Genomic DNA, 55,406 nt, shown 5'->3' on the forward strand with positions numbered 1-55,406 from the left:
GTGTTACGCACGCCGCCAGCGTTCATCCTGAGCCAGGATCAAACTCTCAGTAAAAAACTGACTTCAATAAATCTGCATGATATTTACACGCTGTATTCTTTTGTCAAGTTTCTCGTGGGCTATCGCCCCGTTGCTCTTCTGAGCAACGACGGGTATTATATCACGGCTTTTTGAACAATGCAAGCGAGAAATTTTTCCCAAAAACCGCAGGCTGCGACCGTATTATCGAGGATCAAGCACGTTATGGCGTCGGTCAAGCTGAGTTTGATCTTGCACCCGTCAGGTGCGGCAGAAAATGAGCAAGACCTGGCTTTGCCACAGGTTAAAAATCTTGCCTGCGGATTTGGGCGCGCACTTGGCGCGTCATCCTTTAAAGAGTACGGCCCGAACGGACGGTTCCTTCGAGGAGGGAATCCCATCACGGTATGCATCCCATGCACCCTAAACGCTTCCTCAGGTGAACCGCGAAGCCGCATTCGAGCCTTCCTCCCTGAAAGAACTATCGGATACCCGCCGTTATCTTCATAATTACAACCTTCAGGACCAGTCAGTAGCTCACACGGTAGGGGCCAACCAGGCTGTTGAAGAGCAGGTCTCCGTTGGGCAGAAACTGCAGGATGGCATAGGCGCCGTTGCCATAGTTGCTCTTGCCGAAGATCGTGCGGTGCACGGTGGCGCCAGTGTCCCAGTCCATGCCCGTGAGCTCCCAGCCCTGCGCCCCGTAGCCGCTGACCAAGGCCATGTTGCCGTTCCGGCAGTGGACGGGGATCATGCTGGTGGAGGACACGTCAGGCCGTCTCCAGACAGACACCCAGCGATGTTCCTTCGGGTCCCAGCGGAAGCGCTCCACCCCTTGGGAAGAGGAATACACGGGCCCCAAAGTGGCTGCACCTAAAATCTTGGGCAGCCTCGTCATGGTGTCGGACTCCAGGGGCAGGTTGTTGACCACAAAGGCGCCATAGCCGTTGACCACCACGGACTGCTCGGACTGAATCCACGTGGGGAGCTGACTGTAACCGCAGGTCACAGGGATCTGACCGGCGATTCGGCGTGACTGGGTACCGTCCTGCTGCACGAAGTCCTGAGGTATCTCGTCGCGCCAGAAGGCCACCAGATTCATCCGCCGAGAGCCGTCAGTGATGACCACCAGCCTGTCGGCGTCCTTGCCGAACCCCATCAGCGTCGGCGTGGAGCCGGAACCGGGCTCAAACTTCACGATGGGAGGAACGGCGTCCTCCGGGGCGTCGTAGGGGGAAGACCAAGCGCCGTCGGCCTCTGCGTCCGAGAGCCGACTTCCGGTCCACACCAGTTTGTGCATCCTCTTGTTGGTCACCACGTAGATGCCCCCCTTCTCGTCCACGGCCAGGGAGTTGCTGGTGTGCTCTCCGGGGAAGAGGATCGTCTGGGCAGAGGCTGCGTCCAGGGTGCGGTTCAGCACGGAGACGCCATTCTCGAAGTTGAGGATGATGTGTCCGTCATAGGTCATATTCAGACCATAAAGCATCGCGCTGGCCCCGGCTCCCTGGATGGCGTCCGCCGCGTCTGCGATGCTGTGGCGCACCTCAATGCCCGCCGCGGGATTTGCGGCGTCCTTTAGAGCGAAGGCGTAGACGCCGTAACCGTAGGTGGCGTAGAGGACGTTGTCCTTGTCCACCGCAGAGTAGACGCCGTTGGCCAGCCGGGCGTTATATTTCGCGCCGTAGTTTGTCACGAAAACCTGGTGTATGTCCCGGGAGGTCTTGCCCTCAAAGCTCATCTCTCCGATAGTCTTGTGCGCCCCGGGCGCCACGGGCCCCATGTCCGGAGAGAGGTAGGCCGGAGCGTCGAGCCGAGCCACCTCTGCCCACTGCTTTTCGGCGGCGTTGATGTAGGCGACGCGGTCGCTCCCCACGCCCCACATGAAGCGGGGGGAGGTGGAAGCCAGAGTGATGATGTTCACCGGTCCGCCGTAGGAGATGGGCTGCCGCACTGGGTCAATGGTAAAGGAGCCCTTTGGGGGACCGTAGGGGGTGGAGTCGCTCTGGGCAGGGTCAAAGTGCGTGGTCCCATAGAGCGGGGCGGAGAGGTAGAGGTTGGGTGCGGGGCCCGAGGCCCCCTGCTCTTCGGAGCCTCCACCTCCGCACCCCGCCGACGCAAGCACCCCATACGCCAGCACGAAAAAAAGCAATCCCTTCACCTGCATCGTCTTCATCGCGCCATCTCCTTTTCAAGTCCAAGAATACATCAATATTTAAGAATACATCACGTTCAATCATACGCCAATACGGACGCAGGTCAAGACATCTTGAATGTCCCCAATCTACAGGGAGGGGAAGGTCAGGCAAGGTAAGGGGGCAGGCAGGAGAATTCGCTAGATTGTCAAGCTGTTATGAAGAGCCAGATGTCAAGAGGAGAAGAGGGAAAAGGAGCTTGACACGAGGCATGTTATTCCATTCCTGACGGCATCCAGGGAAAGCCCCGACTTGCAAGTCCCGGCATTGGCCACTGTGTTATTCGTGGATCAGGTATAGTGGCCCCCAAATAGAGGACCAGTACGGTTATGTGTCGGATATAGACAATATTAACCGGATAGTGGCGGACTGTCAAAACGCAAAAACCCCGCTTCTGAGCGGGGTTTTAAACGTAACTGGAGCAACCCGGATTATTAACTGGCGCGGCAGGCAGGATTCAAACCCACAACCTAAGGCTCCGTAGGCCTTCGCTCTAAAAAACGCGATTTTTAGGCGCAAACCATTGCAAACACTATATTTGTAAATTGTAGTGATTTGTATAGGCCTTCGCTCATCCAGCCCCTTTTTCGCAGTTCTGCCGGGGAAGCCCCATGCAAAAAATATCGGGAACTATAGGGATGTTTTTGGCCTTCCGCCGAGCAGAGGGGTTGGCCCCCCTGACGCTCCGGGACTACCGTACCCACCTGGCGGCGTTCTCCGCGCGCATCCCCCAGGGGACGGAGGACTACAGGGCGGCCGTCCACGACTACCTGAGCGACAACATCAGCCCCAACACCTACAACATGCGCTTCAAGTACCTCAAGAAGTTCTTCGATTGGTGCCTGGAGGAGGGGCTGCTCTCCTGTGCTCACCCCATGGCCGGGCTCAAGAAGCGCCGGGCTGTGGGGCGTGTCGTGCACATCGAAACGGACACCCTGGCGGAGCTCCTGAGGCTCCCGAACAGGCGGACCTTCACGGGGCTCAGGGACTACGCCCTCATGCTGTTCTCCCTGGACTGCGGGGCGCGCCCTGGGGAGAGCCTCCAGCTTCGGGCGGGGGACTTTAATCTGTCGGGGCTCCTGGTGACGATCCCGGCCCCTGTGGCCAAGACGAGGCAGCCCCGGACCGTCCCCATTACAGCGCAAAGGGAGCCCAACAGGGAGCAAGGGAGCCCAGGGGTCAAGACGGTCCTCCTGGGGGGCAAGACACACAGCAGGGCTAGGCGGGTTGTGGCACATCGCCTCTAGCCCGTCGTAGAACGACGGAGAGGCATATCGGGAGGCTGGGATAGGAGATGTTGTACCCCTAACACTCCTGATGGCCTCACAGGGGCCTCTAGGACGCTCCTAGAGGGTAGAGCGAAAGGATACGAGGCCATGGAGAACAGGGGGACCTGCTCCATGGCCACAGGAAGGAGAGCACGACGATGAAAAACGCATTGAAGGGCAACACATTGGAGATCGCCTTCGAGAAGCTCTGGGAAGTCCGTGGCAAGATCGCGGACCTCAGGACACTCGGCCACCCCTTGGGGGACAAGGCAACGACCAGATTTTTACTTGCGCAGGAGAAAGCCTATGACGTATTGAAGGCCAAGGACAATGACCTTTACGCGGAGCTTGAGTTCGCCACCGACGCCTACATTGCAAGGGTCACGCAGGAGCACTACCGCCTGGGGTTCCAGGACGCCTTGCGCCTCATGGCCGGGGCCTGAGCCTCTGCGCTGATCTGCGGCGTTTTGCGCTGTTTTGCGGCCAAGACGCCGCCTTTGGATGGCGATGATTGCTTCAAGGTTCTGAGTTGGGGTTGGGGTAGGGGATGGGGAATTATCTGAATTTTCGCATGGTGGATTCGCCACTCCTATCCAATCCGAAATAGCCCGCCTTGCTACCCCTAGAGCTTTGCCGATGCGTTCCTGTGTCCAGCCTTGCTCTCGGAGATTGGCTGCGATCTCCTTTTTCTGCTCCTTCGTGAGCTACCTCCGGTGCAGGGCTAAGCACCCCTCAAGGGACGCTCAAGCATTACTTAAGCAGGGCTCAAGCGATGCTCAAGAACCCGCTCGATCGAAGCGACGCGCTCCCGGATGGTCGCCTCCAGCCCGGCGCGTTCCGCGGTAAGGCGGCGTTCCGCCTTTTCCTGCTCCTGCTGGATGACTTCCTGGATGGTTTCCGCCCAGCTTTGACGGGGTGTTTCTTGGGCAGGTAATTCGGCGGGTATCGGTTTAACCGAGTTGTCTATACAAATCTGAGGTCGCATCTTTAGGGGTGGACTAGCCCAGAAATTACTGGGCTCGTCCCTGCCTTTTCTGGGCTCGACCGTGCCTTTTCTGGGCCAGTCTGGTGCTTGTACTGTGCTGGTCCACTAGGCACCGTAAGAATTTCTGACGGTGCCCCGGCATGGGGGTGAATCCGTTTCACCCCCCGGCCAAGGGTGTAAGGAATCGTTACCCCCCCTCACCCTCGAAGCGCCAGTACGGCCAGTTGTCCGGGGAACAACCGGCGGTATCGCTGTACCGTCTCCGTGGCGACCCCGTGACGCGACGCCACTCGCTCAAGCTGGGGCTCGTCCATACGGGAAAAGCTGCGACCCGCGACCCACGTCACGTGATCTTCCACGATGGCCCAGGTCTTCGGGTAGGCCTCCGCGAACTTCTTTGCAGCGGCGGCCAACCCTGCCCAGCCCCCAATCTTCCCCATGGCCCCCTCGAACGCCTCAGCGCGGACCACGCGGGCTTCCTCCTCGGAGCTCCCATAGAACCCGACCACTCCGCGGGGGACGTCGATCTCTCCCCGCGACAGGCACGCAAGAATCTCGGAGAGCTCGTCCGTCGTCGGCTCGTACTCCCCGGCCAGAATCCGGAGGCTCATCGGATGGCACCTCAGGATGATGTCGATAAGCGCCTCCAGCCTGCGACTGTCCCCAGACAACGGAACGACCTGTTTTCTCCGCTCCACCTCAAGCCCTCCCTCATCATTCACAAAAGCACAGCCTTTTATCCACACTCCGACTTACCCTGATTATTATAGCTTTTGAGCTACTCTTGACCCCCTGCCCCTGGGCAGGGAGGCATAGGGTATCGATAGGGTATTTTTGTCGGCTTTTTATCGGGAAATAGGGTATCGATAGGGTATCGGTACCCTATCCGGGGATGACGTACGCCGGACGAACCTGAAGCGTACGCCGTACGTACACCGTACGAAACGAGTACGTCCGAAGTACGTACGCCGGACGAACCTGGTACGTACGGTGTGAGAAGAGAGGAGAAGAGAGGAAATACCCCCCCTATATCCCCCCCACGGGGGGATGAGAGGGCGAATCTCCAAGACCAGGCCCCTCGTGTTCCTCCGATTTGCCCCTGAGGTACGCCAGAAAGGCCCCAGGACGTCACCAGGGCTCTAAGAGGTATCAGATTACCTTCGGGCTTCATGATAGGGCTCTCCGTGGCTCTACGCGGGCCTGAGGGGGTATAGGGGCCGGACGTCAGCAGTGCGTCCGAGGGGATGGGCGTCGGACGGAGAGACGAAGGGCGCCAGGGGAGTGTCCGCCGGACGTCCTTGCCCCCTGTGCCCGCGTTACGGTAACGTTACTCACGCGTTATGGTAACGTTACGACGTTCAGGGGATGCGAAACTCCAGCCCTCAGAGTTGAGGCATCCTTCCCCCGACCTCAGAATTTCTGAAGTCAGGTCTCCTTGGGCCGCTCCTCACCTTGGCCACAGGGAGGGAGCCCAGGGGGTGAGGTAAACGAACCTTACCCCATCCCCAGGCAACCCAGCTCAAAGCGGGCCATGTTCCCCTTGGCCAAGGAGGTAGAAAAAGCCGACGCCCTTGCTGCCCGGCAGGGTCGTAAACGGATTACGCCCCTCCGGCCATGGAGCCAGGGGTACCCTTGGGGTGACCCCGGGCTGACCCCGGGGGTACCCCAGCAACCCGCCAGCGCTACGCCAGCAGGACGCCAGCGTCATGCCATAGCCACAGGAGGAGGCTCAGGACCAGAGCGCTTTAACTCTTTATACAAAAATGTGCGATAAAAAGCCTTTGTTACGGGATAAAAAAATGGCTTAAAATCTCTCCACAACAGGATTTATATCATTCTCTCTCTTTTGTAACACCTCTCAAAAACCGACCCCTCCCTAGGGCGTAACATAGCGTAACTCCCCTATAGGGGAGAGTTACGCTATTACGCTTTCTAAGGGCTTGGGGCAACTGCGGCTATGAATTTTCTCTGACCTTTACTGACTGTTACGAAAGTTACGCTATTTGTCAGAATATTTAACGCAAGTTACGTAACAGTTACGCTCGTGTTACGAAGGGTTTTTAGCAGCATTGAGTTGTCCCTCTAAAAATTTTCTTTCAAATGCGCCCCATATGCCGATAGGGGTATAGATATCGTCATGTACGCTGAGGTATTTCAAGTCCACGAGGTCCCGGCGGGCGCGGTGGAAGACGACGCGCTTTGAGTTTTCGTTATCTGCCGGGCTGTTCCGGTAATAGGCCTCACGCCAGGCGTCGATATGGAGCCCCCGGAACTTGCCTTCAGTGTCCAGAATCCCTTTTGTGGATGCGGCCTCGATGTAGGTCTGTAGGGCGCTGAGCTGTGTTCTCGTCAGCTTTTTTTCCTTCTCGCCCATCGTTGCATCGGACAGCTCCATGACCTTGGTCGTGATCTGATCGCCGTCCTCGTCGAACCAGCCGGGCACGTTGACCGTTACCAGCTCGAAGTCTATCGCTCCCTGGCGTTCGGAGTCTTTGTTTTTGGTCTGCATCAGGGAGATAAGACCGCTCTCGTCCCCTTTGACCATAAGCTCGATGTCCATGGCGCCCCGCCATGCGGAGGAGCCTCGGGCGCGCCCCTGGGCGCTCTCTGCCACGCCGGTATGGTGGACCAGGATGACCGTGCACTGGAACTCGCGCTCCAGCGCCGCGCAGGCGTCCAGCATCGTTTTGGCGTCCTGTGCCTTGTTCTCGTCACCGACCATGAAGCGGTTCAGTGTGTCCACGACGATCATACAGGGCGCGATGTCATAGCTCCGAATCTCCTCGATGGTCTTCGTCAGTCCCTGGGGAGTGTTCAGGTCCACCGCTCCCTCGCTGACGTATATCTCCGCGTCCTCTACGCCCTTGTGAGCTGCCCAGCCCGCAAGGCGAGCCCTCAGTCCGGCGTGTCCCTCTCCTGCCAGGTAGACCACAGGGCCGTGCTTGACCTTGAAGCCGTGCCAGTCGTTTATTTTTGAGCAGGCGATGGAGAGCGCCATGTCTAGGACGACAAATGTCTTGCCTGCCCCGGATGCACCGAACGTCATCATCTGTGCATCCTCCTGAACCCAGTTCTTTATCAGCCACTTGATTGGCTGAGGCTTTTTACAGAACTCAGACACCGGGAGAATCCATCGTTTCGTCCCCAGCAGCAGCGCCCTCAGGTCTTCCCCGGCGGCCGCGTAATCGTTGGCGTCCCCCAGCTCTGGCGGGACGAGGGACTTTGTGCCCACGGCCTGGACATCCCTGGGGGCAAGGCACGCCTGCAAGGTCCCCAGGGGGAGCAGGGTATCGTCGTCCCAGACGCTCATGCCGTCGCCCCCTTTCGCCGGAGGAACTCAAAGCAGAAGCGCCGATAGTCCGGCCGGGTCGTCCACTTCTCCCGGCACAGGCCACTTTGCTCAAAGAGCAGTGCGGCGCGGTCCTCGTCCTTATCCGTCCAGTACAGCGACATGGCCAGCAGCGCAACGTCGGCCGCGGAGGCCGAGTTATAGCCCGATATGTCGCCTGCCCAGAGGCGGGAGAACTTGGCTCCGTTTCTGGCCGCCATGGCCTTCTCGATCAGCTCGGAGTTAGGCAGGTAGCGACGCCTCCCTCCTGTGGCTACGGTTCCCCTGGTCTTCTCCGGACGGATAGCCCAGACCAGCCCATCGACCGCCGCCTGATTGGCCCGGAGCTCGGAACGCTCGTCGTGAAGGTTCCCGGTCACGGTGAAGAATCTACCGTGAGGATAGACCTCGATCGGCCCGCTGCGGTACCCCTTCTCCAGCTCGGCGCGGACGATGATATGAAGCCCCTTGCCCGAGACGGAGTACTCCGTATAGCTGCCGAGCGCCTCCACGATGGCCTCCGCCTTGGGGGCGATCGTCCCGTCCTCCCTGCTGACGCAATGGTCCAGGTCCACGCCCACCAGCCCGCCGCCGGGTGCGAACACAAAGCCCACGCCATCGCTAAGCCCCGCCTCGTAGGCCTCCATGGCTTTCTCGAAGGTCGTCCAGGTCGAGGGGTCGTTTGCCTTGGCCGCTTGTCCGTCGATCTGACGGGGCGGCTTCGTGAGCTTACCGTTGCGCTCCATGGCCTGCCAGACGACCCACTGAGGGAGTGCCTTGAGCTCGTCGGGGACGTTCTCCGCACTCACAGGGAGGAAGCGGCTTGCCCGCCTCGGCTCCTCTCCCAGGGAGTACCGGGCAACACGTGCTCCGCTCTCTCCGACGGGGACCATAGCGGTCAGGACGTTCCAGCCCTCGCGCCGCAGCTCGTCAACACGGGAGGCCAGGCGCATGACACCGAATTGCTCCCGCGCCTCGTCCTGGGTGATACTGCGGCCCGCCTGGAGGTGCTCCAGCACGGCCAGCTTCTGGGATTTCCACGCTTCGCGGTCCCGTGCCGTCACCATGCCGACCGCCCCCTCTCCATGCGGAAAGAGCCGAGGCCAGGCCACGGACGCGAAGGTCTTCGATTGGGATTACAGGATGGGGGTGTTACGAAAGGACGGGAAGGGTGAGGCCCAGGTGGGTCTCCTTGGTCGGATTCTCCTGATGAATCTCCTCCGCCGCCCGGACTGGATGCGGCCATGGAGAAGGACGCCCGGCGCGCTGAGCGGGGGGCACGGGTGCGGGTACGCCGGAAAGAGGGCATGTAGACCTTGAGGCGGAAGATCGCGGGCCTTCGTGCCTTGAGGGGTTCGTTATCTCGCTTGGCTTTGTCCCTCATAAAATCGATATAGGCCACATACTCGGATTCCGCAAGACTTACCATCTGATCCGCCCAATCCAAAACCGAAAGATAATCGCGATCGCATGGTTCAAGCTCGCTCCATATCAGGCAAGTCCTTTCCAGTTCTCTCTCCGAATTGTCAAACGCTACAATTCCCCTTAACGCGTGATACTTCCGTGCAAGCTCAAGGAGTTCTACTCGCTCCTGTTCTGCGGTATAATCTTTGCAAACGCTCATTTTTCATCTCCTTTCCGCCGTCCATGCCCCGGACGGCTTTTTTCTTGGCCTCACACTGCCAGCCCCTTGTCGTCAAACGCCTCCCGCAGGGGAATGCCGAGAAACGCACTCAGCCCCTCCCGCACCCGCTCGCTCGCAGGAGCCTTGCGCCGCTCCACCAGGGAGATAAGCGAGGGATGTATCCGCGTTTCATAACCCAACTCCGCCGCCGTCAGCCCCCTGGCCTGCCTCAACTCCCTTATTCGCGTCATGTGCTTCACCTCCTCCGCCCCTCTATTTTACCGTACTTTTGCCGTATAATGAGGTACAAGTACAAAAAAAGAGCCGCCCCGACCAAGGTTTGCGGCTCTTTCATGAAAAGGAGGGAACCCTCCCCTAACAACTAAGGGAAAAGGATACCACGGAAATGAGGCCTTCGCTCGTGGCGAATATCAAGCGTGCTCGAACTTCAACTAAGAACGCTCAAACCTCGCTAAATCAACAGACTGGCGCGGCAGGCAGGATTCGAACCCACGACCTAAGGCTCCGTAGGCCTTCGCTCTATCCAGCTGAGCTACTGCCGCGTACAACTCTCACCCGGCAAACCGGGTAAATCCTGGCGGTGAGTGAGAGATTCGAACTCTCGATAGAGGTTTTAGCCCCTATACTCGCTTAGCAGGCGAGTGCCTTCAGCCTCTCGGCCAACTCACCAACAAACAAAGGGTATTATACTCCGCTCCCAAAAACTTTGTCAATGAAAAAATCAAAATCGCTTCAAAAATTCCTGCGCGCGTACTTTTGCGCTGAGAAAAAACGCGCTGTTCCATTACACTCTTCACCGTAGGGCGACAGCGAGGGCACCGGCCCCGCTGGGATACCCTGTAAGAAGACGATGATACCTGGAGGCTCACCATGAAGTTCACGCTTTTCACGACCGGCGGCACCATCGCCTCCGCTCCCTCGGAGGACGGCCTGCGACCGAAGCTCTCAGGAAGGGAGCTCGTCAACCTCTGCCCAGCGCTTGAGGACTTTGAGCACGACATCAGGGTCGTTGACCTCATGTCAAAGGACAGCTCCAACATGCAGCCGGATGACTGGTTCACCATGGCCGGACGCATCCGTCAAAGCGCGTCGGACTGCGACGCCGTCATCCTGCTACACGGCACGGACACGATGGCTTGGACCGCATCGGCCCTCTCCTATCTGCTGCCGGACGTGTCCATTCCTGTCGTCCTCACCGGATCCATGCTGGCTCCGGAAGCTAGGGACAGCGATGCGGCGGACAACCTCTACACCGCCGTGCAGATGTCCATGCAGTTGGCCCTGTATCGAAGGCAGGGCGTGGCCGTGGTTTTCGACGACGTCCTCATCCATGGTCCCCGCGCCGCCAAGGCGGACAGTCGCCGCAGGCACGCCTTTGTCAGCGTGGACTATCCCCTGCTGGGGGAGATGCGGGACCGCGGACAGTACAAAATCCCATGGTTGAGTTCGAAGAAGCCGAAGCTCTCCCCTTCCCGGCCCTGGGAGAGTTCCCCCCTCCCCGCCCTTGAGCGCAACGTCGCGATCCTGCCCATCTTTCCGGGGATGCCCGTCCGTCTTCTGGACGCCGTTCTGGACGCCAGGCCCGCTGCCCTCGTCCTTGAGGGCTTCGGTCTGGGAGGCATCCCGTTCACCGGCGAAAACCTCCTGCCCTCCATCGACCGCGGCATCCGGGCCGGCATTCCAACCGTCGTGCGCACCCAGGCGCTGTTCGGAGGCACGGATTTGGGGGTCTACGAGGTGGGAGAGAAGGTCCTGGACCTGGGGGCCATCAGCGCCCGCGACATGACGCGGGAAGCCCTCGTCGTCAAGTTGATGCTGCTCTTGCCCCTCGCCCCTGCCCTCCACGAGTTGGAGCACCTGCTGGGTCAGAACCTCTGCGACGATGTGGAGGGCGAATGAGCGATGAGGGACGGGCGTCGGCGTCAATTTTCGGAGAATTGAGAGGCGGAGAGGTTACGATGAGCGACAACGTGAACGGCGAAGCGGGAGGGCAGGCCCACAAGAAGCGACTGACGGAGATGTCCCACTGCAGCGGGTGAGCGGCAAAGATAGGTCCGGCGGACCTGGCTCAAGTTTTGGCAGACATCCCGCAAGTGGAGAGCGATCGCGTCCTGGCCTCCTGGGGCGGCGGTGAGGACGCAGCGCTTTGGATCCTGGACGACCGGCGGCTTGGGGTCCTGACGGTGGACTTCATCACCCCCATCGTTGACGACCCCTACACCTGGGGACAGATTGCCGCAGCAAACTCCATCAGCGACGTCTTCGCCATGGGAGGGCGCCCCATCGTGGCGTTGAACGTGGTGGGCTTCCCCACGAAAGTTCTGGGGCTCGACGTGCTGAAGCGCATTCTGGAGGGAGGCTTCGATCGGACCCGAGCCGCCGGGGCCTTTCTCGTTGGCGGGCACAGCGTTCAGGACGACGAACCGAAGTACGGCCTCGTGGTCTACGGCGAGGTGGAGCGCGATCGAATGTGGCGTACCGTCGGCGGCCGGCCCGGCGATAGGCTGGTCCTGACGAAGCCCGTGGGCACGGGCATTGCTGCGACCGCCATCAAGGCGGACATGATCGAACGGCAGGAAACGATCGATGAGGCCGTTCACTGGATGAGGACCCTCAACGCCCTGCCGCTCCACATGCCCGACAGCCTGCATCAGGCCGTTCACGCCTGCACGGACGTGACCGGCTTCGGCCTGGCCGGGCACGTTTTGGACATGCTGAGCGACGGCACGGTGGACTGTCGCCTGTCCCTTGAGGACCTTCCGGTCATCGCAGGGGTCAGGGAGCTGGCGGACATGGGGCTGGTGCCCGAAGGAGCGTACCGCAATCGAGCCGCCTACGAACCTCAGGTCGACCTCGCCGGGAATTTTGACCGCTCCGCCGTCGACATGCTCTACGACGCCCAGACCTCAGGGGGACTGCTGCTCGCCGTGTCTCCAGACCGGGTCGATGAGTTGTCCGACTTAGCCCGCCGACACGGCTTTGAGCGCACGACCGTCATCGGCTCGCTGGAGGCCGGGACGGGGCGGCTGCACGTAGGATAGAACGCCGAGGAAATGCACCCTTGATGATAGTTCGCGATCCGTATTTTCGGAGGTGAGCGAGGTGGAGCAGGAGTACTGGAGTTCCCCGGAGAACCGCTACTATCAGCTGCGGGAGATGGTAACGCAGCTGGACTTCAAGGCGATTCGAGAGGACCGGCTGGCGGAGGCGACGCGAAGGGCACGTGAGAAGGGCTGGGATGAGGGCAGAGCTAAAGGCGAGGCCGAGGGCACGGCCAAAGGCTGGGCTAAAGGTAAGGCCGAGGGTAAGGCCGAGGGCTGGGCTAAAGGCAAGGCTGAAGGCAAGGCTGAAGGCAAGGCTGAAGGCGTAGCTGAGGGCGAGGCTAAGGGTAAGCTGCTTGGCCGACAGGAAACGGCGCGCGCCATGCTGCGGGAAGGGATGTCCCCGGAGTCTGTCGCGCGCTTCACCCGCCTTTCTCTGGATGAGATCGAGGCCCTGAAGGAAAGCTGAACGAATCGGGCGTTCCTGCACACCTTACGTTCCGTCGATGCAGGAGTGAGTTGACGAAGCTGCCCCCCGGTTGTGGCCGGAGGGCAGCTTTTGTCGATCGGTTCTTGCGGGTTACCTTAAGACCTCAAGAGGCTCAGGACGTTCTGAGGAAGCTGGTTCGCCTGGGCCAGCATCGAGGTACCCGACTGGTTCAAGACCTGCAGCTTCACGAACTCCATCATGGCCTTGGCCATGTCCGCATCCCGAATGCGGCTCTCCGCCGCCGTCAGGTTCGTGCTGGTGGTGGTCAGGTTCGACACCGTGTGCTCCAGCGAGTTCTGGTAGGCGCCGATCTTGGCGCGCTGCGTCGAAACCTTTCCGATCGCCGTGTCCAGGATGGTGATGGCCCGCGTGGCGGACCCGCGGTCCGTGACGATGACGCGGGTGACGCCCAGGGCATTCGCCCCCATGTTCCCGATGTCGATAGCCAGGTCCTCGCCCTCGTTCGCCCCCACCTGGAAGATCGTGCTGTTGTCCACGATGTGCAGCACCGTTTCATAGGGCGTCCCGTCCGCGGACAGCACGAAGTTGCGCAGGTTCTCGTTCCAGGTCACCTTGATGTTGGCCATGGGGTCAAACTCCACGTCCACGTTCTTGTGGATCACGCCGATGAGCTGGTTGCCGGACACCTTCACGTTGCTCGCGATCGTCGCGCCCGTGTGGGCGTCGTACACGGAGGCCGTGAAGGAGTTCTCCTTCGCCTCCTGCACCACGTTCAGGGAAAGGGCGTTGACCAGGTCCTCGTTGCCGCTGAAGGAGAGCTTGCCCGCCGCCCCGGCCACCAGGGAGCGGATGATGAAGGTCCCCGGCACCGTTTCAAGGCCGTAGTCCTTCTCCGTACCCTTGCCAACGAACGTCACGAAGTCGTTGGCGTTGCTGACGGCGAAGCGGGCCTGTCCCAGGCCGTTGGCGATGGCGTCGTTCAGCTTGCTGCGCAGCTCGCCCAGCGTGTCCGTGGCGTGGAGCGTGATCGTGGTGCTCTTGCCGTCCCCCTGGGAGATGGTGATCGTCTGGGGGTCCGTTAGCATGAAGACGCCCTGGGTGGTCCAGAACTTCTCCAGATCCCGCAGCTTCACGTCGCTCTTGGCCACCTGCCCAATATAGGCCGCCTCGAACGTGGCCAGCGTCTTTCCAGCCGTCATCGCGGTTTTGTTGGTGGTCAGGACGATGTCGCCCTCGTAGACCGTACCGTTCTTGTCGTTGAGGTAGAAGTTCCGGAAGTGCAGCTCCTTCTCCTTCACCTTCTCCGCGTCCAAACCAAACTTTAAGGTAGCATCGGAAACCGATCCGCCCCAGTTGTAGGGCCACGTACTCGTCTGTTGCCCTTCGATCTCCACCGTATGGGCGTTTGCAGCGGCCTTCTTCGTCACGTTGTGGACGAACTTGTTGCCGACGTTGAAAAGCCCCGTCATCCCTGCCTTGAGTTCGAGCGTGAAGGCCCCGGCGGTTCCAAGTCCCAGCTTTTCGCTGAGGTCCACCGCCCCTCCCTCGGTCAGAACGATGTTGTCGTTCACCTTAGTGGTCACGGTGCCGTCCGGCCTCAGTACGTTGGCCGTCGCCTTCAGCGTCACGCTCTTCGACTGAGCGTCGACCGACACCACCTCGTAGAGGATGCTGGCGTTGCTCGTGAGGGTACCGTCCGCAACGGTAGCGGTAAGCAGATCATCATTAAATTTAACAGGTGTAGCTGCTCCAGCAGTGGAGTTCGTAGGAGCTGCAGTTCCCATAATTGCATCAAGGTCCCCGGCAATCGTAATGGCCCCGTGCTTCGTAGAAAGCTTAACATTGGTCCCTGCCTTCTCGGCTTTCACACCAAGGCTGCTCAACTGCCCATCCAATGCTCCGACCAAACCGTCTATGTCGGTAAGATCAGTGCTCAGCGTAACTGTCTTACTACCTTTTCCCTCGACGGTCACGGTCATGGTCTTGGTCCCAACGCCAGCCGCAGAAAAATTAAAACTTGCAGGTGTGTGAGCTCCTGTCAGTGTATGAGGAATAAGCTCTTTCGGGAACCCATATTGCCCCGTGACGGCCACACCGGAGTCCGCCGCCGCAGCGGCCGTCTTCACCGTGTAGCTCCCCGCCGGGAGGTTGTCCACCCGCAGCCCGGCAATCCCGGCCTGGTCGTTCAGGCTGACCCCCATCGTGACGTTCGGGTGCTTGATTCTAAAGATGTCCGTCTTCTTGGCCTCGGCCTGCCCCGGCGTGGCTGTAATGCTGATCTTGTAGTTGCCCTCAAAGGCGCTCTTCTGGCCAAACTGGTCGATCTCACGCAGGGAGCCGCGGATGTACGCCTTCGTGGCCAGGTCCGTGGAGGACCAGATGCCCGCCGAGGTGCCGTCCAGGAGCTTCTTGTTGTTGAACTGGGTGGCGGTGGAGATGCGGTTGATCTCGTCCTTCAGCTGATCGACTTCGAGCTGAATGTACTCCCGGTCCTGCTGGGTCAGCGTGTCGTTCGCCGCCTGCACCGCGAGCTCCCTCATGCGCTGGAGGATGCTGTGCGTCGAGGACAGGGCGCCCTCCGCCGTCTGCAGCATGGAAACGCCGTCCTCCGCGTTGCGGACCGCCATGTTCATGCCGCTGATCTGGGCCCGCATCTTCTCGCTGATGGCCAGCCCCGCGGCGTCGTCCGCCGCGCTGTTGATGCGCAAGCCCGTCGAAAGGGTCTGAATGGACTTCTGAAGCGACCTGTTGGTGTTGTTCAGTGCGTTGTACGCGAAAAGCGCCGGTACGTTGTGGTAAATCCTCATAACTGTCCTAACCTCCTGCAGACGGGCCATCCTGTCCCGTCTCCCAAAGTTCTGAAAAGCCTCCAAAGACCATCCTGGTCCACACCGAAAAGAGCGCGCAGAACAAACACAAAAGACGAAAAGCCTTACTTTATGTAGTGTACCACATCCCTCAACAAAACGTTCGGATGAAGTCCGAGAGCGGGCTGCGCCCCCGACCTCCCCGCAAGCCGAGCCACTACACTTATTTTTATCGGCGCTGAGGGAAAAAACTTAAGCACAGGGCATAAAAAAACGACGGGGTCTCCCCCGTCGAACGAAGCCTTGCCTCAAACAGGCTACTGAGAGATGGCGCTGACCGGGCAGGTCGAAACGCAGCTGCCGCACTCGACGCACTTGCCCTCGTCCACCTGCGCGTGTCCGTCCGTCATCGAGATGGCGGAAACGGGGCACGCCCCAACGCAGGACTCGCACCCGACGCACGTACCAGCATCCACTTTCGCCTTAGCCATAGAAAAAACCTCCCCCCAAAAATTAAAACCGTTGAAACACAACACACTTATCGGGGTCATAAAAACCCCGACCGTTACATTATACCACAAAGCCTCACCGCGGCCGCGGCGCTCAGTCCTCGTCGAAGATCCCTCCGGTCCTGGCGCGCTCCAGCGCCTCGAAGGCGCTCTCCTCGTCCAGCAGTATCTGCCGGGGTTTCGTGCTGTTCGGCGTCTGGGGCCCCACGATGCCCAACTGCTCCATCGCGGTGATGAGACGGCCGGCCTTGGGGTATCCGATGCTCAAGAGCCTCTGCAGCCCGCTGGCGGAGGTGATGCCCGTCTCCATCACGGTGCGGATGGCCTCCTCCATCTTGGGGTCGTCCACGGCGCCGTTGCCGCCGCGGCCGTCGCTGCCCCCGCCTCCGTTGCTGTCCGCGAACTCGATGTAGTCCGGCGGGCCGAACACGTCCTTCATGTACTCCACGAAGTCCAGCGTGCGCTCCTCCGTGATGAAGGGCGACTGAAGGCGAAGGGGACGGGGGAAGCGCGTGCTGCGGAACAGCATGTCCCCCTTGCCCAGCAGCTTGTCGGCGCCCCCCACGTCGATGATGGTGCGCGAGTCCGTCTGGGACGGCACGGCAAAGGCCACCCGCGCGGGCACGTTCGCCTTGATCAGCCCCGTGATCACGTCCACCGAGGGGCGCTGAGTGGCGAGGATCAGGTGGATGCCCGCCGCGCGCGACTTCTGGGCCAGGCGGGCGATGAGGCCCTCCACCTCCTTGCCCGCGGTGTACATGAGGTCCGCCAGCTCGTCCACCACCACCACGATGTTCGGGTACCGGTCCTTCGGCAGCACCTTCTCGTTGTAGGGGGCCAGGCTGCGCACCCGCGCCCGTGCGAAGTTCTCCGTCCGGGTCTCCATCTCCTGAACGGCCCAGGTCAGGGCGTCGATGGCCTTGCGGGAGTCGGAGATGGGCCGGGCCAGGAGGTGGGGCAGCCCCTCGTAGATGGCGAACTCCACGTGCTTCGGGTCCACCAGGATCAGCTTCAGCTCGTCCGGCGTGCGGCGCGAGCACATCCCCAGGATGCAGGCGTTGACGAATACGCTCTTGCCCGACCCCGTGGTCCCCGCCACGAGGAGGTGGGGCATGTCCTCCAGGCCGCAGACCAGGAAGCTGGAGTCCACCTGCATCCCCATCTGCAGCGGCAGCACGGCCCGACACTCTGCAAACTCCGGGGACTCCATCGCCATCCGCAGAGGGATGCCCCGGCGTTTGGAGTTGGGTATCTCGATGCCCACGTAGTGCTGCCCCAGGATGGGGGCCTCCACTCGGACGGAAACGACGGCCAGGGCCATCGTCAGGTCGCTGGCCAGCCCTGCCACCTTGTTGACCTTGGTGCCGGGAGCCAGCTCGATCTGAAACTGGACCACCGACGGACCGATCACGATGTGGGCGATGGAGGCAGTGATGCCGAAGTTCTTCAGCGTCTCGACGATGACCTCGCCCTGGGCCGCCGCTGCCGCGGTGGCCTTCTGGTCCGCCACATCCTCCACCGGGGGACCGAAGAGATCCAACTGCGGTGGAAAGACCCCCTCCAGAGAGCGCCTCTCGTCAAGCTCCTCAGGCAACACCACCTCCGGCACCTCCGCCTGAAGGGCCGTGCTCCGTCCGTCACGCTCGGCATCGCGCTGCACCTCCGATGCGCCCGTCGCCTGAGGCTCAGGGGCCTGCGACACTGGGGGCGTCGTTTGCGACACCTCCGACGCGATCGGCTCTTCCGGCTTCTCCGTCGGACCGTCTGGCTGGAGAGCCGCCTCCTGCGGTTCGGTCGAGTGAGGCGTGACCTCGCCGTCCATGGGCTTCAGCAGGTCCGGACGCACGGAGAAGGTTCCGGCCTCCAGCGAGGAAAGGAGGTCGTCCAGAATCTCTACCGCCGTCTTTCTGGGTTGAGCGGTCCCCGCTTCCGGGACTCCGCCACGGGGCGCTTCACGGGGGGCCTCAGCCCTGTCCGGTGCCGCGGAAGGGGGACGGTCGGAGGCCGGCGACTCCGCCGCCTCGGCTTGCGCCTCCCTCTCCGACGCCTCGCCAACTACCTGAGCCGCCGGAGAAGAAGGCTCGTCGGCTGGAACGGCCGTGTCCTGCCGCAGGAAGGGTGACGGGCTCGGGGATTCGACCTCCTCCGGCCCAGCGGGCACGAAGGGACCGTCCGGAGGGGGCGGAACGTCCACAACCTGCCCCTGAGGCACTCGGCGCGGCTCCGGCGCGGAGCTCCGGCCCGCGAGGCCGTTCGGGGTGACCGGCGTCAGGGGGTCGAAGGGGACGCCGCCGGTGGAGGTGTGACGCACCAGGCGCGCCCCATCCTCCGGCACCTGCGCTTCCGACGAGAGCAGGGCGTCGTGGAGGGGGTGGACCTTCCCCACCCGCTCGACGTAGACCTCGGACCGGGCGGCGGCCTGCCGGGCCGGGGATGAGGGCGGGGGGGACGGCTCTCGTCCGGAGTCGGCGTCCGCCTCCGGGTCCTCCGAGTTCCCCGCGGGCAGGGCGGCCACGAGCAGCGCAAGGATTCGGGAGCCGAAGAAGAAGGCCGCCAGCAGGAAGGAGGCCGCCGCCGCCAGGAGAGCGCCCAGCATCCCCAAGTTCAGGACGAAGAGGCGCGCCAGGACCCGTCCCACCGACCCCGGCTCGAAGAAGCTCCACGTCGGGTTCCAGCCCACGTATTGGGCGATGCCCAGCATGAAGGCCAGCGAAACGTAGAGCTGCGCTGTCCCCAGAATCTGCCCCAGGGGCCGGGGGATACGGAAGCGGACGAGCCGCGCAAAGCACAGGTACAGCAAGAACAAAAGAGGGATCAGCACCGCACCGCCCCAGACCGTGCGCAGGTATTCACCGATCTGCCCCCCCGACTGCCCGACCCAGGAGCTGTTGAAGAGGGAGGCCATGACGTAGACGTCAACGGCGATCAGGAGCAAGATGACCAGCTCGCCCCAGTTTCCCCTGGACGCGGCCGTCCTGCGGCCACCCTGTTCGCCGGACCCTCGTTCCGCATCGTAATTCGAGGCCACCTGGATACCCCCCTTCTACAGTCCGGAGCGCGCCCTGTCCACGTTGCGCAGGTGCTCCGCATAGGTCTTTGCAAAGTAATGGTAGCCATCCTTCCCCGCTACGTAGTAGTAGTCCCCGCCGTCCTCCGGGCTGAGGGCCGCATCCCAGGCGGCGCTGCCGGGGACGCAGATGGGCCCCGGAGGCAGCCCTGAAACGCGATAGGTGTTGTAGGGGGAATCGATCCCCAGGTCGCTCCGCAGCACCCTGGTGAGCCGACGGCCCTGGAGTTTCCAAGCGTAGACGACCGTAGCGTCGATCTGGAGCGGCATCCCCTCCTTCAGCCTGCGCTGGATCACGCCGGCCACCCTGGGCGCCTCGGAGTCGTGAAGGACCTCCCGCTCCACCATGGAGGCGATGACGGCCACCCGGTGCAGCTCCTGCTTCGTCATCCTCTCTGCGGCAGCGCCGAGCCGCTTCCACCAGTGGGCGCTGGCTGCCCGGACAAGTTCGGCCGGGGTGCGCTCCAGCACGGGATAGCTCTCCGGCTGAAGGAAGGCCAGACGCGAGGACTCGTCCTCCGGCAGCTTTGCCCGCATCGCTTCGGGGTAGTTGGCGTCGTCCATGACCGCCTGATGCAGCGCGTCGTCCTTCGACGCGACGTCGAGGGAGAGGGCCTCGCGCAACGAGTACGCGTCCGCGCCGGGGATGAGGGTCATCCGCAGCAGGTAGGCCCGCGCCTCCCGGAGCTGCCGCGCCGCATACCAGGGGGCGGAGCGCACCACCTTGTAGTATCCGGGCTGCATCCGCCGGTCCAGTCCAAAGCGGACCATCCATCGGGCCAGGTCTCCGGCGCTGCCCTCCAGGGCCCCCTGATCCTCGAAGGCCTGGGCGATCTGCCGCGCGTTCGTCCCCGGCGTCACCAGGACGGTGACGAGTTCCCCCTCCGGAACGGGCAAAAGCCCCTCCCAGAGGGGACCAGGGACCTTGAAATAAAAGGCCGCACCGCTGGCGCACAGCAGGAGAACCGCCAACGCCGGGAGAAATTTCCTGACCGGTCGATTCATTGTCCATCCGCACCTTGTACTTTCATAATCCATGCCCTGTCCGCGCCAAAGGCCCGGCGCCGTAGCGCCTCAGCGCTGTATGAACATGGCATCTCCGAAGGAAAAGAAGCGGTATCCCGCCTCCATCGCCGCCTTGTAGACGGAGAGCAGCCGGGCCACCGCCCGCTCCTCCCGCCCCTCGAAGCCACCCAGGTTCGCGACGAAGGCCGCGACCAGCATCAGCAGGGAACTCTTTGGAAGGTGGAAGTTCGTGATCATGGCGTCCACCACCTGAAACTCGAAGCCCGGATAGATGTACAGGCCCGTGTCCATGAGGCCCGAACGGATATCACCGCCGCCGGCAGCCATGGACTCCAGCGTGCGCACGACGGTGGTCCCGGAGGCGATGACACGCCCTCCCCGCCGCCGGCACTCGCGCACGGCCCGCACCGTCGCCTCCGGAACCTCGCAGGGCTCCTCGTGGATGACGTGTTCCCGGATGTCCTCCGCCTTGACCGGTCGGAACGTCCCCAACCCCACGTGGAGCGTCACCCAGGCCCGCTGGACGCCCATCGCGTCGATGGCGTCCAAGAGCCCGGGGGTGAAGTGCAGACTTGCCGTCGGGGCCGCCACGGAGCCGTCCCGCTGGGCGAAGACCGTCTGATAAGCCTCTCGCCAGTCGCCCTCGCTGTGAATGTAAGGGGGAAGCGGCACGTGCCCAAAGGCATCGAGGAAGCTCAAGACGTCCCGACGCCCCTCCCCCACGCGCACCAACCGCACCCCGTCGTCCTCGCAGGCCTCGACCCTGAGGGCGCGGTCCCCCACCTCCACCTCCGCCCCGACCCTCAGACGCCGGCCAGGTCGGACCAGGGCCCGCCAGCAGCACAGGTCCTGCGACGCGGGGCTGAGGAGCAGGACCTCTGCCGCTCCACCCCCAGGCACGCGCCTGCCCAAGAGCCGCGCGGGAAGGACCCGCGTGTCGTTCAGCACGAGCAGGTCCTCCGGCCTCAAGAAATCCAGGATGTCGCGAAAGTGGCAGTGCCGCACCCCGTCGGAGGCCACGTTCCAGGCCAGCAGCCTCGACGAGTCCCTTGGCTCCGCGGGGGTCTGGGCGATGCGGTCCTCGGAGAGGGGATAGTCGTAGGTTTCCAGGCTGAACAGCGCGTCGTGGGAAAGGGGCGGCGTCCGATCCGCGGGGAGTAGCGGCAGGAGAGGTTCCATCGTCGTCATCGGTAGCGCTTGACCTCCGTCCCCGGATAGTAGTGCATCAGGATGCGTTCGCCCTTCCAGCCGTTCTTCGCCAGCGTCAGGCTTCCCCACTGGGAAAGCCCCACGCCGTGCCCCCAGCCTCGGCCGCAGAAGACGAAGGCGTCTCCCTCCCGCGCGACGGTGAAGCCGCCGCCCCTCGTCACGGGTGTGACCGGGGCAATGGGCACGACGGGCGCGGGCTTCCGCGCCGGCTGCAGGGCTGGCGCGCTGCCGCCCGTCCGCTGAAGGCCGATGTAGAAGTAGCCCTTCTTCTTGTTCGGGTTGGAGAGCATGTCCACCAACTCCGACGTCGTAAAGACGCCGTCTGCCGTCATCTGCGCCAGGCGCTTTTCCTGAGCAAACGTCATGGGGTCCCTCGACGTGGGGACGGGGGGGAGCGGCCGTCCATCCACGGGCGCGGGACGGCTTTCCTGCGGCGTCGCCGGCTGCGGCTGCGGCGCGACGGGCGGAGTCCCCGCCCGTGACGTCAACATGGTGCTCTTCAGGAGGTTGGGGCCTATGGCCGTCCGAAACTGGCTGGCCTTGACCGAGCTCGTTCCCCGGCTGCCGGTGAAGGTCAGCGCCGTAGCCCGCCCGCCCTTATCGACGTTGACGACCCGAACCTCCGAAAGAGCCCCGACGCCGGCCTTGATCCTCGCCAGGGCGGCCTCGATGCTGCCCCTCGGTATCCGGACCGACCAGGAGGCGTTGGGCGAGGCGTAGGCGACGGGCTCTGGGACGCCGGCAAGGTAGGGCAGGGCCCTTCCCCAGACGTCGGCGTTGTTCGCCGTATGTCCGCCGCTGTCGGAGTGGAAGGGCGTGAAGGCCAGCTCGCTTCCGTAGGTCAGTATCTCGCGCTCCGTGCTGGCCACCGCCTGATTGGTCGCCGCCGTTTCAACCCCCGCTCCCCTGTAGACCTGGTCGGCGACGGTGTCGGTGACGTCATAACCCCGGCTGGCGCGGACCAGGCTCTGCCGCAGCGCGTAGGTTCGGGAGATGATCGCCTGCACCCTCAGCGCCTCCATGGGCCAGGAGGCCCCCACCTCGGCGGGCAGCACCCCCCGCAGGTAGTCCTCCAGGTCCAGAACGTTCAGAAGGCCCCGGCTCGTGATCAGGAAGGCGCCCCGATAACGCCGGTTGTTGAAGCGCATGAGCCCTCCGCCGGTTATCCGGATCGGCAGCGCAAAGGCCGCCTTTCCGGCCAGGAGCCGTCCGCCGGCGACTCGCAGGGCTGCAGGGTTCCCCAGCGGATGAGCCTTGCCTCCGCCGTCCACCAGCATCATCGCCCCGTCCGAGGCCACGGTGTAACTCCCCGCGGCGGAGAGGCGGACGTAGATGTCCCGCGCCTCCGCCCTCGTCGGAAGCTGTGCCAGAAGCAACAGGGCCAGAAGCCCCCACAGCCGCAGGGGCCTCGTCAGGGCGGGCGACACCCCGCCCGCCCCCTGCACAGCGTTTCCGGTCATTGGTCCTCCTCCTGTTCCGCCCCGAAGGGAAGGCGCAGTTCCTCGTCCGGCCGCCGCCTCATGGGACACCCAAGGTAGGCGTAGGCGTTGGACGTGGCCCGCCGCCCCCGCGGCGTCCTCTCAAGAAACCCCTTCTGGATCAGGTAGGGCTCGTAGATGTCCTCGATGGTCTGAGGTTCCTCGTTGATGGCCGCCGCAATGGTCCCCAGCCCTACAGGGCCGCCGTCAAAGCGCTCGACGACCGCTCTCAGGATCTGGCGGTCCCCCTCGTCCATGCCCTCCGCGTCGATGTCCAGCATGTCCATGGCCCGGCCCGCAATGTCCGCATCGATCTCTCCCGTCCCCTTGACGGCGGCCACGTCGCGGACCCGCCTCAGAAGCTTCAGCACCACCCGCGGCGTCCCCCGCGCCCGGCGGGCGATCTCGACCGCGGCGTCCCCCGCGATGCGTATGTCGAGCACCCCGGCGGCCCGCAGGACGATGCGGGCCAGCTCCTGCTCCGTGTAGAGTGAAAGCTGCTCCACGATGCCGAAGCGCGCCCTCAGGGGCGAGGTCAGAAGGCCCAGCCGCGTGGTGGCCCCGCAGAGCGTGAAGCGCGGCAGGGCGAGGCCGATGGTCTTGGCCAGGGGGCCCTTGCCCACGACGATGTGCAGCTCAAAATCCTCCATAGCGGGGTAGAGGATCTCCTCCACCTGGCGCGGCATGCTGTGGATCTCGTCGATGAAGAGGACGTCGTTGGCCTCAAGGTTGGAAACGATGGCGGCAAGGTCCCCGGCCCGCTCCAGGGCCGGGCCGGTCGTCTTGCGAAGCTGCCCTCCCATCTCCTGGGCGATGATCTCCGCCAGCGTCGTCTTGCCCAGACCGGGAGGGCCATAGAAGAGGACGTGGTCCAAGGGTTCGCCCCGGCCCCGGGCCGCGTCGATATAGATGCGCAGCTTCTCGCGCACCCTCTCCTGGCCGATGAAGTCCACAAGAGCGCGCGGGCGGACGGTGGCGTCCTCCGCAGCGCGCGGAGAGGAGAAAAAACGCCCCTCGTCCTCCGCCTCGATGGGGGTTCTCGCGTCCTCGGACATCGCTAACGGCCTCCTCTGTGCAGTTCTCTCAGGGCGAGCTTCAAGAGCGTTTCCGCATCCAGCCCGTCAAACGCCTCCCCCTGAGCGGCGCGCAGCAGCGCCAGGACGGAGGCCGCATCCGCCTGCGTAAAGCCCAGCCCCACGAGGGCCTCCGCCACCGTGTCGGCGGTCCGGCTCGGTGCACTCTCCCCCTGGGCTGCGGACTGGATCAGCCCGTCAGGCAGGAGGGACCGCAGCTCGAAGCACAGCCGCTCCGCCGTCTTCTTCCCAACGCCCGGCGCACGGGTGAAGGTCGCGACGTCCGCCAGGGAAACGGCCCGCAGCACCTCGTCCACCGAGAGCGCGGAGAGGATGGCCATCCCCGTCCTGCCACCGACGCCCTTGATCGCCACGACCTTCAGAAAGAGCTCCCGCTCGCGCTCCGAGGCAAATCCGTAAAGCGCCGCGCCAGCTTCTGATATCTGGAGGTAGGTCGTGAGCCTCACCCTCTGCCCGGCAGAGCACAGCGCGGCGGCGGCCCGCGTGCAGAGGAGGTCGAATCCAAGCCCGTTCACATCCAGCAGGACCGACATCTCCGAAACGCCGAGGACGACGCCCGTCAGGGACCGGATCATGACCCAACCTTCAGGAGGCGTCCGACCAGTGGCCTATGGTTCCCCGACCTCATGCCCCGACCGTCCTCAGTTCCGCGTCCCGCATGAGCGCGAAGCCGGTGATGGCGGCCGCCAGGGCGTCCGCCGTGTCGTCCGGCGAAGGGACCCGGTCAAGCCCCAGGAAGCGCTGGGTCATCCGCTGGACCTGCTGCTTGTCCGCCCCCCCCGTGCCGCAGACGGCCAGCTTGATCTGGTTCGGCTTCGGCTCGACGACCGGCAGGCCCCGCTGGGCCGCCAGGAGCATCACCACGCCCCGCGCCTGCCAGACGAACTCCGCCGTCGTGGCGTTGTGGCCGAAGAAGAGGCGCTCCACGGACATAAAAGCGGGGGCGCAGCGTTCAAGCTGTTCCCCCAACTTGGCATAGATCTGCAGGATGCGCTGCATGAAGGACAGCTTCGGGCTGGTTTCAATGCACCCGTAGTCCAGGGCTCGAAAGCGCGAGCCGCTCCGGGCGACGGCGCCGTACCCCACCCGCGCCAGGCCAGGGTCTACCCCAAGACAGACCCTCTCGCCCGACGGCGCCATCACTCCGCGTCCAGCTGAGCGGCGACCTCGTCCGGGATATCGAGGTTCGAGTAGACGTTCTGGACGTCGTCGTGCTCCTCCAAGACGTCGATCAGGCGCGCTGCCTTGCGCGCGGCCTCCACCTCCGACACCTCGACGGGCGTCTTGGCGATCATGGAAACCTCTGCGTTCTCCACGACGTAGCCCGCCTTCTCAAGGGCCGCGTGGAGCGCGTCCAGCTCCGCAGGCTCGCAGTAGAGCGTGTACCCCTCCCCCGACGGCTCCATGTCCGTCATGCCGGCGTCCAGACCGCAGGTCATCAGGGCGTCCTCGTCCAGCCCCTCGCCCTTCACCTCAACGACGCCCCTGCGGTCGAACATCCAGGCGACGCTGCCGGACTCGCCCATCTGTCCGCCGTTGCGGGTCAGGAGCGCGCGGATTTCGGGCGTCGTGCGGTTCCGGTTGTCCGTCAGCACGGAGACGAGCACCGCGATGCCGCTGGGCCCGTAGGCCTCGTAGAGCAGTTCCTCGTAGGTCACGTCGCCCAGCTCGCCCGTGCCCCTCTTGATGGCGCGGGTGATGTTGTCCTGAGGGACGCTGACGGCCTTGGCCCGTTCGATCGCCGTCTTGAGCCGCATGTTCATGCCGGGGTCACCGCCGCCCTCCTTCGCCGCGATGATGATCGCCCGCACCAGCTTCTGAAAAAGGTTGCCCCGCTTGGCGTCCTGCGCCGCCTTGCGGTGCTTGATGTTAGCCCACTTGGAATGCCCTGACAAAAAGATCACCTCATCGAAAGAATTTCATCCTGAACCCCAGCCCGCCCTCAAGCTCTCAAGGGGGCCGGCTCCTTATAAGGGTTAAATTTTATCTTATAACCTGCCGTATATCCAGTCCCAGGGCGTCGGTTCAGCCCGCGTCGCCTCAGACGCGCGGCACGCAGATCGGGACCGGCAGGCGCTTGTGCCCGCTCCTGCGCCTCATGGCCTCGACACGCTCCCGGAAGGGTTCGTCCCGTGTCGTCCCGTCGCTCAGGTAGCGGTCCAGGTCGTCGTAGGTGAAGCCCATGTCCCCCTCGTCCGTCTGTCCCTCCCAGAAGCCGGCGCTGGGGGCCTTGGCGACGATGCGCTCCGGGACGCCCAGGGCGCGGGCTGCGGCGCGCACCTCACACTTCAGGAGGTCCGCCAGGGGCAGCAGGTCCGCCGCCGAGTCCCCGAACTTCGTGAAGTACCCCGTTTCGTACTCCGAGCGGTTGCTGGTCCCGCAGACGAGCAGCGACAGCGTCTGGGCCGCTGCGTAGAGCGTGCTCATGCGTAGCCGCGCCTTGAGGTTTGCCCCCGCTTCCCTCGTCGGCTCCACGCCCGCTCCTTTCATCGCCAGGACCAGCGCGTCGTAAGCGGCGGTGAGGTTCACCGTCTTGTGGGGGATGTCGAGCGCCTCGGCCACGAGAAGGGCGTCCGCCGCGTCGCCGGGAAGGCTGTGGCAGGGCATGATGACGGCCAGCATGTCCCGCCCGAAGGCCCTGCGGCCCAGGGCGGCCGCCACGGCGGAATCGACGCCGCCCGAAAGGCCCACCGCGATCCCCCGCGCCCCGGCCCCGACCACCTGCTCCTTCATCCACTGCTCTATGAACGCCGTCACCTTGTCCGCATCGCGAATCCGCAAGAGAAACGCCTCCCCAACTCAGCCCTTCCTCGACAGAGGCGCCGGCCCCTCAAGGGCGCGGCGGCAGGCTGCCGTTTCATTATAGCGCACCTCGCCCCCCTTTCGGAACCGCAGGGGCGCGGCCAGCGTTTCCTAAATCGCCTTAGGGAAACACTGATTAAGTCGTTAAGAACCGTCAACCGTATGGACTCCCTTCAGTGCCTGGAACTTCATCAGGCCGCGCGAAGCGCGTTGGGATTGGGACTGACGGCCCGTGAACGCCAGCGAACGGCTGCCGGAAGGCTCCCCGAAGGGGGGTCGTAGCCCCATTTTAAAATTTTAAGGAAGCGCTGAAGGATACCCTTTGTTTGATGCTCCTTGATTGCTTTCAACAACTTTTGAAGATTAATCAGCGCTTCCTTAGATCACGCCATTTCTCTGTGCACAACGGGCCTGAAAATGAGATAATAAATTGAAGACGGCCCGTGGCATCCCCGCGGAACAGAACCGTCGAAGATTCAGTCAGGAGGACCGTGTACCGATGAAGAACTCATTCGAGGGACCCCGCTACGGCTCCTACCGCGACGGCGACCGACGCCGCCCGGAGGATATCCTCTACGGCCGGGCCGCCCCTCAGCCCCCCAAAAAGAAGGGGAAGAAAAAGAAGAGGTCGTCTTTTTCAATCTTGAAGCTCCTCTTTATGACGCTGATCCTGCTCCTCCTCGTCGGCATCGGAGCCGTCAGCGCAGTGGTGGCGTGGTACATCGTGAAGATTTCGGCGGACCTCCCCAGCATGGTGGAGGTGGCCAACCCCAAAAGCAGCGTGGCCTCCATCCTCTACGACCGCAACAACAAGGTCATCGCACGCCTGTTCATCGAGAACCGTACCCCCCTTGAGCTGCATCAGGTTTCCCCGTGGCTCGTGAAGGCCGTGCTGGCCGCAGAGGACTCCGCCTTCTACCAGCACGGAGGCATCCGCATCGGCTCCATCCTCCGGGCCCTCTGGATCGACCTCGTGGAACACGGCAAGGTGCAGGGCGCCAGCACGATCACCCAGCAGTTGGCGCGGAACCTCTTCCTCTCCCACGAGAAGAGCGTCACGCGCAAGGCGAAGGAGATCATCATCGCCATGCGCATGGAAAAGCTCTTCTCCAAGGACAAGCTGCTGGAGCTCTACCTGAACACCATCAACTTCGGCCGCGGCGCCTGGGGCGCGGAGATCGCGGCGCGCACCTACTTCGGGAAGTCCGCCTCAGAGCTGGACATCGCGCAGTCCAGCATCCTGGCAGGGCTCATCGCCAACCCGGGGCGGTACAACCCCCTGAGCAACCTCGCCAACGCAAAGGCGCGCCAGAATTATGTCCTGAGCCGGATGGAGCTCCTCGGATGGATCAGCGCGGAACAGCGCCAACAGGCCTACGCCGAGGAGCTGAAGTTCGCCAGAAAGCCCAACCGCATCGAGGAGTTCAACCTGGCCCCTTACTTCGTCTCCCACCTGCTCTTCAACGACCTCCTGCCGAAGTACGGCAAGGACGAGGTCTACAGCGGCGGCATGCACATCTACACGACGCTGGACCTCGATCTTCAGAACAAGGCGCGGGAGGCCGTCAACTCCCTGCCCACCATGGGAGCCCTCGTCTGTCTCGCGGCCGACACGGGAGAGGTCCTGGCTCTGGTGGGCGGCAAGGACTTCAAGACCAGCAAGTTCAACCGGGCAACGCAGGCCTTTCGCCAGCCCGGCTCAAGCTTCAAGCCCATCGTCTACGCCGCCGCGCTGGAGGAGGACATCATGCCGAGCGACCACTTCATGGACGCACCGATCACCTTCGGGGGGCGCGGAGGGAACGGACGCGGTTGGTCGCCCAAGAACTCGAGCGGTAAGTACGCGGGGGAAGTGACGCTGCAAAAGGCCCTCTCCAGCTCCTTCAACACGGTGGCCGTCCGCGTGGCTGCCTACATCGGAACGGAGAACGTCGTGAAGATGGCACGTAGCGCGGGGATCGAGACCAAACACCTGCCGAGCGACCTGTCCGTAGCCCTGGGAGCCGCCAGCCTGACGCCGCTTGAGATGGCCGTGGCCTTCAACTGCTTCAACAATGGGGGCAAGCGGGTGACGCCCCTGACGATCCGCGAGATCCGCGACAACGAGGGCAACGTCCTTGAAACGCGCTCCCCCCAGCTGTCGCAGGCCATGCGCCCGTCCACCGCCTACACGATCCGCTCCATGCTCCAGGACGCGGTCCGCGCAGGAACGGGCACCAGGGCGCGCGTCCCCAACGTGGACACCTTTGGCAAGACGGGAACCTCCAACGACTTCATCGACGCCTGGTTCGTCGGAGGAACGCCGGGCCTGACGACGGCGGTCTACGTCGGCAACGACGACCACACCTCCATGGGGCGCAAGGGCTTCGGCGGCACGATGGCCGCTCCCGCCTGGCAGGCCTTCATGGCCTATGCGGTCAAGGAGCAGAAGACCCCATCGAGCTTCGCCAACGCCCCCGACTGGGCGGAGGTCACGAGGGTTTCCATCTGCAGGAACTCCGGCTACCTGGCTGCGGGCGGCTGTCCGGCGGTCCCTCTCTACTTCCCGAGCGGCAAGGCCCCCACGGCCAAGTGTCCCTACCACGGCGGAAGCTATGAGGCTGCGGACGAGGACCCGCGTGGGCCGCGGCTCTTCCTGATCGAGCAGGACGAGGCCTACCTGGACAACAGCGCGGAGGAATCGCAGGAGGAGCACACAACGCCTCAGCAGGTCAACCCGTCCGTGATCCCCGCCCCGTCGGCCCCGGCGCCCTACCGCCACGACCCCAGCCCGGCGGACGAGGTGGAGAAGCGCTACCAGCAGCTGCTGAAGGAATACGGGATCGACTAACCCGCCCCGCCCTGGAGGCAGAAGCCGACGGGACGGCATTTCAACAAATTCCAGCAAAGGAGAGGTCACCATGAGTTCAAAGCGCATCGTCATCATAGGAGCCGGCCCCGGAGGGTACGTGGCCGCCATTCACGCGGCGCACCTCGGCGCCTCGGTCACCCTGATCGAGAAGAAGACCATCGGGGGCACCTGCCTCAACGTGGGCTGTATCCCGACCAAGGTGCTGCTGCACACGGCGGAGCTCCTCACGGAATTGAAATCCGAGGCAAAGCGCATCGGAGTGCTCGTGGAGGGAACGCGGCTGGACTGGGACGCGCTGATGAAGCGAAAGACGCTGACCGTTTCCCGCCTTGTGAAGGGGACGTTGAGCCTCGTGCAGGGCAACGGCATCGAGTACATCGAGGGCGTCGCCGCCATCAAGGACCCCCACACCGTCGAGGTGAATGGCAGGGCCATCCAGGCCGACGCCATCGTCATCGCCACGGGGTCTGTGCCGGACGTCCCGGACGTTCCGGGGTACGACCTCGAGGGAGTCATCACCAGCGACGAAGCCCTCTCGCTGCCGGCGCCCCCCGCCTCGATGGTCGTTTCCGGCGGCGGCATCATCGGAATGGAGTTCGCCGCGGCCTACGCCGCCTTCGGGACCAAGGTCACGGTCGCCGTCACCTCCCCCGAGATACTGCGGAACCTGGACACGGACATCGCCCTCATCCTGCGCAAAACCCTGGAGAAGCGCGGGGTGAGCTTCCGCACGGGGGCCAGCATCACCAGGGTAACCCGCTCCGGAGAGGGGCTCAAGATCGAGCTCACGACGCCGGAGGGCCAGGTGGAGCTGGAGGCGGAGAAGCTCCTGGTGGCCAAGGGCCGTAAGCCCTACACGGAGGGCCTCGGCCTCGACGCCCTGGGCATCGAGATGAAGCGGGGGCGCATCGTGACGGACGCCCACATGGAAACCAACGTCAAGGGGATCTATGCCATCGGCGACTGCGTGAACGCCTACATGCTGGCCCACGTGGCCTCCCGCGAGGGCGAGGTGGCCGTGGAGAACATCATGGGGCACGCGGTGGACATGGACTACACGACGACGCCGGGCGCCATCTACACGTCGCCTGAGATCGCGACCGTAGGACTTTCGGAAAAGGACGCGGCGAAGCGCGGCCTCAAGGTCAAGGTGGGCAGCTTCCCGCTGATGCTGAACGGCAAGAGCATGATCACGGGGGACACCAGCGGCGTCATCAAGATCATCGCGGACGACGAAACGCACCAGATCCTGGGCGTCGAGATGGTGGGCGGCCCGGCAACGGACATGATCGCGGAGGGGGCCCTGGCACTCCACTTCAAGGCGACGCCCGATGACCTCCTGAACACGATCCACGCACACCCCACCGTGGCGGAGGCCGTGGCGGAGGCCGCGGGGAACGTCTTCGCAAGGGGCATCCACACGCCGAAGGGATAACGCCGCGGGTCCCCGTCCGGCGGGCGAAGGACCAAAAAGCGAGGGGAGCGCCTCGAGGCGCTCCCCTTCGTCGTGCCGTTGAAGAACTTTAGGCCATCGGGGTCACTCCTGAGCCCGTCGACTGGAGTAGACCTGTCGCATCCGATCCCGCCGCCGGAGGTCGCGCTGGTGAGCCCAGGCGGACTCAAGGGCTCGAACCACCGCGCTCCAATCCCGCCTCCACACCTCCGCCGCCTTGCTGGCGGGGGAGGCGCCTAGGGCCTCGTCCATGACCCTGGGGCGCTCCTGCAGCGTGAACCCCGTCCCGTCAAAGGCGACGGAGGACCCGTCGCTGAAGGGTATATAAACCTTCATGCAATACCCCCTTCCGAAAGAGGCCCCAGGCCTCAGCCCTTCCGCACCGCCAGGGGAAGCGGCGCGCTCATCACGATCGCGTCCTCGCCGTCCGCGTAGTAGCCGGGGCACGTCGTTTCTCTGCGAAAGGACATCCCCTCGTAGAGCGACAGGGCCGCCGCGTTGGACCTCCTGACGCGCAGGCGAAGCCGCCTCAGGTTCAGGTACAGGGCGCAGTCCCCCACGGCAGCCAGGAGCTGAACCCCTATGCCGAGCCGGCGAAAGTCTGGGTGGACGAGGAGGGACATCAAAAGCCCCGCGCGCCCCTCCCGTCCCAACACGGCATACCCCAAAAGCTCATCGGTGGTGGCGGTCGAGAAGGCCCCGAGGTAACTGATCTCAGCCTCCGAGCCCTCCCGCAGGTCGCCCTCGACGATCGATTCAGGCCAGGGGGATTGGGACATGGCGTTCAGCGCGATGAGGGCAGGCAGGTCGCGAGGCCCGCAGAAACGAATTTCCGGGACGTACACGCCCTCCCGCCTCCACAGGGGCTACGCGCCTAGGATCGCAGGAGCCCGCAGTTGATCGCCTGGTCGCGGTCCGCCCCCACCGCGATCAGGCCAACGGGGACGTTCAACTCCTTCTCGATGTAGCGCACGTAGTCCTGGGCCGCCTGAGGAAGGGAGTCGATGGTCCGGCAGCCGGCGATGTCGTCGGACCAGCCGGGCAGGGTTTCGTAGATGGGCTTGACCGCCTCAAGCACTCGCGTGCTGACCGGGAAGCGGTCCAGCCGCTCCCCCTCGTACTCGTAGGCGACGCAGACCTTGATGGGTCCTATCCCGGTCAGGACGTCCAGCTTCGTCAGGGCGATGGTGTCCGCGCCGTTCAGGGCCATGGAGTACTTCAGCCCCACCAGGTCGAGCCAGCCGCAGCGGCGCGGCCTGCCGGTGGTGGCGCCAAACTCTCCGCCGTTTCGGCGCAGGGTTTCGCCCGCCTCCGTCAGGTCCTCCGTGGGCATGGGGCCCTCCCCCACGCGCGTCGTGTAGGCCTTCGCGACGGCGATCACGCGATTCAGGTCGTGCGGGGAGAGCCCCGTCCCCGTGAAGGCGCCGGCCGCGGAGGTGGAGGAACTCGTAACGTAGGGATAGGTGCCGTGGTCGATGTCCAGGAGGGCCGCCTGCGCCCCTTCCAGGAGGACGTGCTGGCCGTCGTCCACCGCCCTGCGGAGCAGTGCGGCCACGTCGTCCACGTAGGGCGCCAGCGTCTTGCCCCACTGGCGCGCGGGCTCGTAGACCTCGTCGAAGGGAAGGGGCTTCTCGCCGTAGAGGCGCGTCAGAATCTGGTTCTTCTCCTCAAGCAGCGGCGTCAGGCGATCGCGCAGGACGTCCGCGTCCAGCAGGTCCTCGATCCGGAGGCCGCAGCGCGAGTACTTGTCCACGTAGCACGGGCCGATCCCGCGTCCCGTCGTGCCTATTTTGCGCCCCTTGCCGCGGGCCTTCTCCTGAGCCTGATCCAGGATCTTGTGGTAGGGCATCACCACATGGGCGCGGGGGCTGATGGCCAGACGGGCCCTGTCCTGCTGCTTCTCACTGAGGTTCGCTATCTCCTTCAAGAACTGCTCCGGGTCGATCACAAGGCCGTTGCCCAGGATGCAGAGCTTTCCCGGATAGAGCATCCCGGAGGGCAGGAGGTGAAAGACCACCTTCTCGCCGTCCGCGATCACCGTGTGCCCCGCGTTCGCGCCGCCCTGGTAGCGGACGAAGATGTCCACGTCCCCACCCAGGAGGTCGACGACCTTTCCCTTACCCTCATCGCCCCACTGAGCGCCGACGAGCAGATCCACGTTGTTCTTCATAATTATTTAGCACTGCCTCCTCAAAACGTCCGAACGAGGGGCCTCGCAGGGGGAAGGCCTTCCCCCTCCTGCCCCAGACGGGGACACCCTGCACTCTTTACTTCTTTTGCCTCTCCGTCCCGGACGACGGCTGGAAGCGTTTTTTGACCTCGGCCGCAGCCCGCTGAAGCTGTGCGTCCTTCATCACGTCCCGATTCAGGTCCCCGCTGACCTCGACCTCCGGCGTGAGCCCCACGTGATCGATCACGCGCCCCGACGGCGTGTAGTACCGCGCGATCGTCACGTAGAGGCCCGAACCGTCCGTCAGGGGAAAGAGCGTCTGCACCGAGCCCTTTCCGAAGCTCTTCTCCCCCACCAGCACGGCCCGCTGTCTGTCCGTCAGGGCCCCGGCAACGATCTCTGAGGCGCTGGCGCTTCCGCCGTTGATCAAAACCGCCATGGGCATGTCGGTGAGGAAGAGCGCCTCGTCGGCGAAGTACTTCTCGTTGGCCCGTTCGGCGCGTCCGCGGGTTTCCACCACCAGGCCGCCCTTCACGAACATGCCCACGATCTTCACCGAGGCGTCCAGGAGGCCGCCGCCGTTGTTGCGCAGGTCCAGGACCAGCCCCTTCGCCCCCTGCCGCAGGATGTCCCGCAGGGCGTTCCGCGCCTCCTCATCCGTCTTCTGCTTGAACTGGGTGAGCCTCAGGTAGCCCACGTCGTCCGAGAGCATCTGGTAGCGCACGCTCTTGAGCTTGATGATCTCGCGGGTCACGTCGAACTTCAGAAGCTCGTCCTCCCCCTCGCGCCGCACCCAGAGCGTGACCTTCGTATCGGGCGCGCCGCGCAGGCGCTGCACCACCTGCTCCGACGTCCAGCCGATGACGACCTCGTCGTCCACCTTCACGATCTGGTCCTTCGTCTTGAGGCCGACGCGCTCCGCGGGCGAGTCCTCCATGGGGCTGATGACCAGTATCTGTCCGTCGCGGGTCCCGATGTACATCCCAAGGCCGCCATAGCGCCCCTCCATCTCGATCTCCTCGTCCTTCAGCTGGCCCGGAGAAACGTAGCGCGTATAGGGGTCCTTCCATGCCTCCACCATGCCCTTCATGGCTCCCTGCAGGAGGTCCTCCTCGGAGGTCGGCTTCTCCTCCGCGTCCACCTGATACGTTTCGATGATCGCCCTGGCCTGTCGGAGAAGCCACAGGGAGCGAACGCTGAACGGCGAGAGCTTGTCCAGCTCCGAAACGTCTGCGGCCCCGGCGTGTCCTGCCGCAAAGGCACCGGCGACCAAAAGGGCCAGGAGAAAGCCCGCAGCGTTCACCCATGACCTGCCGATCTTCTGCTTCATCTTATCAAACACCATCCTCAATATACGTGCGCGAAACGGCGCGCTTCAGAAGTATACCGCAGCCGCGCGAAATATTACAGTCCGGCCCTCAGCGGCTGCCCAGACGCGCGCAAGAGATGCGGGCTAAAACCGCCTCAGATAGTGCAGCGGGTCCTCCGCCCTGCCGTTGCGGCGCACCTCGAAGTGCAGCCCGTAATCCGTGTTGGCTCCGCTGTTCCCCACCTTTCCCAGGGGGCTCCCCGTCTTGACCGCGTCCCCCTCAGCGACCGAAGCGGAGGCGAGGTGGGCATAAACCGTGGATATCCCCCGGCCGTGATCAATGATGACCACCTGACCGAATCCCCGGATCCAGCCGGTGAACAGCACCTCTCCCGGCCCCGCAGCCCTCACGGGGGCTCCTGAGGCGGCCCTGATGTCGATCCCGGAGTTGAACACCTTCGTTTTGAAGACGGGATGTATCCTGGACCCGAAGGCCATGGCAATGGACCCCTGGATCGGCCACTCCAGCACCGCCCCGTTCGCTAGGTAGGTGTACTGTTGAGGTTTTTTTTGCGGTTTGAGCGGCTGCTGCGGCGCGGGCGTCCCCGGAGAGGCAGGCGGAGTTGACGGGGGTGCAGGAGCTCGCCCCCGCGCGCCCTTCTCCTGCATCAGGGCGATGATCTTGTCCCCTATCGCCTGCTGTGCGTTCATGAGCTCCTGGGCCGCTGCCTTCGCCTTTTTCTGCTCTCCCTGAACGTCCTTCAGGAGCGCGTTGGTCCGCTGGATCGTAGCGGCGAACTCATCGCGTTTCCTCTTCAGCTCCGTCTGCTGGCGCTGGACCTGCGCCCGGCTCGTTTCCAGCTTTTCTCTGGACCGTTCAAGCTCGTCCGCCTTCCGGGCAAGGGTTTCAACGACCTTCTGATCTTGGTTGGCCAGGCGCCGCAGCATGTAGGCCATGATCAGGGCCTCGTGGGTACTCCGCGTCGCCAGGAGCACATCCAGCCTCTCCTGGGAGCTGTACTTGTACATGTCCACGATCCTCGTCCGCAGCTTGATGAGGAGGTCCGCAAGGAGGTTGCTGGTCTCCGCAATGCTCAGGTTCAGCTGGGCCATGGAGCCCTGCAGCCTGCCGTTTTCCTTCTCCAGAAACTCCATGCGGGCCTGAGATTCCAGCGCGTTTCGGCGCAGGTTCATAAGGCGTCCCAGGATGCTCTGGGACTCCTTCATCTTGCTCCGAGCAAGCTCGTTATAGTGTTCTATCTTCCTGCTCAGGCTCTCCCGCTCTCGCTCACGGATCGCGATCATGTTGTCGAGGGCCGCGTCCTGTGGGGACGGCGCCGCCTGAGCCGCTGACCACAGGAACGACATCAGGAGGACGGCGGCAGGAAGATTTTTTTTACCTTTCCACATCTTGGTCGAAGGCCTCTGACCGCACCAGCGCCTAGCGCCTCAAATAGTCCAGCGGGTTCTTCACCGTGCTGCCGATGCGCACCTCGAAGTGAAGGTGATACCCCGTCGCCGTCCCCGTCCTTCCCACCTTCCCCAGGGCTGATCCGGATCTCAACACCTGGCCCTCGCGGACCAAAGCCGAGGACAGGTGCGCGTAGACCGTCGAGTAGTTCCGGCCGTGATCCAGGATGACGACCTGGCCGTACCCCCTCAACCAGCCCACGAAGAGGACTTCTCCCGCCGCTGCCGCCTTCACCGACGTGCCGGCCGGGGCCGCGATGTCGATGCCCGAATGAAAGTTCTTGGTCTTGAAGATGGGGTGGATTCGCAGGCCGAAGTTGCTGGAGATGGGCCCTCGAAGGGGCCAGTCGAACATGGAGCCGCGTCCCTGGCCCGCCAGGTAATCCACGCCGCTGCCCCTCCGTCCGCCCCCCTGGACGCTGCGCTCCTGCTTGCGGCGCATCAACGCCAGGATCGTCTGACCGACGGCCTTCTGGGCCTCCTCCGCCTCCCGCGAGGCCTTCTCGGCCAGCTTCTTCTGACGCTGGATCTGGCTGACGAAGGAGTTCGTGGCCAGGATCGTCTTGTGGTACTTCTCCTTCTGCTCCCTCAGTGCCTGGCTTTGCGCCTTCAGTTGGGCGCGGTGCTCGTCCATGGTCCTGCGCGAGAGGTCCAGGTTTTGATAGCGGAATTGAAGCTGGGAGAGGAGCACCTCGTCGTGACGGGCGATGAGCTGCATCATGTGCACGGCTTCGACGGCCTGAAAGACGTTCTCCGAGGAGAAAAAGAGGTTCATCTCCTCGGACGTCCCGTACTTGTAGAGGTCCACGATCCTGTGCTGCATCCTGTCGGACAGCTCGTTGATCCTCACCTGCTCCCGCGTCATCTCGGCGTTCAGGATGGCGATGTTCTCATGGATTTTATTCTGCTGCAGCTCCAGGACGGATATCCCCTGAGCGGCCATGCTCTCGTCCTGCTCCAGCACGTCGATACGCCCCAGGAGGCTGTCCACCTTGGCTCCCATCTCCCGAATCTTTCGTCGGTAGTCCTCGACGCGCTTGTCCAGCTCCCGGCGGCGGCGCTCCTCCGCGGCGATGCGCGCGTCGATGTTCTCGGCGGCGCTTCCCCGGGACAAGTGTGCAATAGGCGCCAGGAGCGGCAGCAGAAGGCTGAAGACCAGTGCTACGGCGAACTGCGCTCTGCCCTTCAAGACGGCGCTCCTATTCCGGTCGGGTCTCAGCGTGCATGAAGCGCGCCACCACGATGTAGCTGCACACCCAACCCAGTGTCGCCCCGAAGCCGACGAGGAGGACGCAGAAGCGCGCGATCACGTAGGGGTCCGCCACCAGCCCCGAAGTCAGGAAGGGCAGGTTGCGCTGAAGGATAGAGATGCCCGGCAGGTACGTCGAAACGATCCCTCCCACCGCGATCAGGGACCCCACGAGGGACAGGAGCGTGCCCTCAAGGACGAAGGGCGTCGCGATGTAGGCCCGGGTCGCCCCCACCAGGTACATGATGCCGATCTCCTCCCGCCGGGAGTAGAGGGAGATGTGGATCGTGTTGTAGACGACCAGGGCGGTTATGACGATGGAGAGGACGAACATCATGAACGCCACGCGGGAGGAAACGCGGGAGAGGGCCTTGACCCTCTGGACGACCATCCCCGCATAGATGACGTCCTCGATCTCCGGCATGGCCATCAGCGTCCGAACCAGGGGCTCCACGTCGGAAGCGTTCTGGACCCGGATCTCAAAGTTCCATGGGATGGGGTTATCGCCCAGGAGGTCCAGCGCCCGGGATTGGCTACCCATCTTCTCCTGCAGTTTTGCGAGGGACTCCGCAGGGGAATAGGCCTTCGTCGCCGCCACGGCCTCCAGCGCCTGAATTTTTCGCAGGACCTGCTCCACGTCGCTGCCCTTTCGGACGTAGGCTTGAATGACCAGCTCGCTCTCAAGGCGGGAGAGCAGGTTCTCGATGTTGAGGGAGAAGAGCGTCGTCATCCCCAGGATCCAGAGCATCACGGAAGCGGTGACGAGGGTGAGCATGCCAAGGACCCAGTGGTTGACGATGAGGCGCCCCATGTCCCTCAGAATGTATCTAAAGGTTGTCATCGGCGAAGTACCCTCCCGACATCTCGTCGCGAATCAGCCTTCCGGCGTCGAGTTCGACGACCCTCTGGCGGCAGGAGTCCACGATGTACTGATTGTGCGTTGACATCACGACCGTCACCCCTCCGGCGTTGATGGCGAAGAGGACCTTCATCACCTCCGCCGCCGTGTGAAAATCCAGGTTGCCCGTCGGCTCGTCCGCGATAAAGAGCGAAGGGGAGTTGGCCAGCGCACGCGCTATCGCCACGCGCTGCTGTTCCCCTCCCGACAGCTGAGCCGGCCGCATGAAGCGGCGTCGCCAGAGCCCCACCTGTTCGATGACCTCGTTCGTCCGATAGGAAACGATCTTTGGCGGCACGGCCATGGCCTCCATCACGAAGGCGATGTTCTCGTAGACCGTCAGGTGCGGGATCAGCTTGAAATCCTGCGCCACCAGCCCCACGTCCCGCCTGTAATAGGGGATGTCCGCCTTCCGCATCTCCCGCAGGTTCGCGTTGTTGACCCGAACCGAGCCGCGGGTCGGCAGAAGCTCCCGCGTGATGATCCTCAGGAGGGTGGACTTGCCCGATCCGGTGGCTCCGACGACGTAGACGAACTCCCCTTTGTTGATTTCAAGGTTGATATCCCTCAGGGCGACGATATCAGGCTCAAAGACCTTGCTCACCCCTGAAAAAGTGATCTTCAATATGGCGTTCCCCTTCGATAATCAGCTCATCGCAGGGCGCAGTGGGCGCCCTATCCTACCCTGCGCCTGGCCCAAGCCTGCACCGCGGCGCTGACGACCTGAGTCGCCGTCAGCCCGTAGTAGTCCCTCAAGTGCTGAGTTGACCCGCTCTGTCCGAAGCCGCCGCTCGCCGTCACGGGCAGGACGGGCACCGGGTACTCCTGAGCGGCGAGGGCCGTCACGCTCTCAAAGAGCCCTCCCGCCAAAAAGTGCTCCTCCGCCACGACGCAGCATCCCGTCTTTTGGAGGGATGAGAGAATCGAACGACCGGGCAGGGGGCTGACGCAGCAGCAGTCGATGACCTCAGCGTGCAGGCCCTGCTGCGCCAGAATGTCCGTGGCCTTCAGGGCCTCCTTTACCATGATACCACACGCGCAGATCGTGATGTCGCCCCCCGGCCGCAGCGTTCGGGCCCCTGTAAAGCAGAGGTGCTCCTGCTCCTCGCCCAGAGCGGCATTGCGCTCCTCCGCAAACCGGAGGAAGGCAGGTCGGCGACGACGAAGGGCCTCCCGAAGCAGGGCGACCGAGGCGTCCCTGTCCGAGGGGACGAGGAGCGTTATCCCCGGCAGAAGGCGCATGAGGGCCACGTCCTCAAGCATTTGACGCGCCGCTCCCTCATAGCCCGCAGAGAAGCCGGAGTCGTACCCCACGATGCAGACCGGCAGCGCGGTCAGGGCAATCGCGGAACGAATCTGCTCATAGGCGCGACCGAGGAGGAACGACGTCGCCCCGCTCAGCACGACCCTGCGGCCGCCATAGGCCATCCCCGCCGCCATCAGCACCAGACCCTGTTCCCCGACGCCGGGGACGTAGGGGCGCTGTCCGGGCCAAAGCGGCGGCGCGCAATCTCCCGCCAGCGCCACGTCGGCGAACTCGCCGCCGCACCCCAGGGCCTCCTCAAGAAACGACCGATAGACCTTCCGAAGCGTCATCGGAGCTCACGCCTTATCCCGCTGATCAGCACGTCCGCCGCCTGACGGTCCAGAGGCCCCTCGTCGTCCATCAGTTCGTCGCTGCCGTGCGGCAGCCCGCGGCCGCGGACGGTCCGGGCCAGCAGGACGCGCATCCCTTTCCCCCGATCCTCCGCCGTCAACTCGCTCCAGGCCTCGTTCAGGGCCTCCACGTCGTGGCCGTCCGCACGGACGGCCTCACAGCGCCCAACCGCGGAGAGCGCCCTCGTCGCATCGGCGTCTGCTCCGTCCGACTCGACGATGAGGATCAGGCCGGGGAGCACCGCCTCCGCGGCAAGGGTCAGCGTTTCGTACACGGGCCCTGAGGCCAGCTCGTCCGCGCCGAGGAGGCAGACGACCCTGGCCTCCGATGCAGCGTCCCGCAACGCCAGAGCCAGCCCCAGGGCAAGCCCTAGGCCGATGCCGCGCACCCCACAGGACACGTCGATCCCCGGAGCGTGCCGAAACTCCGGGGCGGACTGCAGCATGCCGCCCAGGCGCCGGTACTCCCACAGCTCCTCCCGCGGGAAAAAGCCGTACTCCGCAAGCGTGGCGTACAGGGCCGGCGCGGCGGCGACGCGGCTCAGGACAAAGCGATCCCGCCCCTCGTCGAGGGGCGATTCGGGATGAACGCGCAGCACCCGGCCGTAGAGCCAGACCAGAAGGTCCACGCTGGACACGGCGGAAAAGAGGTAGCCGTCGTGAAGCGCCCCCGGCATCCCGGCGATATCCCGACGCACGCAGAGGGCCCGCTCCTGAAGCGCCTCCGTCCCGCAGTCCTCCCTCTTTTCCATTCGGCCCCTCCCATCACCACCGCTGCGCTCAATATAAGTCCAAACGCTCCTGAACCCCCGAAGCGGGGCGCTCAGGAGCGCGCCGTTCAAGGCCGGACGGCTAGGTCCGGCTCAACGAAACGCCGCCGCCCAACCCTCGCATGTAGCGGGAGCGGTCCTCCAGGGCGCGGTCGACATCGCGCTGCCCCCAAAGGGCCAGCATCACCTCGCGGATGGGCAGCTTTCGGCGTTCCCGCAGCTCCGTCCAGAGGGCAGGGGGCAGAAACGCCCAGGTCAGGAACTCGCCTCGAGTGAGGCGGTCCAGGACGAGGTATCCCGCGCGCGGGTTGTACAGGAAGATCGGCGTGATCCGCTGCGACGCCATGTGCTTCAGGTCCCCCCGCGAAAAGGAGAGGGCCTCCAGTTCCTGAAGGTCCGACTCGGTGGGCAGGTTCAGGATGGAAAACCATATCCGGAACTCGTTCTCCGGGTCGCCAAGCAGCTCAGGGCCGGCCTTGACCCAGGCCTTAAGACGGGTGACGGCGTCGTACTCCCCACGCGCCATGGCAAAGCGGAGCGCCCAATACGCCTTTCGCAGGACCTCGTCGTCGTTCAGGCAAAGGGCAAAGGCTGCCTCGTCCTGAAAGGGGAAGTCGTCGAAAAACGCGGCGTGGTCCTTCATAAAGCCCTTCAGGGCAAGGACCGTCGACATGTGGCTCCCCGGCGGGTCCATCTGGGCCAGCAACTCCCCCCGCAGGAAGGCCACGGTGTCCTTCGGCAGGCTGATGAGCGTGGAAGCGTCCAAGGGCAGCGTGAGCGCCTCGTTCTCGTAAAGCGACACGGCCGACATCCCCCCGCCCGGCTTCCCCCAGGACCAGGAGTCGCCGGCGCCTGCGGCGGGCACGCCCACCAGGCAGCGGTTGTGGGGCAAAAGCAACATCACAAAGGGTCCCTCTGGGGGGGTGATCCCCTCCGGAACGGATGCCTGCGGCAGCTTCGCCAAGGTTCCATTGGACATCAACTCAAAGATCAACCTGTTCCCCCCTCACACTTCGTTCCGCCGCGCCCCCTTTCAAAAGGCACAGGTCACAACGCACGCCAACGATCAAAGGATACCACAACCCCTCTATAAAAACACCTTGAAAAACCTCACTCCGCTTGGAGACGTCTGGCTGTGCTGCGAAGGCTTCCTTTCCCCGGGGACTTACCGGGGTCACATTATCACTGATCGACGACACGTGGAAAAGTCTTCCTTGACAGCCCATGAATATTTTGTTAGAGTTGGCGCTGATAAAGTTCAGTTTGGCCCCTTTGGGGAACTCTCTTGCGGAAGGAGGATCGCCATGCGCTACGCCGTGACGTGATGCGCCGATGACGGTGCACGGAGTGCATTATGTCGCCGCGCGGGCTGCGCGTGGAAGGATCCGGCTCCTTCAAACTTTTCTTAAAATTCCGCTCTGTCTTATTCTGTTTTTCGACAGGATCCGCGTCAGACATGGAAGTCTCTTTGATGCGGGAAGGAATTTCCCTGCCGTATCTTTCATCCTGCCCCCGTTTTTCGTCGATTCGACGGCGGCATCTATAACTCATTGCATTGAGGCGGACGCGAGAAGTTAAGACAGCGTTCTCATTATGCGTTGCACACAGCGAAACGGCAGTGAACCTGATACTCACGAAGCCGTTCGCAGCGCTGGTTCATGTTGTTTGCCCGCTGTTACCGGACGATAGCCGCTAAAAAGCGCCCATTAATTAAAGGTACGTGTATTTTGCCGGGGCCGGAGGAATTGCATTGATTGAGATCGAGCACCTGTACAAGGTTTGGGACGACAATGACAAGGCAGTGGTTTTAAAGGATATCAACGTCACGATCCAGGACGGTGATATCTATGCGCTGGTTGGACGAAGCGGGGCCGGAAAATCGACGTTGCTCCGGTGTATCAATGGCCTTACGGACTATCAGTCGGGGAGCCTGAGGGTGGACGGGCGCGAGATCAAAGGGTTGGGAGAGAAGGAGATTCGTAACCTGCGCCGGCATATCGGAATGATATTCCAGCAGTTTTCCCTCTTGGAGCGCGAAACCGTCTACGACAACGTGGCCCTGCCGATGAAGTGCTGGAAGTACCCCAAGGCCAGCATCGACAAAAAGGTCCTGGAGTTGCTTGACCTGGTGGGGCTTTCCGAAAAAGCGCAGGTGAGGCCCAGGAACTTGAGCGGCGGCCAAAAACAGCGGGTCGCGATCGCGCGGGCACTCACCATGGAACCGAGCATCCTGCTCTGCGACGAGGCTACCTCCGCGTTAGATCCCAAGACGACCCTGTCTATCCTGGACCTGCTGAAGGAGATCAACCGGAAGATCGGTATCACCATCGTCGTGGTGACCCATCAGATGGAGGTGGTACGCAAGATTTGCCGGAGAGCGTGCATCATGGAGCATGGCGAAGTTGCCGCGCAGGGTTCCGTCAAGGACATCTTCATTGAGCAGCCCAGGTCGCTCATGAGGCTTTTGGGGGAGGGAAAAGCGAAACTCCCGGAGCAGGGACACAATATTCGGATAGCACATCTGCTGAACAGTCTGGACGAGGGGAAATTGTTCGGTCAGATGTATGCAGATCTGCAATGCGTGTTCCCGATCATCAGCGGAAAAATCCAATCTTTTGAGGATGACAGGCTGGGGATTTTCGTCATCAATGTCGATGATAGCCAGATGGGTAAGGTCGCCGCCTACCTGACGGAAAAAGGCGCCAGTTGGACGGAACTTTTGCCGGAAGTGGAAGATCAGAACGACGAACCGGAAGAGGATGAATAACCATGGCCCTGTCCCGATACAGCTTTGCACAGATTTTTCAGCTACTGATACTGCCCGCCATTTTCGACACCCTCAAGATGCTCCTCATCTCCGGGTTTCTGTCGGTCGCTTTCGGTTTCGTGATTGGGGTTATCCTGGTTGTAACGGAGAAGGGTGGGCTTTGCGAAAATGTTGTCGTCAATCGTATTCTTGATTTTATTGTGAACGTTATCCGCTCTTTTCCCTTTATCATCCTGATGATCTCCATCATACCGTTCACTCGATTGATCGTGGGGTCATCCATCGGAGATACAGCTGCTCTCGTTCCCCTGACAGTAGCCTGCACTCCCTTTATAGCGCGTACCTTTCAGAACAGCCTGAAAGAGGTTGACCCAGCTTTGATTGAGGCAGCTCGATCCTTTGGTGCATCTAGGAGCCAGATCGTTTTGAAGGTGATGCTGAAGGAGTCTGTCCCATCCATCGTGTCGGGGCTGTGTCTGGCCATCATCAATCTTTTGGGTGCTACGGCTATGGCCGGCGCCGTCGGGGCGGGGGGACTTGGGGCGGTCGCTTTGACTTACGGGTACCAGAACTTCAACGAAAAAATCATGTACTCGATCGTCCTGATTTTGGTTGCCCTGGTGATCCTGATCCAATACCTAGGTGACTGGATTTACAGAAAATTAAAGTAAGTGGGCAGACAGGGATTTTTGGAACTAAATCATTGAAGGAGGAAATCACGATGAAAAATGTGAATATCTTTGTGGGAGTTCTGCTTGTGTTTTTGCTTTGCGGTACGGCATTAGCGTCGGGACAGGCGGAGAAAACGGCCTCGCCAGGAGCCCAGATCAAGCCTCATGTAAAGATTGGGGTGCGCACGGATATGGTGAACCAGATCGGCTCCGCCAAGGATGCGATCGAGGCTCTAGGCTATGAAGTGGAGCCGATCGTCTTCGACGACAGCGTGCAGCCAAACATCGCGCTCGCCGAGGGTAGCATAGACATGAACTGGTACCAGCATGAGCCCTACATGCAAAATTACAACAGGGACAAGGGAACGAACTTTGTTATGGTTCAGCCCAAGACCTTTTACCCTTTGTTTGCCATGTTCTCCAGCAAGTGGGACACCGTAGATCAGCTCCCAGAAGGCGCCACGATCGGTCTTTGCAACGACGCGACCAATCAGGCAAGGGGGCTCAAAATGCTCGAAGCTCATAAGTTGATCGTTCTTGACCCCGAGGCGGAGGTGCCTACAGTTCTGGATGTCAAGGAGAATCCCCGCAAATTCAAATTCATCACGGCGGAGATGTCCGTTCTGCCTCAGGCCATACGAGATGTGGATGGAATCTGCCTAGCTGCGGGGCATATGGTGAACGCCGGCATGTCCGTCGAAAAGTTCGTCTGCCAGTCCGACGACAATGAAAAGTACGCGGTCGGATTTGTTGTCAGGGCAGAAGACAAGGACGCAGTGTGGGCGCGGGAGATTGCGGAAGCGGTGCAGTGCGACAACCTGGCAGAATACTTCAAAACGGAAAAGCACGGCACGCAGATCTCCCTGTGGCAGAAAAACTAACCGCGTTTGGAGCTGATCCAGATACGCCCATGGTAGCCTGGGGCGGGCTTGTGAGTTTTCACAGTTTCGCTTTTGTTTCCCTTACAACTTTTGACATTACTTGACAAAATCCCCGCTTCATATTAAAAGCGTGTCGGAAGGATATCCTTGGCCCCGCAAAGGGGAGCAAGGGAGGTGGGCGAAAAGAGGCCAACGGGCCTGGGCGTGTCGTTCGCGGCGGACAACAGGAGCAGGGATTTTCTTTAATTTATGCGATGCAAAGGAGAACAGCCATGAGCATGATTCAGGCGCTGACAAACCGTCGGAGCATTTACGCGCTCAACAGGGACCTGCCGATCCCGGAATCGGAGGTCGAGGACCTGATCCGACAGGTGACCGAACTCGTCCCGGACGCCTTCAACATGAGGAGCGCCCGGGTCGCCGTGGCCCTCGGCAAGATGCAGGACGCGCTCTGGGAGGCGATCTACGACGCCTTCGGCGGCAAGGTCGAACGGGGAAAGATCGACGGATTCAAGGCCGCTGCGGGCACCATCCTGTACTTCTACGACCAGGACATCGTCAAGGCTCTGCAGGAACGGTTCCCAGCCTATGCCGAGAACTTCCCCACCTGGGCGAACCAGGCGAACGGCATGCTGCAGATATCCCTGTGGGCGGCCCTTCGGGAACGGAACGTGGGGGCCAACATTCAGCACTACAACCCCGTCATCGATCCCAGGGTCAGAGCGTTGTTCGGCCTTCCGACGTCGTGGGTCCTGCTGGCGCAGATGCCCTTTGGAGGGATCGCGGCTCAGCCGGAGGCCAAGGAGAAGGAGGACGTTTCCCTGCGCGTGAAGGTCTTCCGGTAGGGCTTTTCCTGCAAAACGCGGAGCGGGCGGCAGCCGTTCATCCGGCTTGCCGCCCGCTTTTAACCCCATCCCTATTTGTCCGCAAAGGAGAAGGTGAGCTCTCCGTCCTTCAGGCCGACCTCGACCTTGGAGTGGTCCCGAATGCCTCCGGCGATGAGGGCCCGCGCCAGCTTCGTTTCCACGTTGTGCGTGATGTACCGCTTGAGCGGACGCGCGCCGTAGACGGAATCGTACCCCGCCTCCCCGATGAAGTTCACCGCCTCATCGCTGAAGTGCAGCGCGATCTGCCTGTCGGCCAGCCGTTCCTCCAGGTGTCCGAGGAGAAGCCGGACGATCTGACGGACTTCGTCGCGGGTCAGCGGCTTGAAGAAGACGATGTCGTCCACGCGGTTCAGGAACTCGGGACGGAACGCGCCGCGCAGCGCGTTCATCACTTCCTTCCTCGCGCTCTCCGAGATGTTGCCGTCCGCTGTGATGCCCTCCAGCAGGGCGCTCGACCCGATGTTGCTGGTCATGATGATCACGGTGTTCTTGAAGTCCACCACGCGGCCGTGGCTGTCCGTGATGCGCCCGTCGTCCAGGACCTGAAGCAGGATGTTGAACACGTCCGGATGGGCCTTCTCGATCTCGTCGAACAGGATGACGGAATAGGGACGCCGCCTCACGGCCTCCGTCAGCTGCCCGCCCTCGTCATACCCCACGTAGCCGGGAGGCGCCCCCACGAGGCGCGACACGGAGTGCTTTTCCATGTACTCGGACATGTCGATGCGGATGATGTTCTCCTCGCTGTCGAACAGCGCCTCCGCCAGGGTCTTGGCCAGCTCCGTCTTGCCGACGCCGGTGGGCCCCAGGAAGATGAAGGAGCCGATGGGCCGGCGCGGGTCCCGGATGCCGCTCCGCGCGCGCAGCACGGCGTCCGCCACCAGCTGAACGGCCTCGTCCTGTCCGACGACCCTCCTGTGGAGGACCTCGTCCAGCTTCAGGAGCTTCTCCCGCTCCCCCTCCAGGAGCTTCGTCACAGGGATACCCGTCCAGCGGCTGACGATATCCGCGATCTCGTCCTCCGTGACCTCCTCGCGCAGGAGGCTTCCGGGGGCGTTCTGCCCCTCCTTCTCCGCCTCGCGGGCCTTCAGCTCCTCCTCCAGCTTCTGCAGCTTGCCGTAGCGAAGCTCCGCCACCCGGTTGAGGTCGTACTGATGCTCGGCCCTCTCGATCTCGGCCTTCACCTCGTCGATCTGGCTGCGCAGCTGGCGGATGCCCACGATGCTCTTCTTCTCCGCCTCGTACTGGGCACGGAGGGCGTCCGCTTCGGTGCGGGCCTCCTGCAGCTCCTTCTGCAGCACCTTGAGGCGCTCCTGGGAGGCCGCGTCCTGCTCGCGCTTCAGGGCCGTTTCCTCGATTTCAAGCTGCATCACGCGCCGGCTGGCCGCGTCCAGCTCGGACGGCAAAGAGTCGATCTCCGTCCGGATCATGGCACAGGCCTCGTCCACCAGGTCGATGGCCTTGTCGGGCAAAAAGCGGTTCGTAATGTAGCGATTCGAGAGGACCGCTGCCGCCACCAGCGCGTTGTCGCGGATGCGCACGCCGTGGTGGACCTGCAGCTTCTCGCGGATGCCGCGCAGGATGGAGATCGTGTCCTCCACGTCGGGCTGCTCCACGGTCACGGGCTGGAACCGCCGTGCCAGGGCCGCGTCCTTCTCGATGTACTTTCGGTACTCATCGACGGTCGTCGCCCCGATGCAGTGCAGCTCGCCCCGCGCCAGCATGGGCTTCAGCATGTTGCCCGCGTCCACGGCGCCCTCTGCCGCACCAGCCCCGACGATGGTGTGCAGCTCGTCGATGAACAGGACGATGCGCCCCTCGCTCTGCTTCACCTCGTTCAAGACGGCCTTCAGCCGCTCCTCAAACTCGCCGCGGAACTTGGCCCCGGCGACCAGCGACCCCATGTCCAGGGCAAAGACCGTCCGGTCCTTCAGTCCCTCCGGCACATCTCCGCGCACGATGCGCTGCGCCAGCCCCTCCACGATGGCCGTCTTACCAACTCCGGGGTCACCGATCAGCACGGGGTTGTTCTTCGTCTTGCGGCTCAGGATGCGGATGACGCGACGCACCTCCTCGTCACGCCCGATCACCGGGTCCAGCTTCCCCTCCCGCGCCGCAGCCACCAGGTCGCGCCCGTACTTGGCGAGGGCCTCGTAGGTGGCTTCGGGGTCCGCGCTCTGCACCCGCTGAGAGCCGCGGACCTCCGTCAACGCCTTCAAGAAGCGATCCTCCGTGATGCCCAGGCGATTCAGGACGCGCCCCAGATTGGTGTTCGTCCCCTCGTCCAACATCGCAAGGAACAGGTGCTCGACGGAAACGTACTCGTCTTTAAGCGCCTTCGCGCGCTCCTCTGCGGCGACAAGGAGCCTGTTGAGCCGCGGGGTCACGTAGACCTTTCCCGGCTCCGCCCCGCTGCCCGAAACGCGCGGCATACGGGCTACCTCGTCGGAAACGAGCTTCTCCAGCACCTTGGGGTCCACTTCCATGCGGCGAAGCATGCGCGGGATCAGCCCCTCCGCGTCCTGCAAGAGCGCCAGCATAAGGTGCTCCACGTCCACCTGCTGGTGGCTTCGGGCCGCCGCAATGTCCTGCGCGGCCGCCAAGGCAGACTGGCTCTTCGTCGTCAATTTATTGAAGTCCATACCTATAACCTCCCCATGAAGGATATATTCTTAACTTTATCGTCCTGGTTAAGGGGCCCGCAGGCCCCTTAATTCCTGACCAATAATGACCAATATTATAGAGAAAGGCTCTAGGACCGCAATCGGTTGTTTTTCGTAATCGGAGCTCCGAGCTGACGGCCGGGCGGCCGATACAGGGAGCACACGCCCACGGCAAGCTGCAAGGAAGGGGACCGGCCAGCGACCGGTCCCCTTTCCTTAACCCTTCCAGCTACGAAAGCGCGTGATCTCCCTTTGAAAGACGAGGGTGATCGTGTCCGTCGGCCCATTTCGGTTCTTGGCCAGGGTCAGCTGAGCCTCGCTGTCAACCCCCGGCTGGGTTTCCTCGTAGTAGTCCCTTCGATAGAGGAACATCACCGTGTCCGCGTCCTGCTCGATGGCCCCCGAATCCCGGAGGTCCGAGAGCATCGGCTTCTTGTCGGGACGTTTCTCCGTTTCGCGCGACAGCTGGGAGAGGGCGATGACGGGGCAGGCCAACTCGCGGGCGACCCCTTTCAACATGCGGGATATCTCGGAAACCTCCTGTTGGCGGTTGTCCGTCTGACGACCGCCAAAGCTCATCAGCTGCAGGTAATCCACGATCACGAGCCCCAAGGACGGATAACGGGACTTGAACCTGCGGCAGCGCGCCCGAAAATCCATCGTGGTCAGCATGGAGCTGTCGTCGATGAAGATGGGCCTCTGCGTCAGAACGCCGGCGGCATTCTGAAGCTCGTCCCAGTCCCCCTTGCTCATGGTCCCGGTGTTCATCGCCTGGAGGTCCACCTCGGACTGCGCCGCCAGCATACGCTGCACCAGCTGTTCCGCGGACATCTCAAGGCTGAAGATCAGGACGGCCGCCCGGCTTCCTCCGCCCCCGAACTGCGCGATGTTGAGGGCGAAGGCCGTCTTTCCCATGGAGGGGCGCGCGGCGATGATGTTCAGGCTTCCCGGCTGAAAACCGGCCGTCAGGCGGTCCAGGTCCGCAAAGCTGGACTCGAAGCCGCTGACGTCCGAACCGCTCTCCTGATAGCGCTGTTCGATGTTCTGGAACGTCCTGCCCAGAATGTCGCTGACGGGGCGGAAGTCGGCCCGATTGTTGCGCTGAGAAACCTCAAAGACGGCCCGTTCCGCCTCATCCACGATCATGGCGCTCTCCAACTCGCTGGAGTACGCCAGGCTGACGATCTTGCTCCCCGCGTCGATCAGTCGACGGCGGACGGACTTCTCCCGAACGATGCCCGCGTGGAACGCGATGTTGGCCGTCGTCGGGACCTCCGCCACCAGGGCGGCGAGGAAGGGCTGCCCCCCCAGTTTGTCGAAGACGCCACGCCGGGCCAACTCCTCTCCAATGGTGACAAGGTCCACTGGTCGGCTGGCGTTGAACATCTCCCCCATCACCTCGTAGGCGGCTCGGTGGTTGAGGTCGTAAAAATCCTCCGGCCTCAGGGTTTCCAGGGCGATCCCCAGAGCCTCGTGCTCCAGGAGGCACGCGCCCAGCACGGCCCGCTCCGCGTCCAGGTTCTGGGGCGGGACCCTGTCGTAAAGCTGCATTCGGTTAGTCTTTCTGTGCGATCACGGACAGCGTCATGTCCGCGTGAACGCCGGCGTACAGCTTCAGCGCAAAGGGATAACTGCCCGGCTGTTTGATGACGTCCTCCATTTTAATGTCGCGCTTGTCCACCGCCCGACCGTACTGCCGGCTCAGGGCCTCGGCCACCTGAGCCGTGGTGATGCTCCCAAAGAGCTTCCCATTCTCCCCCGCCTTCGCCTCGATCTTCACGGACTTTCCCTGAAGCCCCTTCTTCGTTTCCTCAGCCTCCTGAAGCTGTTTTGCCTCCTTTTTCCTCTTGTTGGCCTGCTCCTCCTTCCACGCCGCCACCTTGCTGGGGGTCGCCTCGACGGCAAGATCCCGCGGGAAGAGAAAGTTGCGGGCGTACCCGTCGCTGACGTTCACAAGCGCGCCGGCGCTGCCCACTTTATTGACGTCCGCCTTCAAAATCACCTGCATGAAAGATTCTCCCTTCAAAAAAGCACAAAAGTCCCCGCGTTAACCTAAGGGAACCGTGGCCAGGGAAGCGCTTATCAATCTTCGAGCATCAAACGAAGGTATCCCTCGGCGCTTCCCTGAAGGCATTTCAGCCACACTCTACGTTCTGCGGTGCGTCGTCCTGCTCCTGAAGTCAAAGACGATATCGCCGATGCCCATGAGCACCTGCCACGGCCACGCCAGAGGGATCAGGAGCAGGACGGCGGCCAACGTCCGAAGGACGGGCCCCAGCCCTCGCCGCCCTATCCACCAGAAGGCCAGAGAAAGTCCCTCGACGAAAAAGAGGACGTTCAGGACCAGCTCCAGGTTGGCCGCAAACAGGGCGCCCGCCCTCCACTCGTCCAGACCCCACAGGAGGTTGATGACGAAGGCCAGGAAAAACGCCGGCAACAGGGACTTTGGAAAACGCCACTCCGTAAAGGCGGGCAGGGCGGGCGGGCGGTTCGCCTGTCCCCGCTGAAAATACCCGCACAGCTTGTAGTTGCACAGCGCGTCCAATCCCGCGTAGAGGAGGAGCATCGAGGGCGTCATGTAGGGCAACAACGCGGCGGTCTGCCTCATATTTTCCCGCATCGCGATCGTTTCCTGGAGGCCGGACGAGAAGCCCGCGTAGAGCCGTTCCATCATTTCCTCCATCTGTCCCACGTCAGGGGCCAGAAAGTTATGCCCCGTCAGCGCCCACAGGAGAAAGAAGAAGAACAGCTTCTCGGCGACGGACACGAAGGTGCAGGCCAAAAGCGCCTCGCCCCCGCTCCAGCTCTTCCTTGAGCTCGCGGCAAGGACAGCGGAGAGGGGGACCGAAGCCGTTACGAAGTACAGGGCGGAAGGGATCGGCAGGAAAAACGCCGTCAGCCCTCCCGTCAAGAGCATTCCCAGCCCCAACAACCGGCGTCCCTCCCGGCACCCCAGGAGGGCAAGCGGCAGCGGGGAGAAGAACAGGCCCCAGAAGCCCACCGCTGGAACGTAGTCCTTCGCCTTCAAGAGAAGGACCGTCAAAAGGGAAAAAAAGACCAGACGGCCAAGGGTGCTTTGTTTAAAAACGCTCTCCGGCCCCGGCATAGTCCACCCCCTTTTTAGGAATAAAAAAAGGGAGAGCCCTGTGGCCTCTCCCCATGCAAATTCAGCCGACATCCCGTCAAAGGACAGATGCCTCCCTCGCGCAACAGGAGAGGATCAATCCAGCGAGTAAGGCAGGAGCGCCATGTAACGCGCCCTCTTGATGGCCTCGGTCAAAAGCCTCTGGTGCTTTGCGCAGTTGCCCGTGACGCGGCGCGGAACGATCTTTCCCCGCTCGCTGATGTACTTGCGCAACTTCTCAACGTCTTTATAGTCGACCTTTTCCTGCTTCTCAACGCAGTAATAGCAGAACTTTGGGCGTCGCTTGGACCCCCTCCGCATGCCGCCGCGCGGTGCGCCGGCGCCTGCGGGCCTGCTCTCCCTCTCTCCGTTCATCTAAGAAATCCTCCTTAAAAATCTCCACGGACTACCGACGGAGGAGCGTTTAGCTGGCTCCTCCCAAGGTCCTGTCAGACGCCCCCGTCAAAAGGGGATGTCCGATTCGGAGTTCTTGTTGGTGTCCTTTTCCATCTCCGCAAAATCCATCGGGAAGTCGTCGCTGAACCCCTTCTCGTGGATGCTCTTGCCGAAATCCTCGTCGCCGGAGAAGGAGGACGGCGAGGAGTCGGGGGCAGTCTGGGGATCGTAAGGAACCCCTTCGTCCGAGGCCCTCTTTCCACCCACGAAGACAACCTCCCCTGCCTCCACCTCCGTCACGTATTTCTTCCCGGACCCGTCACGCGCGTCGTAGCTGCGCGAGCGTATCCGCCCCTCCACGAGGACGCCGCTCCCCTTCTTGAGGTAACGGCCGCAACGCTCAGCCAGAGGGCCCCACGCGACGACGGTTATAAAGTCCGTTCCATCCTGGTACTCCCCGCTCTTGTTCTTCCACGCATAGCCCACCGCCACGGTGAAGCGAGCCCACGCCCGCCTCTCCACCGTGTAACGAACGTCGGGGTCGCGGGCGAGATTGCCCATCAGAACCACTTTATTGAACCCTCTGGCCATTGTCGATCCTCCCTTACTCGTCCAAAAGGATGATCATCTGACGATAGACGTTGGAACGCAATCCAAGGATACGGCGCAACTCAAAGGTTCCCGCCGGCTCAAGGTCAAAGTTGAAGAGCACGTAGATTCCCTCGGATTTCTTCTGAATGGGGTAGGCCAGCGCCTTCTTTCCCCAGACATCCGTCTGGGTCACGTTGCCTCCCAGACTGCGCACGACTTCCTCGATCTTGCCGACCTCCTCCTTAGGGTCCTCAAGTTCAGCGCTAAGGATGGTCAGCATCTCGTAATGCCGCACGTCTGTCACCTCCTCCCTATGGTCTAATGGCCTCTTCCAACAGAAGAGGCAGGGCATAAAACTTTTTTATTATAACGACAGATAGAGGTTTACGCAAGCGCCGCTTCAAAGACGCGCTTGACGTTGGCCTTGCACTCCTCGTACCCCTCTCCTTTGTGCGCCTCGTACAGCTTCTCCGACCCGATGAACATCGTCGGCACGCTGTAGTAATCGTACCTCTCAGCCACCTCCGGGCGTTCACTCTCCTCCACCCAATCCATCTCGATCGCCCGATACCGGTCGTCCCCCGCCTTCAGCTCATCCATGGCCCTCCGGGCGTTCTTGCAATAGGGACAGGCATCGAGGTAAAAAAACGTGATTTTCTTCATCGCTGCAGCACACCTCCAAAATATTCGGACAGATTGCGAAATTATACCCTAAGGAGAGGGGACGGCCTCGACGGCCGCCCCCTCCGTTTGCTCACCGTTTATCTTTCGCTCTCGTTTCCGATCTCACGGCCGCCCTTGAGTCCGGTATGCACTGACGTGGACGGCTGGCAGTTCGTGTACCTGCCGCCGACGTAGCGGCCGATCAGTCCTCCCACGATGTCTCCGCCCCGGACTTCCTCGTCCGACGTGCAACGATCCAGCAGTCCCTTCTCCATCTGGCCGGCGACCCCACCGACGTTGGCCCTGCCGTTCACGGAGGCCGTCGAGATACAGCGCAGGGCGGTGCCTCCACGCCACAGGCCGAACGCGCCGCCGACCTGGTTCGTCCCCCTGACGTTGCCCTGGACCGAGGCGTCCTTCACCGTGCCCTGGGCGTTGAGTCCCAGCACCCCTCCCACGTTCTCCACGCCCTCCACGTTGCCGTCAAAGGCCACGGACTGGAACTGGATGGGCCCGGCCGCAGCTCCCGCTACGCCGCCGACGTTTTCCGTCCCCGTCACGACGCAGCGCTCGACTCCGACATTTTGCAGGAGCCCGGCCTGAAACGTCCCCGCCATGGCCCCAACGTTCTCGCGTCCCTCGATGCTGCTGTCGGAAACGGAAACGTGCATCAGGATGGAGCCGAATGCACCGCCGGCGATGCCGCCCGCGCTGGCCCCTGCGCCCTTCACCTTGCCGATAAACTCCGAGTTCAGGAGGCGGCACTCCACCGCGTTGCCGATCAGGCCGCCCACGTTCTGGCTGCCCGCGACGGCGCCGGATACGGAAACGTTCTTGACCGTGGACTTCTGAGCGGCGCCGGCCAGGATCCCGACCTCCGCCACGCCGTTCACCTCGGCGTCTTCAACGGTGAGGTTGTAGACGTAGGCTCCTGAGAGCGTTCCGAACAGGCCCACGGGGTCCTTCCCCACGTGCTTCAGCGACAGGCCGCTGATCGTGCGTCCATTGCCGTCAAAGACGCCGCTGAACGCCAAGGTTCGTCCGATGCGCGAGAAGCCGATGGGAGCCCAGGCCCTTCCTCCGAGGTCCACGTTGGCGGTCAGTCGAATGTGCTTGCCCGCGTAGTTCCTCCCGCCGTTGACCGAAGCGGCAAAGGCGCGAAGCTGCGCCTCCGTGCGGATGGTCCAGGGACTCCTTGCCGTACCCTGCCCACCCGCAAAGAGGGAAACCGCCCTTCGTTTGACGGTCTTTTTCCTATGGAGCCTCGTTCTCCGCACGGTCTTCTTTCCATCGGGCGTCTTGGTCACGACCCGTGGAGCACCCTCGGCTGAAATGGGGGCGAACTCGGGCAACACAAAGGCGAAACTCAGAGCGCATAGAAGACAGAGAGCAAACCCAAACCTGCTCAGGCCCTTCCCTGTTTTCCCCTCACGCGGCGATCTTCCGATAGACTCCATCGACCTTCGACATCCTTTCGCTTTTTAATCTTGAAACTCAAAAGCCCAAGCCACTCTTGCCCTCCATCCGACCGAGGCAAGCTTTCTTTACTATTTTATCCCAACTCAGGCGATCTTTGGGCATTTCGTCATATAAGTTCCCGTCGATCGCTCTCGCCATCCCATCCCTCACCGAGCTTTTTATTTTGACGGGCAGGAAAAACCGCCCCTGAAAACGCAAATCAATATTGACATAACCCCCGTCGTTCTGCAAAATAAACGGCGGAAGGTGGACGAAAATAAGCGCCGCGGCGCAGGCCTCGTCCGCTCGCAAATTTTAGGAGGAACGACGATGATGATCTGTCAGCACTGCGGAGCCCCTCTGGAAGCGGGGGTAGAGCTCTGTCCTTTCTGCGGCTCCCCGACGCCCTACAATGAGATGCTCCTGGACGAAAAGGTCCAGAGGAAACAGGCGCTTCAGCGGAAGAAAAAGCTGGATGGGCTAGCTGCCATCAAGCACGTTTCAGGCCTGTCCCTGCCCTTCCTCTGGATTGCAACCATGGGCATCTACAGCCCCGTGT

49 protein-coding genes and 2 tRNA genes are annotated in these 55,406 nt (G+C 62.8%); 13 read left to right on the forward strand and 38 right to left on the reverse strand.

Annotated features, from left to right (window positions below; genetic code table 11):
• Positions 1 to 547: 547 nt before the first annotated feature.
• Entirely contained in the window at positions 548 to 2,191 is a 1,644-nt protein-coding gene (locus ACO41U_RS02185) for a hypothetical protein (protein ID WP_485941304.1), read from the reverse strand.
• 657 nt (positions 2,192 to 2,848) lie between these two features.
• On the opposite strand from ACO41U_RS02185, the gene ACO41U_RS02190 reads away from it, so the two are divergent.
• Together ACO41U_RS02190 and ACO41U_RS02195 are read left to right on the forward strand one after the other, a co-directional pair.
• Positions 2,849 to 3,457 (forward strand): tyrosine-type recombinase/integrase, encoded by a 609-nt coding sequence (locus ACO41U_RS02190; RefSeq protein ID WP_485941305.1) that lies wholly within the window; start codon positions 2,849 to 2,851, stop codon positions 3,455 to 3,457.
• A 179-nt stretch (positions 3,458 to 3,636) separates the two neighbouring features.
• Entirely contained in the window at positions 3,637 to 3,921 is a 285-nt protein-coding gene (locus ACO41U_RS02195) for a hypothetical protein (RefSeq protein ID WP_485941306.1), read from the forward strand.
• 739 nt (positions 3,922 to 4,660) lie between these two features.
• Here ACO41U_RS02195 and ACO41U_RS02200 read toward each other — a convergent pair.
• From ACO41U_RS02200 to ACO41U_RS02225, 6 genes are all read right to left on the reverse strand, one after another.
• Positions 4,661 to 5,161, reverse strand: a complete 501-nt coding sequence (locus ACO41U_RS02200) for a hypothetical protein (protein ID WP_485941307.1) — start codon at positions 5,159 to 5,161, stop codon at positions 4,661 to 4,663.
• A gap of 1,349 nt (positions 5,162 to 6,510) precedes the next feature.
• On the reverse strand, positions 6,511 to 7,773 hold the full coding sequence (locus ACO41U_RS02205) for an AAA family ATPase (RefSeq protein ID WP_485941308.1): 1,263 nt from the start codon (positions 7,771 to 7,773) through the stop codon (positions 6,511 to 6,513).
• Positions 7,770 to 8,858, reverse strand: coding sequence for a phage NrS-1 polymerase family protein (locus ACO41U_RS02210; RefSeq protein WP_485941309.1), 1,089 nt, complete (start codon positions 8,856 to 8,858; stop codon positions 7,770 to 7,772). The genes ACO41U_RS02205 and ACO41U_RS02210 overlap by 4 nt, the downstream gene beginning before the upstream one ends.
• 607 nt (positions 8,859 to 9,465) lie before the next feature.
• Positions 9,466 to 9,666: a helix-turn-helix domain-containing protein gene (locus ACO41U_RS02215; RefSeq protein ID WP_485941310.1), complete on the reverse strand. Its 201-nt coding sequence runs from the start codon at positions 9,664 to 9,666 to the stop codon at positions 9,466 to 9,468.
• Positions 9,667 to 9,901: 235 nt separating this feature from the next.
• Positions 9,902 to 9,978, reverse strand: a tRNA-Arg gene (locus tag ACO41U_RS02220).
• Between the two features lie 33 nt (positions 9,979 to 10,011).
• Positions 10,012 to 10,105: transfer RNA gene (locus ACO41U_RS02225), tRNA-Ser, on the reverse strand.
• A gap of 201 nt (positions 10,106 to 10,306) precedes the next feature.
• On the opposite strand from ACO41U_RS02225, the gene ACO41U_RS02230 reads away from it, so the two are divergent.
• The 4 genes from ACO41U_RS02230 to ACO41U_RS02245 all read left to right on the forward strand — a co-directional run bounded on the left by ACO41U_RS02230 (position 10,307) and on the right by ACO41U_RS02245 (position 12,946).
• A complete protein-coding gene (locus ACO41U_RS02230; RefSeq protein ID WP_485941311.1) occupies positions 10,307 to 11,335 on the forward strand; it encodes an asparaginase in 1,029 nt (342 codons plus the stop codon).
• Complete coding sequence (locus ACO41U_RS02235) at positions 11,332 to 11,475, forward strand: hypothetical protein (protein WP_485941337.1); 144 nt, start codon at positions 11,332 to 11,334, stop codon at positions 11,473 to 11,475. The genes ACO41U_RS02230 and ACO41U_RS02235 overlap by 4 nt, the downstream gene beginning before the upstream one ends.
• Positions 11,455 to 12,477 (forward strand): selenide, water dikinase SelD, encoded by a 1,023-nt coding sequence (gene selD, locus ACO41U_RS02240; protein WP_485941336.1) that lies wholly within the window; start codon positions 11,455 to 11,457, stop codon positions 12,475 to 12,477. The genes ACO41U_RS02235 and selD overlap by 21 nt, the downstream gene beginning before the upstream one ends.
• 61 nt (positions 12,478 to 12,538) lie before the next feature.
• Complete coding sequence (locus tag ACO41U_RS02245; RefSeq protein ID WP_485941312.1) at positions 12,539 to 12,946, forward strand: hypothetical protein; 408 nt, start codon at positions 12,539 to 12,541, stop codon at positions 12,944 to 12,946.
• Between the two features lie 116 nt (positions 12,947 to 13,062).
• Here ACO41U_RS02245 and ACO41U_RS02250 read toward each other — a convergent pair whose 3' ends face one another.
• From ACO41U_RS02250 to nadE, 11 genes are all read right to left on the reverse strand, one after another.
• Positions 13,063 to 15,735, reverse strand: a complete 2,673-nt coding sequence (locus ACO41U_RS02250; RefSeq protein ID WP_485941313.1) for a flagellin N-terminal helical domain-containing protein — start codon at positions 15,733 to 15,735, stop codon at positions 13,063 to 13,065.
• Positions 15,736 to 16,052: 317 nt separating this feature from the next.
• Positions 16,053 to 16,226: a DUF362 domain-containing protein gene (locus ACO41U_RS02255; RefSeq protein WP_298778508.1), complete on the reverse strand. Its 174-nt coding sequence runs from the start codon at positions 16,224 to 16,226 to the stop codon at positions 16,053 to 16,055.
• Between the two features lie 112 nt (positions 16,227 to 16,338).
• Complete coding sequence (locus ACO41U_RS02260) at positions 16,339 to 19,272, reverse strand: DNA translocase FtsK (RefSeq protein ID WP_485941314.1); 2,934 nt, start codon at positions 19,270 to 19,272, stop codon at positions 16,339 to 16,341.
• 15 nt (positions 19,273 to 19,287) lie between these two features.
• Positions 19,288 to 20,283 (reverse strand): endolytic transglycosylase MltG, encoded by a 996-nt coding sequence (gene mltG / locus ACO41U_RS02265; protein WP_485941315.1) that lies wholly within the window; start codon positions 20,281 to 20,283, stop codon positions 19,288 to 19,290.
• A 102-nt stretch (positions 20,284 to 20,385) separates the two neighbouring features.
• Positions 20,386 to 21,525 (reverse strand): tRNA preQ1(34) S-adenosylmethionine ribosyltransferase-isomerase QueA, encoded by a 1,140-nt coding sequence (gene queA, locus ACO41U_RS02270; protein ID WP_485941316.1) that lies wholly within the window; start codon positions 21,523 to 21,525, stop codon positions 20,386 to 20,388.
• Positions 21,522 to 23,006 carry a SpoIID/LytB domain-containing protein gene (locus ACO41U_RS02275; RefSeq protein ID WP_485941317.1) on the reverse strand — a complete coding sequence of 495 codons (1,485 nt, stop codon included), beginning with the start codon at positions 23,004 to 23,006 and terminating at the stop codon, positions 21,522 to 21,524. Before ACO41U_RS02275 ends, queA begins: the two co-directional genes overlap by 4 nt.
• Positions 23,003 to 24,079: a Holliday junction branch migration DNA helicase RuvB gene (gene ruvB, locus ACO41U_RS02280; RefSeq protein WP_298778496.1), complete on the reverse strand. Its 1,077-nt coding sequence runs from the start codon at positions 24,077 to 24,079 to the stop codon at positions 23,003 to 23,005. Before ruvB ends, ACO41U_RS02275 begins: the two co-directional genes overlap by 4 nt.
• A 2-nt stretch (positions 24,080 to 24,081) precedes the next feature.
• On the reverse strand, positions 24,082 to 24,693 hold the full coding sequence (gene ruvA, locus ACO41U_RS02285; protein ID WP_485941318.1) for a Holliday junction branch migration protein RuvA: 612 nt from the start codon (positions 24,691 to 24,693) through the stop codon (positions 24,082 to 24,084).
• Positions 24,694 to 24,742: 49 nt separating this feature from the next.
• Positions 24,743 to 25,258: a crossover junction endodeoxyribonuclease RuvC gene (gene ruvC, locus ACO41U_RS02290; protein WP_298778513.1), complete on the reverse strand. Its 516-nt coding sequence runs from the start codon at positions 25,256 to 25,258 to the stop codon at positions 24,743 to 24,745.
• Positions 25,258 to 26,013, reverse strand: a complete 756-nt coding sequence (locus ACO41U_RS02295; RefSeq protein WP_298778512.1) for a YebC/PmpR family DNA-binding transcriptional regulator — start codon at positions 26,011 to 26,013, stop codon at positions 25,258 to 25,260. Before ACO41U_RS02295 ends, ruvC begins: the two co-directional genes overlap by 1 nt.
• Before the next feature lie 145 nt (positions 26,014 to 26,158).
• Positions 26,159 to 26,899, reverse strand: coding sequence for an NAD(+) synthase (gene nadE, locus ACO41U_RS02300; protein WP_298778491.1), 741 nt, complete (start codon positions 26,897 to 26,899; stop codon positions 26,159 to 26,161).
• A 520-nt stretch (positions 26,900 to 27,419) separates the two neighbouring features.
• Between nadE and ACO41U_RS02305 the strand changes: the two genes are divergently transcribed.
• Together ACO41U_RS02305 and lpdA are read left to right on the forward strand one after the other, a co-directional pair.
• On the forward strand, positions 27,420 to 29,750 hold the full coding sequence (locus tag ACO41U_RS02305; protein WP_485941319.1) for a penicillin-binding protein 1A: 2,331 nt from the start codon (positions 27,420 to 27,422) through the stop codon (positions 29,748 to 29,750).
• Positions 29,751 to 29,820: 70 nt separating this feature from the next.
• Entirely contained in the window at positions 29,821 to 31,206 is a 1,386-nt protein-coding gene (lpdA, locus tag ACO41U_RS02310; protein WP_485941320.1) for a dihydrolipoyl dehydrogenase, read from the forward strand.
• A 102-nt stretch (positions 31,207 to 31,308) separates the two neighbouring features.
• Here lpdA and ACO41U_RS02315 read toward each other — a convergent pair whose 3' ends face one another.
• The 11 genes from ACO41U_RS02315 to ACO41U_RS02365 all read right to left on the reverse strand — a co-directional run bounded on the left by ACO41U_RS02315 (position 31,309) and on the right by ACO41U_RS02365 (position 41,740).
• A complete protein-coding gene (locus ACO41U_RS02315) occupies positions 31,309 to 31,560 on the reverse strand; it encodes a hypothetical protein (RefSeq protein WP_298778258.1) in 252 nt (83 codons plus the stop codon).
• Between the two features lie 32 nt (positions 31,561 to 31,592).
• Positions 31,593 to 32,069 (reverse strand): GNAT family N-acetyltransferase, encoded by a 477-nt coding sequence (locus ACO41U_RS02320; RefSeq protein ID WP_298778261.1) that lies wholly within the window; start codon positions 32,067 to 32,069, stop codon positions 31,593 to 31,595.
• 29 nt (positions 32,070 to 32,098) lie between these two features.
• The gene (locus tag ACO41U_RS02325; RefSeq protein WP_298778264.1) at positions 32,099 to 33,394 is read right to left on the reverse strand and encodes an adenylosuccinate synthase; all 1,296 of its coding nucleotides are present in this window, start codon (positions 33,392 to 33,394) and stop codon (positions 32,099 to 32,101) included.
• Positions 33,395 to 33,491: 97 nt separating this feature from the next.
• Positions 33,492 to 34,724, reverse strand: coding sequence for a S41 family peptidase (locus ACO41U_RS02330; RefSeq protein ID WP_485941321.1), 1,233 nt, complete (start codon positions 34,722 to 34,724; stop codon positions 33,492 to 33,494).
• A gap of 123 nt (positions 34,725 to 34,847) precedes the next feature.
• The gene (locus ACO41U_RS02335; protein ID WP_485941322.1) at positions 34,848 to 36,113 is read right to left on the reverse strand and encodes a murein hydrolase activator EnvC family protein; all 1,266 of its coding nucleotides are present in this window, start codon (positions 36,111 to 36,113) and stop codon (positions 34,848 to 34,850) included.
• A 31-nt stretch (positions 36,114 to 36,144) separates the two neighbouring features.
• Positions 36,145 to 37,362: a murein hydrolase activator EnvC family protein gene (locus ACO41U_RS02340; protein ID WP_485941323.1), complete on the reverse strand. Its 1,218-nt coding sequence runs from the start codon at positions 37,360 to 37,362 to the stop codon at positions 36,145 to 36,147.
• 10 nt (positions 37,363 to 37,372) lie between these two features.
• Positions 37,373 to 38,263, reverse strand: coding sequence for a cell division protein FtsX (locus tag ACO41U_RS02345; RefSeq protein WP_298778274.1), 891 nt, complete (start codon positions 38,261 to 38,263; stop codon positions 37,373 to 37,375).
• Entirely contained in the window at positions 38,250 to 38,945 is a 696-nt protein-coding gene (locus tag ACO41U_RS02350; RefSeq protein ID WP_485941324.1) for a cell division ATP-binding protein FtsE, read from the reverse strand. The genes ACO41U_RS02345 and ACO41U_RS02350 overlap by 14 nt, the downstream gene beginning before the upstream one ends.
• A 50-nt stretch (positions 38,946 to 38,995) precedes the next feature.
• The gene (locus ACO41U_RS02355) at positions 38,996 to 39,916 is read right to left on the reverse strand and encodes a transketolase family protein (protein ID WP_485941325.1); all 921 of its coding nucleotides are present in this window, start codon (positions 39,914 to 39,916) and stop codon (positions 38,996 to 38,998) included.
• Positions 39,913 to 40,728 (reverse strand): transketolase, encoded by an 816-nt coding sequence (locus ACO41U_RS02360; RefSeq protein WP_485941326.1) that lies wholly within the window; start codon positions 40,726 to 40,728, stop codon positions 39,913 to 39,915. The genes ACO41U_RS02355 and ACO41U_RS02360 overlap by 4 nt, the downstream gene beginning before the upstream one ends.
• Before the next feature lie 100 nt (positions 40,729 to 40,828).
• Positions 40,829 to 41,740, reverse strand: a complete 912-nt coding sequence (locus tag ACO41U_RS02365) for a hypothetical protein (protein ID WP_485941327.1) — start codon at positions 41,738 to 41,740, stop codon at positions 40,829 to 40,831.
• A 756-nt stretch (positions 41,741 to 42,496) separates the two neighbouring features.
• Here ACO41U_RS02365 and ACO41U_RS02370 point away from each other — a divergent pair.
• The 4 genes from ACO41U_RS02370 to ACO41U_RS02385 all read left to right on the forward strand — a co-directional run bounded on the left by ACO41U_RS02370 (position 42,497) and on the right by ACO41U_RS02385 (position 45,910).
• Positions 42,497 to 43,513, forward strand: a complete 1,017-nt coding sequence (locus ACO41U_RS02370) for a methionine ABC transporter ATP-binding protein (protein ID WP_485941328.1) — start codon at positions 42,497 to 42,499, stop codon at positions 43,511 to 43,513.
• A gap of 2 nt (positions 43,514 to 43,515) precedes the next feature.
• A complete protein-coding gene (locus ACO41U_RS02375; RefSeq protein ID WP_298778290.1) occupies positions 43,516 to 44,184 on the forward strand; it encodes a methionine ABC transporter permease in 669 nt (222 codons plus the stop codon).
• A 50-nt stretch (positions 44,185 to 44,234) separates the two neighbouring features.
• A complete protein-coding gene (locus tag ACO41U_RS02380) occupies positions 44,235 to 45,065 on the forward strand; it encodes a MetQ/NlpA family ABC transporter substrate-binding protein (protein WP_485941329.1) in 831 nt (276 codons plus the stop codon).
• Between the two features lie 272 nt (positions 45,066 to 45,337).
• Positions 45,338 to 45,910, forward strand: a complete 573-nt coding sequence (locus ACO41U_RS02385) for a nitroreductase family protein (RefSeq protein ID WP_485941330.1) — start codon at positions 45,338 to 45,340, stop codon at positions 45,908 to 45,910.
• Positions 45,911 to 45,981: 71 nt separating this feature from the next.
• Here the strand turns inward: ACO41U_RS02385 and clpB are convergent, their stop codons facing one another.
• The 9 genes from clpB to ACO41U_RS02430 form a co-directional block, all read right to left on the reverse strand.
• Positions 45,982 to 48,594: an ATP-dependent chaperone ClpB gene (clpB, locus tag ACO41U_RS02390; protein WP_485941331.1), complete on the reverse strand. Its 2,613-nt coding sequence runs from the start codon at positions 48,592 to 48,594 to the stop codon at positions 45,982 to 45,984.
• A 237-nt stretch (positions 48,595 to 48,831) separates the two neighbouring features.
• Positions 48,832 to 50,166, reverse strand: coding sequence for a replicative DNA helicase (gene dnaB / locus ACO41U_RS02395; RefSeq protein ID WP_485941332.1), 1,335 nt, complete (start codon positions 50,164 to 50,166; stop codon positions 48,832 to 48,834).
• Positions 50,167 to 50,170: 4 nt separating this feature from the next.
• A complete protein-coding gene (gene rplI / locus ACO41U_RS02400; RefSeq protein ID WP_298781988.1) occupies positions 50,171 to 50,623 on the reverse strand; it encodes a 50S ribosomal protein L9 in 453 nt (150 codons plus the stop codon).
• A 138-nt stretch (positions 50,624 to 50,761) separates the two neighbouring features.
• Positions 50,762 to 51,793, reverse strand: a complete 1,032-nt coding sequence (locus ACO41U_RS02405; RefSeq protein ID WP_485941333.1) for a DUF2232 domain-containing protein — start codon at positions 51,791 to 51,793, stop codon at positions 50,762 to 50,764.
• Between the two features lie 42 nt (positions 51,794 to 51,835).
• Entirely contained in the window at positions 51,836 to 52,114 is a 279-nt protein-coding gene (rpsR, locus tag ACO41U_RS02410; protein ID WP_298781992.1) for a 30S ribosomal protein S18, read from the reverse strand.
• A gap of 87 nt (positions 52,115 to 52,201) precedes the next feature.
• A complete protein-coding gene (locus ACO41U_RS02415; protein WP_298781993.1) occupies positions 52,202 to 52,726 on the reverse strand; it encodes a single-stranded DNA-binding protein in 525 nt (174 codons plus the stop codon).
• Positions 52,727 to 52,739: 13 nt separating this feature from the next.
• Positions 52,740 to 53,021: a 30S ribosomal protein S6 gene (rpsF, locus tag ACO41U_RS02420; protein WP_298781996.1), complete on the reverse strand. Its 282-nt coding sequence runs from the start codon at positions 53,019 to 53,021 to the stop codon at positions 52,740 to 52,742.
• An 89-nt stretch (positions 53,022 to 53,110) separates the two neighbouring features.
• Positions 53,111 to 53,389 (reverse strand): glutaredoxin family protein, encoded by a 279-nt coding sequence (locus tag ACO41U_RS02425; protein WP_298781998.1) that lies wholly within the window; start codon positions 53,387 to 53,389, stop codon positions 53,111 to 53,113.
• A gap of 98 nt (positions 53,390 to 53,487) precedes the next feature.
• The gene (locus ACO41U_RS02430) at positions 53,488 to 54,666 is read right to left on the reverse strand and encodes a M26 family metallopeptidase (protein WP_485941334.1); all 1,179 of its coding nucleotides are present in this window, start codon (positions 54,664 to 54,666) and stop codon (positions 53,488 to 53,490) included.
• 511 nt (positions 54,667 to 55,177) lie between these two features.
• Between ACO41U_RS02430 and ACO41U_RS02435 the strand changes: the two genes are divergently transcribed.
• A partial coding sequence (locus ACO41U_RS02435) for a zinc-ribbon domain-containing protein (protein WP_485941335.1) occupies positions 55,178 to 55,406 on the forward strand: 229 nt, incomplete at its 3' end.

Source organism: Fretibacterium sp. (genome assembly GCF_057312375.1).

What these genes read in the sequence shown, in the direction of transcription:
- ACO41U_RS02185 (WP_485941304.1), bottom strand. Translation starts at nt 2,191, where the DNA reads ATGAAGACGATGCAGGTGAAGGGATTGCTTTTTTTCGTGCTGGCGTAT.
- ACO41U_RS02190 (WP_485941305.1), top strand. Translation starts at nt 2,849, where the DNA reads ATGTTTTTGGCCTTCCGCCGAGCAGAGGGGTTGGCCCCCCTGACGCTC.
- ACO41U_RS02195 (WP_485941306.1), top strand. Translation starts at nt 3,637, where the DNA reads ATGAAAAACGCATTGAAGGGCAACACATTGGAGATCGCCTTCGAGAAG.
- ACO41U_RS02205 (WP_485941308.1), bottom strand. Translation starts at nt 7,773, where the DNA reads ATGAGCGTCTGGGACGACGATACCCTGCTCCCCCTGGGGACCTTGCAG.
- ACO41U_RS02210 (WP_485941309.1), bottom strand. Translation starts at nt 8,858, where the DNA reads ATGGTGACGGCACGGGACCGCGAAGCGTGGAAATCCCAGAAGCTGGCC.
- ACO41U_RS02215 (WP_485941310.1), bottom strand. Translation starts at nt 9,666, where the DNA reads ATGACGCGAATAAGGGAGTTGAGGCAGGCCAGGGGGCTGACGGCGGCG.
- ACO41U_RS02230 (WP_485941311.1), top strand. Translation starts at nt 10,307, where the DNA reads ATGAAGTTCACGCTTTTCACGACCGGCGGCACCATCGCCTCCGCTCCC.
- ACO41U_RS02235 (WP_485941337.1), top strand. Translation starts at nt 11,332, where the DNA reads ATGAGCGATGAGGGACGGGCGTCGGCGTCAATTTTCGGAGAATTGAGA.
- ACO41U_RS02250 (WP_485941313.1), bottom strand. Translation starts at nt 15,735, where the DNA reads ATGAGGATTTACCACAACGTACCGGCGCTTTTCGCGTACAACGCACTG.
- ACO41U_RS02255 (WP_298778508.1), bottom strand. Translation starts at nt 16,226, where the DNA reads ATGGCTAAGGCGAAAGTGGATGCTGGTACGTGCGTCGGGTGCGAGTCC.
- queA (WP_485941316.1), bottom strand. Translation starts at nt 21,525, where the DNA reads ATGACGACGATGGAACCTCTCCTGCCGCTACTCCCCGCGGATCGGACG.
- ACO41U_RS02275 (WP_485941317.1), bottom strand. Translation starts at nt 23,006, where the DNA reads ATGACCGGAAACGCTGTGCAGGGGGCGGGCGGGGTGTCGCCCGCCCTG.
- ruvB (WP_298778496.1), bottom strand. Translation starts at nt 24,079, where the DNA reads ATGTCCGAGGACGCGAGAACCCCCATCGAGGCGGAGGACGAGGGGCGT.
- ruvA (WP_485941318.1), bottom strand. Translation starts at nt 24,693, where the DNA reads ATGATCCGGTCCCTGACGGGCGTCGTCCTCGGCGTTTCGGAGATGTCG.
- ruvC (WP_298778513.1), bottom strand. Translation starts at nt 25,258, where the DNA reads ATGGCGCCGTCGGGCGAGAGGGTCTGTCTTGGGGTAGACCCTGGCCTG.
- ACO41U_RS02305 (WP_485941319.1), top strand. Translation starts at nt 27,420, where the DNA reads ATGAAGAACTCATTCGAGGGACCCCGCTACGGCTCCTACCGCGACGGC.
- lpdA (WP_485941320.1), top strand. Translation starts at nt 29,821, where the DNA reads ATGAGTTCAAAGCGCATCGTCATCATAGGAGCCGGCCCCGGAGGGTAC.
- ACO41U_RS02315 (WP_298778258.1), bottom strand. Translation starts at nt 31,560, where the DNA reads ATGAAGGTTTATATACCCTTCAGCGACGGGTCCTCCGTCGCCTTTGAC.
- ACO41U_RS02325 (WP_298778264.1), bottom strand. Translation starts at nt 33,394, where the DNA reads ATGAAGAACAACGTGGATCTGCTCGTCGGCGCTCAGTGGGGCGATGAG.
- ACO41U_RS02330 (WP_485941321.1), bottom strand. Translation starts at nt 34,724, where the DNA reads ATGAAGCAGAAGATCGGCAGGTCATGGGTGAACGCTGCGGGCTTTCTC.
- ACO41U_RS02335 (WP_485941322.1), bottom strand. Translation starts at nt 36,113, where the DNA reads ATGTGGAAAGGTAAAAAAAATCTTCCTGCCGCCGTCCTCCTGATGTCG.
- ACO41U_RS02345 (WP_298778274.1), bottom strand. Translation starts at nt 38,263, where the DNA reads ATGACAACCTTTAGATACATTCTGAGGGACATGGGGCGCCTCATCGTC.
- ACO41U_RS02355 (WP_485941325.1), bottom strand. Translation starts at nt 39,916, where the DNA reads ATGACGCTTCGGAAGGTCTATCGGTCGTTTCTTGAGGAGGCCCTGGGG.
- ACO41U_RS02360 (WP_485941326.1), bottom strand. Translation starts at nt 40,728, where the DNA reads ATGGAAAAGAGGGAGGACTGCGGGACGGAGGCGCTTCAGGAGCGGGCC.
- ACO41U_RS02375 (WP_298778290.1), top strand. Translation starts at nt 43,516, where the DNA reads ATGGCCCTGTCCCGATACAGCTTTGCACAGATTTTTCAGCTACTGATA.
- ACO41U_RS02380 (WP_485941329.1), top strand. Translation starts at nt 44,235, where the DNA reads ATGAAAAATGTGAATATCTTTGTGGGAGTTCTGCTTGTGTTTTTGCTT.
- ACO41U_RS02385 (WP_485941330.1), top strand. Translation starts at nt 45,338, where the DNA reads ATGAGCATGATTCAGGCGCTGACAAACCGTCGGAGCATTTACGCGCTC.
- clpB (WP_485941331.1), bottom strand. Translation starts at nt 48,594, where the DNA reads ATGGACTTCAATAAATTGACGACGAAGAGCCAGTCTGCCTTGGCGGCC.
- dnaB (WP_485941332.1), bottom strand. Translation starts at nt 50,166, where the DNA reads ATGCAGCTTTACGACAGGGTCCCGCCCCAGAACCTGGACGCGGAGCGG.
- rplI (WP_298781988.1), bottom strand. Translation starts at nt 50,623, where the DNA reads ATGCAGGTGATTTTGAAGGCGGACGTCAATAAAGTGGGCAGCGCCGGC.
- ACO41U_RS02405 (WP_485941333.1), bottom strand. Translation starts at nt 51,793, where the DNA reads ATGTCGGCTGAATTTGCATGGGGAGAGGCCACAGGGCTCTCCCTTTTT.
- rpsR (WP_298781992.1), bottom strand. Translation starts at nt 52,114, where the DNA reads ATGAACGGAGAGAGGGAGAGCAGGCCCGCAGGCGCCGGCGCACCGCGC.
- ACO41U_RS02415 (WP_298781993.1), bottom strand. Translation starts at nt 52,726, where the DNA reads ATGGCCAGAGGGTTCAATAAAGTGGTTCTGATGGGCAATCTCGCCCGC.
- ACO41U_RS02425 (WP_298781998.1), bottom strand. Translation starts at nt 53,389, where the DNA reads ATGAAGAAAATCACGTTTTTTTACCTCGATGCCTGTCCCTATTGCAAG.